The sequence below is a fragment of the Mesorhizobium sp. W067 genome (genome assembly GCF_054719525.1).
Genome location: NZ_JBTTII010000001.1, coordinates 57,672 through 115,342 on the forward strand (window position 1 = coordinate 57,672; position 57,671 = coordinate 115,342).

Genomic DNA, 57,671 nt, shown 5'->3' on the forward strand with positions numbered 1-57,671 from the left:
ACTCAGTTTCAGATACCGCGATGGTACGCCTCGATTTTGACCGTTCAAGGGCCAATGGCGGTATCGCACTGTGCCTGAAATGAAAGTGAATACTCGGCATCGGCCCAGCTGGATTTGCCTGTGGGGTAGTCATGCCTTCACCAGGCTGATCGCACGTTTGGCTGCTCCATGCTCTACTCGCGACTCTCAGGTGGTTGATAGCAGTCCTTCAATTTTCCCCGATCTCTTCGCTATTTCTTCTTCGTATACTTTCCCCGCATGACGATGTGTGTCAGTATTTATTGTCGCTGGGGGGCGATAACGTGTCACGCATTTTCATCAGCCATTCGAGCCGCAACAATGCCGAGGCGCGTGCCATACGCGACTGGCTGATTTCCAATGGCTGGGACGACTATTTCCTCGATCTGGACCCGGAGCGCGGCATTGTCGCCGGCCAGCTCTGGGAGCGCGCACTGCACGAGGCGGCCAATCGCTGCCAGGCGGTGCTGTTCCTGGTCAGCGCGGCATGGTTGGATCTGAATGGTGCGAGAAGGAGTTGATGCTCGCCCACAAGCTCGACAAGCCGATGTTCGGCGTCATTATCGATGACAAGGTGTCGATCGCCTCGCTGCCGCCCAAGCTGAAGGATTTTTGGCAGGCCAATGAGAATTGGTATAAAATTGCCTCCGACCGATCTCGGTCGGTAGTAATCCGGCGTGCCAGCGGAGGTGTTCGGGAGGTTGGAACGGGTTTTATAATGAAAGGCTCCGATGTCATTGAGGGCTATGGTTCGGGGATTGTTATTGTAACGTGCGCTCACGTTGTTAAGGGGGTTGAATTAGTTGATGTATACTTTCCAAGCTTAGATGAAGGTAACGATGTAAAAATCGGAAGTATAGTTTTTCAGTCTCCGGCAAGTGATCTAGATATATCAATTTTACCTATAGAGCATGGCTTGATGTTTGGAGCCGTAGCCATAGATGATGTAACGCCAGACAGAGAAGCTTCAGTTTCATTCGCGTCGGCAATGGACACTGATGGAAATTCGTCAAAAACGTCTCTGGCCATGGTCGGATATTGTGGGTGTTGAGCCTTCCATCGGATTCCAGCTTTCCATTATGCAGCCGCTTAAAAGTACTGCGATAGAAAGAAAATTGGAAGTCGACTTTCATCACTATAGGTAGCCGACTTTGGTACACCTATGCTTCGGGCCCTGGCGCAAGTGGATCTCCCGTATGTAGCGACTACCCACCAGAATGGAGGCAAGGATATGGTCCATGACATACCCCTCACTTAACCCGGGACGATTTCTCCGGAAGCCGTGTTGCCGCGAACCAGCTGCGAGCAAGCGCAGTGCCGGCAGGAGACGTACTGCGCTGCTTCAGATCGAGGGATATCTCGCAGCCCCTATGATTTCATTGCGGCTGACGGGCCGGCGGCGGACCGAATGACACAGGCAAGAGAGCCGTAGGGACGGGGAACAAGACAATGGACGACTACAAGGAACTCATCGAACAGGCAATTTCGGCCAATCGCAGGTATGATCTGAGGGAACTGCGAGAACTCTGCGAGCGGCTGGGGATGGCCCTGCCGGAGCCTTCGGACAGCGCGGGGGCGCTTGGCGCGGCGCTGATGAAAGAACTTCGGCGCAACCGCAGGTACGACCAGATACAGATGCTGGGTGAGACCTTCATCAAGGCCGGTTACTGCACGCCGCGTATCTGGACCATCTATGCGCAAGCCCTGGTCGACCGCGGCAATCAGGTGGCCGCAATCGGCATTCTGGGAAATCTTGCTTTGGAGGCCTCGGCCGAGGAGTTCGCCAAGGAAGCGTCGGAGATTCATGGCATACGCGGGAGGGCATGGAAGGACATTGCCTATGAGGCGATAGGACAAAAGCGCCTCGATGTAGCAAAGAGAGCATTAAAGAGCTCCTACGAGTGCTACTCGAAAGGATTGGAAACCAATCCCGACGATGTCGGAATGCTGGCATGGCACGGGACGCAGATCGTTGCCGTGGCACACCTCGCTGAAAGCCACGAGCTGCGCCATGATTTCGGCTCGAAGACCGAGCTTGCCAAAGATATTCTGAAACGCATGGCAGCTGACTATCGCGGCGACGGCAACGATGACCCGTGGATCCCCACAGCGGCAGGCGAGATGTGCGTAGCGCTTCAGGACTATGCAGGGGCGCGTGATTGGTATCAAAAGGCGATCGGGTCCGAGCGCACCGACAATTTTACCCTTGCCAGCGCGCATCGGCAGCTTTCGCAAATATGGCGCATTGGCGAGATCGAGGAAGGCGCCATAATCGGAGGCCTCGTTCTGGACGCTCTCGTGGAGATGGGGGGAGGCTTCCATTTGACGAAAGGCAATGCCGACCAGCTTCAGGCCCTGATCGGCACAACGCCCCCGGTCTCACTCGTGGCGCTACGATTTGCGATGAAGTCGGCTGAATCGATCGCGATGATTCGTTCCGGCTTTGCCCCCCTTGGCACGGGCTTCCTCGTCTCCGCGGCCGACATTGGGCTCGACCCCGCAATCGGGCAGGTCGTGATAACCAACGCTCACGTGGTCAGCGATCCATCGCAGAGCGGGGCCGCATTGCCGGGAGATGTTCAGGTCACGTTCCAGCTTCAGCCCGGCAACAAGGTTTACACGGTGGCGAAGATTGTGAAGTGTCTTTCCGTAGGAACTCACGATTGCAGCGTGTTGAAGCTCAACAAAGACGTATCCGACATCGATCCTTTGGAAGTGGTGGATTTGCCGTTGGTGATGCCGCCCGATCCAACCGCGGTCGTTATTGGACATCCGATGGGGCAGGAAATTTCTTTTTCGTTCCTCGACGGCCGGCTTGTGGCGTTCGAGCCTCTGGCGGAAGCAAAGCCGCAGCGCATGCACTATCGATCGCCGACCGACAATGGCAGCTCAGGCAGCCCGGTGTTCAATCGCAATTGGAAAGTCGTGGGCATCCATCACAAATATGTCGAGAACGCATCGCCGCTAGACGGCAAGGCGGGGGTTTATTCTGCCAATGAAGGCATCTCCATGGGATCGATCTGCCGGGCTTTCAAAGCTGGCCTGGGATAAGCGATCCGGTTGTCATGCCGTTGCGCGAATCCTGCCTCGGTTTGTGTAGAACAAAGCGGCTCCATTGTGAGGAGACAATCCGGGCTTCACTCGGCACGTTACTTCACGAAATCGGGACGGACGTTGGCTGTCGTGGCGCTCGGTGGCGGTTCGACGCTGTGCTGAGCCTCAGTTGCGGCCAATATTATCGGCTGCGGGACCGAGCGCCGTGAGCAGCGCCTTGCCGCTTTCCAGCGTTGCATTCTGGTGCGGGGCGCGCAGGTTCAGCCAGCGTTTGTCGCCGGAGCGCACCGCCAGCACGGCCTTCATTGCCGGGATCAGGCCTGCATCCTGGATCACCTTGCGGAACGCCCTGATCGCGGCGTCCGCTTCCGTGACGTCTTGGCCAGCGATCGTCGCGTCGTAGAGGTCGCGGATGGCCGCAGCGTTGAGATTGACGGTCGCGGAGATACAGCCCGCACCACCACTGGCGAGCCCCTTGGTCAGTTGCGCCTCCGAGCTGGGGAACACCGCGACGTCGGGTGCGGCGGCAATCACCGCCGCCGTGTTGTTCCAGTCGCCGGCGCTATCCTTGTAGGCGACGACCGTCTCTGGAAACGCCGCGCTCAACCGGGCGGTCAGGGCAGGGCTTACCGGCACGCCGGAGTTCTGCGGGATGTGGTAGAGGATCATCTTCAGCGCCGGGTTGGCCACCCTTTCGATCAGCTCGCTGTAGTAGCGCGCCTGGCCATCGTCCCCGGCGGCCGTGTAGAAGAACGATGGCAGCACCATCACGGCGGCGCAGCCGAGGCCGACCGCGTGCTTCGACAGTTCGACGGTTTCGGGGAGTGCGGTGACGCCGGTGCCGGGCATCATGCGCGCCGGCGAAATGCCGGCCTCGATCAGCCATTCCAGCGCCTGCATGCGCTCATTGAGCGAGAGCGACAGTGCCTCGCCCGTGGTGCCGAACGGCGACAGGAAATGCGCGCCCTGGCCCAGCACCCATTTGGCGTGTGAGATCCACAAGTCACGAGCAATCCGGCCGTCATTTTCGAACGGTGTGAGGATCGGGGCGATGGTTCCTTGCGGGCGGGTCATGTCGGTCCTTCCATCGGTGCTGGAAATCAGCTTGGCATAGAGCATACGTACGATGCGATCTGCCAGAGGCGATCTCTTGGGCCACCGCGCCGGCCGTGGGAAAACTTGCGGGTCATTGCCGCGAAATTCTGGCCCTTCGGTCTGCCGCAACCAGATGACGCCGGCGTCAATGGGTTGCAAATGGACCGGGGTTGCGCATGGACCAGGGTTGCAAGTGGACCAGCCAAGCCCGAAATGTCGAACAGAGACAGATCCGGAAACGGCATGCACCCACGATTGCTCAAGACCTTCCTCGCCGTGGCGCGGCACCGTAATATCACCCGTGCAGCGCGGGAGGTTCATCTGGCGCAGTCGAGCGTCAGCGACCAGATCCAGTCGCTGGAAAGCGAACTTGGCGTCGTCCTCTTCATCCGCTCGCGCCACGGCCTCGACCTGACGACGGCCGGCGACGCGCTGAAACCCTATGCGGAAGAGATTCTGCAACTGGCGGAGGAGGCGCGTATTGCCGTCGAGGCAACGACGGGAATGACCGCCGGAACGGTTACGGTCGGCGCGCTGGAGACGATTGCCACTGTCAAACTTCCGCAATGGCTGGCGGCCTTTCGAGGCGACCACCCGGAGATCGGTCTGCGGCTCAAAATCGCCGGCAGCGATGCCCTGCTGCGGCAGCTCGAAGAAGGCGAGATCGACGTCGCCTTCTGTTTCGACAAAGGCGGTCTGGACGAACGTCTGGCCCGGCGCACGATATCGGCCGAGCCGCTGGTCCTTGTCGCCTCACCCGAACATGCGCCCGCATCGGGGCAGAGCGACCTGGCCGCGCTCGCCGCGACGCGTTTCGTGGTGACGGAAACCGGATGCGTCTACCGGCATCTGTTCGACACTGCCTTTGCCGAGATGGCAGCGCCAGAACTTGCCGCCGAAGTCGGCAGCATCGGCGCCATTGCGGGCCTGGTGGCGACTGGTGTCGGCATGGGCCTGGTGCCGCGGCTGGCCGTTGCCGACGCGCTCGATCGCGGCGAGATCGTCGAATTGCCGTGGCCGGGGTCGGCCCGCACGGCGTCGCTGGTGATGATCTGGCGCCGCCGGCGGGTTAAGCCGCCGGCGCTGAAACTGCTGCTGGCGGCCGCGGCCAGGAATTTCGCTGCGCTCAGATCAGCCGGTGACCGCCCTCGACATGCAGAACCGTCCCTGTCGTAAAACCGTTGCCCATCAGAAAGGCGATGGCATCGGCAATGTCGTCCGGCTGTCCGACGCGGCCGACCGGCAGGCGCCTGGCCATTGCATCGAGCGTCTCGTCCTTCTTGTCGCCGGCCACAAAACTCCAGATCGGCGTGTCGACCCAGCCCGGCGAGACGGCGTTGACGCGGACCGGCGCCAGCTCGACCGCCAGCGCCCGCACCAACCCTTCCAGCGCAGCGTTGACGGCGGCAACGACCGAGCCGCGCGCCGCCGGCCGGTAAGCGGCAATGCCTGAGGTGAAGGTGATGGAGCCGTTGGCCGAAAGCTGCGGCGCGCCATGCTTGGCGAGCAGCAGCGGCCCGTAGAATTTGCTTTCGACGACTCTCTGCGCCGCCTTCAGGTCGATCGCAGGCAATAACTCATAGGCGCCTTCGATATCGGCGGCGGTGCTGACGATATGGTCGAGCCGGCCAATTCGCTTGAACAGGTCAGCGACCTGATCCTCCTTGGCGATATCGGCCGCGACGGCGCTCAAAGCGGAAGGGTTCTGCAGCGCCTCGCCGGCACGCTTGAGCCTGGCTTCACTGCGGCTGACGATGATGACTTCGGCGCCTGAGTCCAGGCACCGCCTTGCCAACGCCAGCCCCATTCCGGAGCTGCCGCCAATGATAGCGATTTTCGATTTTGCGATGTCTGCCATGTTTCCGTTCCTGTCCTGAACCGCTCCGGCGAGCGTCGCAGACCGGCGGCAGGAGTGGAAACGGAAGAAAGCGATAGTGCCATCGGAGGCTCCGATGGCACTATCGTCGATAGGAACCGACGCGGGCCGCTCCGTCGAGTGGCCCGCCTGTCAATGAAGTGCACTCAGTAGCCGACCGTGAAGCGCTGCTTGATATGCGCCGGCTTTTCGATCTCGTCCGCCATGACGATGGCATAGTCCTCGAAGGAAATGCTGCTGCCTTTGTCTGACGTCAGCAGCGTGTCCTTGCCGATGCGGTATTTGCCGGTCCGCTCCCCGGCGACGAACAGCGCCGAGGGCGACAGCAAGGTCCAGTCGAGATCGTCGACCGTCCGCAGCGTGTCGAGGAAGTCGGCGCCCTTCTGCGCCTCGGCCTTGTAGATATCAGGGAAGGTCGGCGTGTCGACCAGGCGCTTGCCGGGCGCAACCTCAAGGCTGCCGGCGCCGCCGACGACGAGGTAGCGTTTGACGCCGGAAGCACGCACGGCTGCGATAAGCGTATCGGGATCGCTGTCGAGGAAATGAACCGAGGAGATCACCGCGTCATGACCCTTGATCAGGGCGGCAAGGCCATCCTTGTCGAAGACGTCGCCCTTCTTGGCAGTCACGCCCGGAAGTGCCGCGATCTTGTCTGGATGCCGGGCAATGGCGGTGATGCTGTGCCCGCGATCGGAGAGTTCCTTAAGCAGGCGGGAGCCGACCTGGCCGGACGCGCCGATAAGTGCGATTTTCATGGGGATTTTCCTTTCGTCTGGGGAGAATTTCATCTGGGGAGAATTTCTGGGACTACGCCGCCTCGATGTGAGCGACGAGATTGTCGTAGCTGCCGAACAGCGCGTTGGCGCCGATCAGGCGCGGCGCCGTTTGGCCGATCACCGCCAGCGCGGGAACGCCATTGGCATGCAGCCGCTGGAACAATGTCCGCCCGCGGCTGACCAGGTCGTCATGCTTCGCCAGAAACACCTGCGTCGGCGCTTTCAAAAGCTTTGCCGCGTCGCTCATGCCGGCGTCGGCCAGTACCGCGGCGACGCCGTCAACCGTCACAATATCGCGGCCGTCGACATAGCGGGCATGCTGGATCGCCTTCAGTGCCGCAAGTCGCTGGCGCCAGTCGTCCAGTCCGGCGGCGCTGATGCCCATGGTGGCAGCGGAAGAATCGAGCAAGGTGCCGCTGACATTGAGCACATTGTCGAGATAGGTCTGGCTGAAGCGCTGTCCGCTCAGCCGCGCGATGCGCTGGTCATTGTCCCAGGCGTGGGCGGCAAAACCTGCATCCAGCGGCCGCGCGCCGGCACCGGAGAAAAGCCCCACCGGCAGCAGTTGGAGTGCGGTCCCGCCGGCGGCCAGTCGATCCAGCATCGGCGTGGCGCCATAGCACCAACCGCAGAGCGGGTCGAAAAGATAGGTTAGGGTTGCATTGGTCATGGCGGCCTCATTCTGTTGCCCGATAGATGACAGCTGGACCGCTTGCGAAAAATAGCGATCAATCATACAAACTGTCTGATAAAATCAGACAATGAGCGGCCTGTGACCGAACTCCTCAATCTCAACCGGCTCGTCTACTTCGCCACCGTGGTGGAGACCGGCTCGTTCACGGCCGCTGCCGACCGTCTCGATGTTGCCAAGGCTGTGGTCAGCCATCAGGTCGGCAAGCTCGAAGAAGAGCTTGGCGCTACGCTGTTGCGGCGCACGACCCGGCGCGTGACGGCGACCGAAGAGGGTCGTCTGTTCTATGACCGGACCGCGATCATCCTGCGCGAGGCGGAGGCAGCCTATGGCGACATTTCGCAGCGAGCGGCGCAGCCGACGGGGACGCTGCGGCTGACGGCGCCGCTCGATTATGGCGAGAAGGTCGTGGCGCCGACCATCGCCGCCTACATCAGAAAATACCCGAAAATGCGGGTCGAGACGATCTTCGACGATGCGGTCAGCAGCCTGGTCGACGAGCAGATCGATCTCGGCATCCGCGTCGGCTGGCTGGCCGATTCCAGCAATCTGGCACGGCGGCTGGGCAGCCTGCAGCAATTCGTTGTCGCCAGCCCGGAACTGGCCGAGATGCTGCCTGGGAATGCCGAGCCCAGGCAGGCGAAGTCGCTGCCCTGGGTCGGCAACGCCCAGTTGCGCGGGGTGGGCCAATGGCTGTTCTCGAGGGGCACGGAAACGGTGCTGGCCGAACTCAACCCTGTCGTCAGTTGCGACAAGACACCGGGCGTTCTGTCCTGCGTGCTGGCCGGCATCGGCCTCGGCATCTTTCCGGATTACAGCGTCGCCGACGACATTGCGCGCGGCCGGCTGGTGCGGGTGTTCGCGGACTGGACCTTGCCGTCCGGTGGCATCCATGCCGTCTTCCCGCCGGCGCGCTTCAGGCCGGCCAAGGTGCGCGCTTTCGTCGACCTCCTGGTTGCAGCCGAACGGCGGCGCGCGCGCAGTGCGGGCTGATTTCGGCACCAGCCGGCAATGGCGGCGAGGGAACCTTTGTTCGGCAGGCGCTTTTGGATATGCTGCGATTCCGAACCGTCAGAAGGGGTACTGCCGATGACCACCAAGATCTTTGCGACCTGCATGCTCGCTCTCGCTGTCGGCTGCAGCCTGTCCACAGCGGGTGTCGCCAAGGACAAGCATCGCCATCGTCAGCCAGAACCCGAACGCTACGTCCCCGCCCATCGCGACCTCATCTACGCCCTGTTCGGCGGCCCGCGCTACTATGACAAAATGCTGATCACCACGGCGGCCGGCCCGTGCTCTTACGACCGGGTCGGGCCGGACGCGAATGCGCTGAACAAGGTCAACGATCACCATTGCGGAAAATAGATTGGTCCCAAAGGCGGGGTCCTGCGTCCCAGGGTTACCGGATGACGGCCGCCGCGAACATGATAGAGACAGTCGATGACCGCTGGTGAGAAATGGTCTCCGTCCGAAAAGAAAGTCGCCCGCACTGCCTATGACGCAGCGCTGAAGGTGGCTCTCGACAAGACGTTGGCTGAACTCAAGAGCAGGGCCCACGTTGCGGCAACGCCTTCCGAAATATGGGATGTCGAAGACTTTCTGCGGCAGCAGCGACGGAAGATCGACCAGATGTTCGACTATCGCTATTCACAGCTAATACAGGTCTTCGCCAATCTCATCCGGCAAGGCTATCTCGAGGAGAATCTCCTTGTTGGCTTGTCGGAAGACAAGCGGCAAACGATCCGAAAATACGCCAGCTGGAATCGCGAAGGGTAGGGGTCCTCTTCGGGGACCTTGGCGCTGCATTCAAACTGGACCATTCACCATCTTCGCGCGCGCCGCGCAGCTCGAGTTCAGCCATGGCGTGCCTCCGTGGCATCGGCGGTCGCGCCTCTGTCCTTGTCGTCCTGCGCCATCGCCAGCGGCGCACCCGGTTCGCCTTCCCACAGGATCAGGCTCGCGGCGCCGATCAGCCCGGCGCGGTCGCCGAGTTCAGCCTGCACGACCGGCACGTCGCGATATGCCGGCATCGCTCGCTGCTGGATGACCGCTCTGATCGACGGTGCCAGAAGGTCGAACCCGTTGGAAAGGCCGCCACCCATGACAATCAGATCGGGCGAATAGAGATGCAAGAGATTGGTGAAGCCGATGCCCAGCCATTTTGCTTCCGCCTCGATCAGGTCGAGAGCGTTGGCGTCGCCGGCCTTGGCAGCCTCTACGACATGCCTGGCCGAGACGTCACCGTCATTTGACAGCCGTCGTAAGAGCGAGCCGTCGCCGGGCGCGGTCAATCGCGTCGCGCGGCGGCCAAGCGCGGTTCCCGATGCGACAGCCTCGAAGCAGCCGATGGCGCCGCAGAAGCAGCGGTCGCCTTCGCCGGTGATGGTCATGTGGCCGATCTCAGCCGCCAGTCCGCGCCTGCCGTGATAGATGTGGCCATCGGCGACGACGCCGCCGCCAATGCCGGTCGATACGGTCACGAACACGAGCGATCCGCTGCCGCGTCCGGCGCCAAAACGCCATTCGCCGAGCGCCGCCGCATTGGCGTCGTTTTCCAGCCGCACCGGCAGGCCGAAATGCTGCCCCAGAATGTCGATCAGCGGCACGTCGTGCCAGCCGGCCAGCGTCGGCGGCGCGATCACGATGCCCGCCTTGGGGTCGAGCGGTCCCGGCGCGCCGACGCCGATGCCGGCGACGTTTGCCTGCGGGTGTTCCCTAAGCAGCGTGCCTGCCAGAGCGACGATCTGGCCGATCACCGCCTCGGATCCCGCACCGGCAAGCGTCGGCGCTGAAGCATGAGCGACGATGCGGCCATCGCTTTCGACCAGCGCACCGCGCAGCGCCGTGCCGCCGAGATCGAAGGCCAGCGCAAGCTTGGTCATCAGGCGGCGACCTCCAGCCCGTGCAGCCAGGCCATGCGCCGGGCAAGGTCGGGATCGCCGAAGGCCAGCGAGCCCAGCACCACGGTTTCCGCACCTGCGGCGCGCAGCAGCGGCACGGTCTCGTGGCGGATGCCGCCATCGGCGGCGAGCACGATGTCGGCCTCGCGGCCGGCTTTGCGCATCAGCGCGCGCGCCTCGATCAGGCGCGGACACGCTTGATCGGACAGGCTCTGGCCCTTGACGCCGATGGAAGTGCCGAGCAGCGTCACGAACGCCACTTCCGGCAGGAACGGCGTGACGGCCGCGACCGGTGTTTCCAGCCGCAGCACCACGCCGGCCTCGGCCCCGAGTTCACGCGCCAGTTTCACGGCACGCAGACCGGTCTCGCCGTTTTCGGCGTGCACACTGATCAGGTCGGCGCCGGCCTCGATGAACTGGCGCGTCTGTTCCTCGACGATCTCGGCTTCGACCATCAAATGGACATGGATAGGCTTTGCGGTGAGCTTGGCGATGTGCGTCACCAGATCCGGGAAGAACAGGAAGCCAGGGGTGAAGCGGGCATCGGCGACGTCGATATGATGGACATCGGCATGGGTCTCGATGCGCTTCAAATCGCGCTCCATATTGGCGAGGTCGGCCGACCACAGCGAAAACTCGCCGATAAGCCGGTTGCGCGGCAGAGCGGCAATTGCGGCGGGGCCGGACAGGGGCTTGTTCGTCGTCATCGTCTCAGGCTCCGTAGCCGCGCATTGTCTGGCGGTTGGTTTTGACGGCGCCGGCAGGGTCGGCGGCAGCCGTTTCGGATTCTTCCTCCAGCACCAGCCAGCCGTTGAAATTGGGTGCAGCACCAGCGATCTCGATCACCTTCGCCGTGTCACAGACGCCCTTGCCGAGCATCGCCCAGGTTCCATTCGCGTCGACATCCTTCAGATGCAAATAGCGGATGCGGTCGCGATAAGTGGTGAGCGTATCCGCCATGTCCTGGCCACCGCGCAAGATGTGGCCGGTGTCGGGCACCCAGCCCACCAGCGAGGCGTCGAGCAGCCCGAAGATGCGGTCGTAGTCGGCGCGGTCGAACAGCAGCGTGTTGTGATGCGAGCTTGGATGCACCGCGACCTGGACGCCAGCCTCGCGCCCGAGCTCGCCGGCTTTGTTGTAGACCTCGGCGGCGATGGCAAACTTGCCGTCGCGCGGCCCGTCGGAAACGATCGTGGCCGAGCCCATCGACACCAGCGCGCCGGGAAAGGCGGCGGCGAAGTCGATCCAGCGTTTGGCGGTCTCGAGGTCGGCGCCGATCTCATCCCTGAGCGTGAAACCGCTCTTCGAGCCGAAGGCGAAGGAGACGAGCGTCAGTCCGGATGATTTCAGCGCGGCCGCGAACTCCGCCGGCTTGCCGGCATAGCGGCCGATCATCGTGTCGGTGATCTCGATGCCGGCATAGCCGCCATCGGCGATCGCCTTGAGCAGATCGTCCGGGCCGCCGGCAAAACGGTCGCCGAGCATTTCCCAGGTAAAGGTCTGGCAGCCGACTTTCAGGTCTTTCACGGTCATCCTTTCATTCCTTGATCCACCTCCGTTGGAGGGACATCCTACTTGACCGACCCTGCGGTCATGCCGGCGAGGAAGAACCTCTGGGCAACCAGGTAGATGACCAGGAGCGGCAGCGAGCCGAGCACGCTCATCGCCATCATCTGGTTCCATTCGAATGCGTGTTGCCCCATCAACAACTGGATGCCGATCGGGACGGTGCGCATGGACGTCGACTTCGTCAGTGTCAGCGCAAAGAGAAATTCGTTCCAGCACAACAGGAAGGTGTAGACCGACGTCGCCACGATACCAGGCAGTGAAATCGGGACGATCACCCTCCACAGTGCGGTCCAACTGGTGCCGCCGTCGACAGCCACCGCTTCATCGAGGTCGCGGGGCAAGGTGTTCAGATATCCCGTCATCAGCAGGATCGCATAGGGCAGCGTAAACACCAGATAGGTCAGGATCAGCGCGACATAGGTGTCGAAGATGCCATACGAGACGACAAGCCCGAAGAAGGGGATCAAAAGCGTGATCGGCGGGATCGTCTGCGTGCTGATGATGAGAGTGTTGAGGCTGCCCTTGCCGCGGAAATTGAAACGGCTGAACCCATAGGCCGCCAGCAAGGCGATCAGCACCGTCAGCACGGTCACCGCTCCGGCCACGAAGTAGCTGTTGAAGAAGAAGCGCAGCTTTACCGGGTCGCCCAGGATGGCCGCATACGCTTCCAGCGTGAAGGCCTTCGGCAGGACGGTTGGTGGCAGGGCAAAGATTTCGGTGTTCGACTTGAACGAGCTGCTCAGCATCCAGTAGATCGGGAAGGCCGCGAAAAAGAGCCCTGCGGCAAGCGCGACATGGAGCGCGGCGGTGATCAGCCTGTCTTTCGGCGTGTGCATTTTCCTCATGTGACTACCGAGCCTTTTGATAGCGGATGTAGAACAGCGTCAGGCCGAGAGAGATCAGCAGGATGACCACGGCGCTCGCCGAGGCCTGCGACAGGTTGTAGCTCGAAAACGCCAGCTTGTACGTGTAGGTGCTGAGGACCTCGGTCGAGTAGATCGGACCGCCACCCGTCGTTATCCAGATCAATGGAAAGACCTGCATGGTCCAGATGAAGTCGAGCAGCGAGATGCTGATGATGATCGGCATCAGCTGCGGAATGGTGATGAAGATCAACTTCTGGTAGGCCTTCGCGCCGTCGATATCGGCGGCCTCGTAGAAATCCTCGGGAATGCCCTGCAAGCCTGCGAGCAGGCTGACCATGAAAAGCGGGTAGCCCGCCCAGATATTGGCGAAGGTGACGGCGTGCAGCGCGGTCGCGGGCGAGGAAAACCACTCGACCTTGGAACCGATGATGCCCATCTGCATGAGAACACTGTTCACGACACCATTCGGCTCAAGCAGAAGGCGCCAGATCACCGCGATAATTACCGCGGTGAACAGCCAGGGCAGTATGTACAGCACGCGCAGAATGTTGCGCAGCGTCGGATTGATGCGGTCGCTGTTCAGCATGAGTGCGAAGAGCATGCCGATGGTCATATGGAAGACGACACTCATGCAGGTGAAGTAGAGCGTGTGCCACAGCGAGGCCCAGAACACCGGATCGGCAAAGATCGCCTGGTAGTGTTTCAGTCCGGCAAAGGACGGGTCGCGACGCAGCACCGCGCTGTTCTGGAACGAATAGCCAATCACCGTCACCATCGGCAGCAGCATCAGAAGGCCGATTATGAGGAGCGATGGTGACAGATAGAGATAGGGTGCGACCGCTCGTTTCAGTCGATGGTGGGAGCGCTTCTGCCCGGTCATGTGCGACCCCTGGGATGTGCCTTCAGGAGGAAGGTGCGCTTCAAAAACAGGTCCATCTCAAATTGCGATCCGTTGTTGACGGGGGGCCTGGCCGAGGCCGGGCCACCCGGTGGAAGATAGCAAACGGGCAATGGGCCGCTCAGAATTTCGCCATCCAGCCCTTTTGAGCGTTGGTTGCGGCTTGTTCCGGAGACTGCTCGCCGGCAAGCATCTTCTGAGCCTCCACGTCGAACTGGGTCATCAGGTCTTCAGCCACCGGCAGGCCCGTGAACTCGTTGGCGAGATAGCCGGTCTTGAAGATTTCGAAAGCCTTGGCGAAAGCCTTGTCCGAGGTCACGAAATCGGGCTTGGCGTTGACGTTCCCCGGGAAGGCGTTTGCAAGCGACACAAGCTTGGCATTCACCTTTTCACTCATCAGATATTGGACGAGCTTCCAGGCTTCATCCTGATGTTTCGAGGCGGCAGAGATGCCGATGCCCCAGGAGGCATAGGGAAGGCCGCGCTTGCCGTTGTAGTCCGCCACGACTGGGACCGGGATGAGGTCGAAGTTCAGCTTGGGATTGCGTTTGCGGATGAGATTCACATGCGCGAGCGAGTCGATCATCATTCCGACCCGATCGTTGACGAATTCCTCGACCTTTTCCTGCTCGGTCTTGGTGGCAATGCCGGGCGAGATGACGCCGGCGTCGTTCAGCGATTTGACGAAGGTGAGCATATCGACGACCGGCTTGCCCTCGAGAGCCGGCTTGCCTTCAACCATCATCGATTGACCCGAGGCCCAGACCCACGACATCAGGTCGTTCTGGACACCGGACGGCGTTTGCAGCGACAGCGGCAGCACCCAGCCATACTGGTTCTTGTCGGCATGGGTCATCTTCTTGGCGGCTTCGAGAAACTCCGCGCGGGTCGACGGCAGCTTGGTCACGCCTGCCTGGGCGGCGAGGTCCAGATTGACGAAGACCGGATAGACGAACGAAGCCACGGGAAACATCACCGCCTTGCCGTCCACCTTGATGATATCCGCGACCTGGGTCTTGTCGAACCCGCTCGCATCCATCATCGGGTTCATGTCGGCCAGCGCACCCTGCGCGTTCAGATTGTTCACCCAGGCGCCGTCGAGACCGACGACGTCGCTGAGCGTTCCGGTTGCGGCGCCGACCGAGATCTGGTCTCGCGTGGTCGCATAGGGACCGCTGACCAGCGTCACCTTGATGCCGGGGTTTGCAGCCTCGAAGTCGTTCATGATTGCCCTGAGCGATCCCGCCGGCAATTCGGGCTCCCACCATTGGGTGAATTCCAGCGTCGTGTCCGCCATGGCGCCGGTTGCACCAAGCAACCATGCGGCCGCGGCTATTTTCAGCATCGCGGGTCGTATCCGAAACATCATTTTCTCCTCCTTCTTCAAGATCGGCCGCACAATGCGGACGGTCGTCTGTTCATTCAGAAGCCTTCTTGTATCTTCCGCAGGCACCTCGCTCCCGCCCGCGGTCTTCCGCAGATCTTCAGATCGCCAGATGCGTTTCGGGATCGAAGAAATGGAACTTGGCATCATCCACGGCCAACCGGATTTCCGAGCCGGAGCGGACGGCGCTGATCGGCTCGAACCTCGCCACCGCGTTCGATGCCAGGCCGAAATCGTCCACCGCATCCGGATCGCCGGAGTCCACCCGGACCGCGTCGATGTTCATGTGGACGATCTGTTCGGAGCCGAGTTCCTCGATCGAGGTCACCCTGGCCGGTATCGTCTGATACTTGCGACCGGATTCAAGGCTGCTGTCATAAAGATCCTCCGGTCTGATCCCGAACACGACCTTGCGCCCCGCATACGACCTCAAGGCCGGCCTGCGCACGAAGGCTGCATCCTGCAGCCGGACGGCGAAGTCGCGAAAAGCGAGCTCGCCGCCCTTCAGGGTCGCCTCGAAAAGGTTCATCGAAGGAGAGCCGATGAAGCCGGCAACGAAGGCGTTAACCGGCGATTCATAGAGCCTCTTGGGTGTGTCGACCTGCTGCAGCACACCGCCTTTCAGCACCGCGACCCTGTCGCCCATCGTCATCGCTTCGATCTGATCGTGGGTCACGTAAATGGTCGTGACGCCGAGCTGCTTTTGCAGGCTGGTGATTTCGGCGCGCATTTGCACACGCAGTTTCGCATCCAGATTGGAAAGCGGCTCGTCCATGAGAAAGGCGGCCGGCTCGCGCACCATGGCGCGGCCCATGGCAACCCGTTGACGCTGCCCGCCTGACAGGTTCGCGGGTTTGCTGTCCAGCAAAGACGTCAGCTGAAGAGTTTTGGCGATCTCGTCCACGCGCTTCTTGCGCTCGGCCTTCGGCTTGCCTGCCAGCCGCATCGAAAAGGCGATGTTTTCGGATACCGTCATATGCGGGTAGAGCGCGTAGCTCTGGAACACCATCGCGATGTCGCGGTCCTTGGGCGGCATGTCGACGACGTCGACCCCGCCGATCCGAAGGCTGCCGCTGGTGATGTCTTCCAACCCCGCGATCATTCGCAACGCCGTGGATTTGCCGCAGCCGGAAGGCCCGACGAGGATCAAGAACTCGCCGTCCTTGACCGACAGGTTCAACTGGTCGATTGCGCGAAAACTGTTCCCGTAGGTTTTGCAGATCTTCTCAAGAATGACTTCTGCCATATTCCTCCCTCCACAAGTATAAGCCCTGATTTTTATGATTCTCCTGGGCTTGTGTTCGCCTGCGAAATGTTTCGTCGGATCGTTTCAGGTCATGCTCCAGCATCCACATGCGCATTTTTCAGGTCGACTGCTGACGGCGCGTTCGCCGATGCCAGGAGTTGCGTGACCTGGTCCTCGGTCGGAAGCGCCTCGCGCCCGCCACGCCCCGTTATCGAAACGGCCGCCGCCGCGGCCGCGAATGCCACCCGGCCCGCGGTGTCGGCTCCGCGCGTCAACGCATGGGCATAGGCGCCATGAAAGCAGTCACCCGCGCCTGTGGAGTCGACGACCGCAACCCGGTGCGGGGGCAGGTGCCAGAGACCTGTCTCTTCACGGCCGCGATAGTACACACCCCTGCCTCCATCGGTCAGAACCACGGCGGATCGCGATGGCAACCACAAGGCATCGAGCATCTCGGCAGGCGATCGGCGCCCCGTGGCAGTCCGTGCAAAGCTAAGTGGAACAATGAGATGGTCGCAGAGCGCGATCAGCCGCTCCGTGGCGGGGCCGCTGCTCCATTCGATATCGCCGAGGATCGCAAGGCCGAGATCGCGAGCCCGAGCCACGACATCCAGCGACCCGGTCGCATAGCTATCTACGATCAGGACGGTTGCGCGGCTGAGGATATCGTCCGGAAAGTCCGGAGCGGTGCCCAGCATCGCGTCGTCGTCATACGCGATGAACCTTTCCCCGTCCGAGCCGACGGTGATCCGCGAGTGCACCGGGCGCGCGTCGGGATGGCGCGGCGCGAATGCGGTTTCAATACCGCTCGCCACGAGATCGAGCTGCACCGCGTTGTCCGAGGCACTGGCCAGCCATCCGACGAACCCGGCGGTTCCGCCGAGCCGCGCGACGGCGGCCAGCGCCGTCGCGACATTTCCCCCGAAGGCGCGGGTACTTTGCAGAACCTTACCCTTGCCCGCCGACAATGGCTGATCGACGTAGACGATGTCGTCGATCGCAATAGCGCCGAAGCCGAGGATCGAGGGGATGGTGGGCATCGTTCAGGCACCCGCCTTCGCCAGGGCGTCTTGCGCCGAAAGGCCGTCATGGATGACGCCGCGAAAGGCAAGCGCTGCCTTCTCCGGATCGCCGTGCCCCCAGAGATTGCGGCCGACCACGGCGCCGCGCGCGCCGGCACGGATGGCGTCCGCCGTCTGCTGAAGCGCGCCGAGCAGCGTATCGGTCTTTGGACCGCCCGCGATGACAACCGGCACCGGGCAGGTCCGGACGGTCTCCCGGAACGACTCGAAATCGCCGGTGTAGCCGATCTTGATCACGTCGACGCCGGACTCGTAACCGATGCGCGCCGCATAGGCGATCTCGTCGGGGGTGAAGACGATCTTTGCTCCGTCGGTGAAATCGCGAGGGTAGATATGCGCCACCACAGGCATGCCGTAGCGGGCCGCCGCATTCACCGAATCGGTCAGCCAGCGTATGTATTTGCCCTCCGTCGCGCCGCGCACCGGAATGGCCACGGCCAACGCATCGGCGCCCGCGCGCACCGCATCCTCGGGCGTTGCGATCAGTTCGCTGATGCGATCGTCCGCGGTGAAACAGCCCGCCTGAATTACCAGGGAAGCTTTGCCCGCATATTGCGGCCACAGATGGCGCGCAGTGCCAGGCTGGATGCTGACATAGTCGGGTTTGCCCGCCATGACGCGTGCGAGCGCACCCGGCAGGTCGGCAAGGCCGCCTTTGCGCACGTCGCCATAGCCGACGAAGTGGTCGACCGCGCCGCCAAAAAGGTTCCCCGATGGATGCGAGAAGAGGCGCGCGAGGCGCACCTTGGTTCCTAGGCTCATGAGTCCAAAATTCCCTGATCGGTTGGTTTAAAAATGCTCGATCCAGTGTTTCCGAAAGAAAAAAGAAAAACAATCTTTCGAAAGCTTTCGAATCTGCATATTTCCGGTAAGGTGAGCCGAGGCCGGCGCGATTGCTCGGCGCAGGCAGGCAAGGGCAGGGCAATGTTGTCGGAGCAGAGACGCCAATCGATCCTGGGCGAGGTGCAACGCAGCGGACAGGTTCGCATCAAGGACCTGTCGGACGGGTTTGGCGTGTCGGAGGTCACGGTGCGCTCCGACCTCGAAATACTGGACCGCAAGGGACTGCTGACCAAGACCCGTGGAGGGGCGGTGACCCGGACCACCGATTCGACGACGGCCGCGTTCGCGCGGCGGATGCAAACGAACCTCGACGCAAAGAAGCGCATCGCCCGGGCGGCGCTGGACCTGTTCGAGGACAACCAGTCGGTCATCTTCGACGGCGGCTCGACATTGATGCAGCTTGCCATGCAGTTACCGCCGCTCAGCAATGTCGTGGTCGCGGCCACGGCCATGAATATCGTGCAGCATCTTATGCATCGTCCCGGGCTCGACGTTCATATGATCGGCGGCCGGGTCTATCCCGACACGGTGAGCACGCTGATCACCGATGCCGATACGGCTCTCGGCGGCCTGGTAGCGCATCAGGTATTTGTTGGAGCGCATGCGATAGACTCGTCACTGGATGTGGTCGACGTGAACGAAGACATGGCGCGAACGAAGCGGAACCTCGTTCGCATGGCCCGGCGCGTTGTCTTGCTCGCCGATTCGAGCAAATGGGGCGTCAGCGGGACGTCCAAGGCATTTTCGCTGTCGGCCGTCGATGTGGTGATCACCGACGATGGCCTGCCCGGTCCAATACGCGGTGAGCTTGATAGGGTCGGGGCCAAGGTGATCTATGCCTGAAGCCGTCCCGGTCTCTGATGCGCGACGGAAGACGCGCATGACCCACGGGCTTCGCAGCGGCCGTCGGCCGTTTTTCATGCCGGTCATGTTCTCCTCCTCGCGCTGGCGGCCTCCCAATGCGCGCCAGAATTCTCATAAGCTCTATAAAAATTTTACGCGCGTCAACATTTAAAATCCTGTATAGCGGATTGCGGGGGGGCGTGGGAACTGCAACGGTTCGTGCAGCATGCCCTTGGCTTCGGAGGAAAGCTGGAAATGCACGGAAAGTCAGAGACAAAGCTCGGCATCGGTGTCATCGGCTGCGGCAACATCTCGATGACCTATCTGCGCAATGCAGCGCTCTTCGGTGGTGTCGAGCTACGCGCCTGCGCCGACATTTCCGCTGACATGGCCGAGCTGCGCGCCAGCGAGTACGGCATCCGAGCGATTGGCGTCGACACGCTGCTCGCCGACCCCGACATCGACCTCGTGCTGAACCTGACCATCCCGGCGGCGCATTTCGACATTTCGTTGTCAGCGCTCTCGGCGGGCAAGCATGTCTTCACCGAAAAGCCGCTGGCAACCTCCGCCGCCGACGGCCGCCGCCTTGTCGCCGAGGCCGCGAAGCGCGGCCTGCTGATCGGCTCGGCGCCGGACACATTCCTGGGTGCAGCCGGCCGCCGCGCGCGCCGGCTGATGGATGACGGCGCGATCGGCAAGCCGGTGACCGGCACCGCCTTCATGATGGGACGGGGCATGGAGCACTGGCATCCCAATCCGCAATTCTATTATCAGCCCGGCGGCGGTCCGGTGTTCGACATGGGTCCCTACTACCTGACCATGCTGGTCAACCTGCTCGGACCGGTCGAGCGCGTCATGGCGATGGCGACGCACGGCCAGGAGGAGAGGCTGATCACGGCCGACGGGCCGTTCAAGAACACGACATTCAAGGTCGGCACGCCGACCAACATAGTGTCGCTGCTCGAATTCCGTTCCGGCGCCACCGTCACCTTCGGCGCCTCCTGGGACGTGTTCAAACACTCCAACCATCCGATCGAACTGCACGGCACCGAAGGCTCGCTCAGGCTGCCCGACCCCGACACGTTCGGCGGCACCGTTTCGCTGTCGGAGCGTGGCGCCGACTGGGCCGATTTCGCCAGCGAGAGCGAACTCTATGGCGACCGCAACTGGCCCTATTCCGCGCCCGACCGCGCCAATTACCGCATGCTCGGCGTCGCCGATCTGGCGCGCGCGCTGGCCGCGGGCAGAAAGCCGCGCGCCTCCGGTGAGCTGGCGCTGCATGTGCTTGAGATCATGGAGGCGATCCTGGCTTCGGGCGAAAGCCGTGGCTCGGTTGCCGTCAACGGCACGGTCGACCAGCCGCCGCTGCTTGGCGAAGACGAAGCCGCAACCCTGCTTGCCTGACGGGAGATTCGTCCGTGACATCGCCACCGTCCCCGTCGACACTCGATCCGGAGGCCCGGCATGTGCTCGAGCTCGGCAGCCAGGCCGGCGCGCCGCCGTTCGAAACGGGAACGCCTGATCAGGCGCGCCGTGCCTACAATGAAGGCTTCCCGACCCTGCAAGGCGAGCGCGAGCTGGTCGCGTCGATCAGCGAGCGCATCATTGCAGGACCCGGCGGTCCGCTGAGGCTCAGGATCTATCGCGGGCAGGGCGCGCCTTCGGCAGGCGCTCCGGCGCTGCTCTATCTCCATGGCGGCGGCTGGGTGATCGGCAATCTCGACTCGCATGACGAGATCTGCCGCTGGTTCGCCAACGAGGCAGTCGCTGTCGTCGTTTCCGTCGACTACCGGCTGGCGCCGGAACACAAGTTCCCGGCGGCAATAGAGGATTGCCGAGCGGCACTTGCTTACATGCAAAGCGCCGCGGACGAGCTCGGCATCGAGGCTGCCCGCATTGCGGTTGCCGGCGACAGCGCCGGCGGCAATCTCGCTACGGTGCTCGGCCTGCTCACGCGGGGGGACAAAAATCCGCCGGCAGCGCAGCTGCTGTTTTATCCCAACACCGATGCCGGGCAGACGACGGACAGCTATCGCCGCTTCGCCATAGGCTTTGGCCTGACCGCCTCGACCATGGCCTGGTTCCGCGACCATTATATCCGCAATGCCGCCGACATCGGCGACTGGCGTACCTCACCGCTGAAGGCGGAAAGCCTCGCCGGTGCGCCGCCCACCTTCATCGCCATCGCCGGTCACGACATCCTCGCCGACGAAGGCGAGGCCTATGCCAGGCGTCTGCAGCAGGCCGGCGTGCCGGTCGTGCTGGAACACTGGCCCGGTCAGATCCACGGCTTCGTCTCGATGGGCCGTCACGGCCCGGCAGCGAGACAGGCGGTTGCCGCCGCCATTGCCGCGTGGCGAAGCTTCGATCCTGCCTTTGGAAAGGCTCAAGCGGACTGACGCATCACCAGGGCGGCGTCGAGGCTGACCTTCGGCGCGACGTTTGCCCTATCCTCGTTGAGCAAAGCGAGCAGTGTCTCGACGCTGCGCCCCGCCATGGCGGCAAAATCCTGCGCGATGGTGGTCAGTGCGGGGCAGGTGTAGCGGCTCAGCGGATGGTCGTCATGGGCGGCGATACGCAGGTCGCAATCGGCCTTGCGGCCGATCTTCAGCCCTTTCGCGAAGGCTGCCGCCATCACGCCGAAGGCCAGGCGGTCATTCGCACACAGTATGGTCTTGCCGGGCAGACCCCCGGTCTTGCCGGGCAGACCTCTGGTCTTGCCCGGCAGGCCGCTGGCCCCGAGCATCTGTTCCATCTGCTCGTAGCCGATGCGCTCGAAATCCCATGTGTAGTCTCGGGTGTCGCCGATAACCACCGGCTCCTGGCCAAGCTGACGCATCGCGGCGACGTAACTGTTCAGGCGCTCCGGCGAATTGTGATTGACATGCGGGATGTCGAAATAGATCGGGGCGTCGCCGGAGCGGCAGAGATAGTCGACGATGGTCGAGACGCTCTGGGCATTGTTGTTGCCGACAAAGGGCGTGCCGCCTTCAAGATAGGTGTCGAAATAGACGACCGGCATTGTCTGGGTCAGCTTCTCCAGCGTGCGCCGGTCCGAACGCAAGCCGAGCGGCGCGATCAGCGCGCCCGAAACTTTCAGCGACAGGATGGTACGTGTCGCCTCCATTTCGAGCTCGGTTGAGCCATGCGAGGAGATGACGATCGGCCAGTAGCCCTCGTCGCGCAGCCTGAGCTCGATGCGGCTGACCATTTCGGAATAGAAGGGATCGGTGACCGTCGGTACGACAATGCCGATGGCGCGGGTGCGCTTGCGGTTGAGGTTGCGGGCAAACAGATTGGGCTGGTAGTCGGACGACCGCAACGCCTCTTCGATGCGCTTGCGCGTTGCCGGCTTGACGCTGGTCGGATCGTCGAAATATTTCGACAGCGTCGGCCTGGAGACGCCGCAGGAGCGGGCGAAATCCTCCATCGTCTTGTGCGTCATTGGCATTCAATCCTCGTCTGGCACGCGCCAGAACCTCGGTCATCCCTTGACGCTGCCCACGGTCCTGCAGCCGGCGCGTCCGCCACGCAACGGCAGACGAAATTTACAGGAAACGTCAGTGGGTTCAACGCGCAATGACAGATTATACCGTGCGTAAATTTGTTCAATTGACGCGAAAATTGTCGCGCATCAAAGTCTCGGTCACAAAGAGCGCTGAAACAGTCCAGGCACCATGACACAACAGATCGATCGGCTTCTTTCCCAGCTTTATCGTCGGCTCGATGCCGCCGCGGTTGTGATCGGCGATGCTATCGATCCGCGCTACAGCGACGACCTCTCCGGCAAGGGCGGCGGCCAGCCCGAACTGGTCTTGCGTCCGCGCAACGCCGCCGACGTCGCCGAAATCCTGCGCCTATGCAGTGGTATCGGCCAGAAGCTGGTCGTCCATGGCGGCCGCACCGGGCTAGCCGGCGGCGCGCGCGTGCAGCCGGGCGAAGCGGTGCTGTCGCTGGAGCGCATGACCGCGGTCGAAGCGCCCGACCGCGCCGCGGCAACCATCATCGCGGAAGCCGGCGCGCCGCTGCAAATGGTGCAGGAAGCGGCCGATGCGTCCGGCCTGATGTTCGGCGTCGATATCGGCGCGCGCGGCACGGCGACGGTCGGCGGCAACATCGCCACCAATGCTGGCGGCATTCGCGTGCTGCGCTACGGCATGTACCGCGCCCAGGTGCTGGGGCTGGAGGCCGTGCTTGCCGACGGCTCGATCCTGACTTCGTTGCGTGGCCTGGCCAAGGACAATTCGGGATACGATCTCAACCAGCTTTTCATTGGCAGCGAAGGCACGCTGGGCGTGGTTACTCGCGCCTGCCTGCGGCTGCATCCCAAGCCCGCCACCGAGGTTGCCGCCTTTTGCGCCCTTGGCTCGCTGGAGGCGGCGATTGCGTTGCTGGGGTTGCTCAAGCAGCGGCTCGGGCCCTTGCTTTCGGCCTATGAGGTAAACTTCTCGCCGCTCTACGGCGCCATGATTGCCGGCATGGCGGCGCCGGCGCCGCTGCCTGCCGGCGCGCCGGTTTATGTTTTGGCCGAGATCCAGGGCAACCAGGCCGAGCTGGACGGCGAGCGTTTCGCTTCGGTGCTGATGCAGGCGGTCGAGGACGGCATCGTCGACGACGTGGTCGTCTCGCAGTCGCCGCGCGAATTCCGTGCGCTATGGGATGTGCGCGAAGAGGCCAACCGCTTCCTGTTTGCGATCGAGGGCATGATCGGCGTCGACATCAGCATCCCGTTGGCGACCATGGCGGGTTTCCTGCGCAACGCCGAAGCCGCGATCCACGCCGTCGACAGCCGCGCCGAGATCTACGTCTTCGGCCATCTCGGCGACGGCAATCTGCACTATCAGGTCGACACCACGGAACCGGCGGCCGCCTATGAGATCATCTATCGCGGCGTGGCGGCATGCGGTGGCGCCGTCTCGGCCGAGCACGGCATCGGCCTCGACAAGAAGAAATGGCTGAACCTCGTGCGCAGCGACGCCGAACTATCAGCCATGCGCCGGCTGAAGGTGGCGTTCGATCCGCACAACATTCTCAACCCAGGGCGGATTTTCGATATCATTTGATCGCCAGGAGGATCTAGCTTGCAACTGGCGAGAGCAGCGCGTGGAAGTCGACCGTTCTGATCTGCTCGACGCCGTTCAGAGTCATATTTCCCGCGACATAGACGATGATTGCCAGACCGAGCCAGCCGATCCAGCGATACCTGGCAAGCAGCGCCGCCACCAGCGTCGAGGCGACCGCCATCAGAACCACCGACAGGATGAGACCGAACACCAGCGCATTCATGTCGTGGGCGGCGGCGCCCGCCACGGCCAGCACATTGTCCAGCGACATCGAGACATCGGCGACGACGATCTGCAGGATCGCGGTGCGCAGCGCCTTGGCCGGCCGCGCCGTCGCAAGTGCTGCGGCTTCAGTGTCGACGTCCTCGCCGTCGCCGGCCGAGCGCAACTCCTGGAACATGTTCCAGCACACCCAGAACAAAAGCATGCCGCCGACCAGCATGATCCCAGGAATTTCCAGCAGCTGCACCGCGATCACCGCAAAGACGATGCGGATCACCGCCGCCGCGGCAATGCCGGCGATGATCGCCTTCTGCCGCAACGCCTTGGCGAGGCCTGCGGCCGCCATGCCGATCACCACGACATTGTCGCCCGACAGCACAAGGTTGATGGTGATGACTTCCAGATAGGCGGCGACAGTCGTCTGGTCGAAACTCATAGAGCGGTCTCCCCGGAAGGCTCCGGCTGGTTGCGGCGGATCGGACCGATGTCTGCGCAAACGCGAAGACAGCTGATTTGAGTGCAGCCCGGCATTGAAACAAGACGCCAGCGCGGCCAATCGGTCCTCATCCACGGAATTCATCGCCGGGTCGTGATTTCCGACCAGAAATGCCCGTCCCAGAATGCCCATCATGGAAGGGAAGACAAAAGCGTTCCGCTTGCCTATCAATATTGCCGACCAAAGGAGAGACGAGCATGAGCAAGACGGCACTGATTTTCTGGGGCGGATGGGAGGGTCACACGCCGGCCCGCAGCGCCGCTGTCGTCAGCGAGATATTGACGGGGCATGGCTTCGAAGTGCGGATAGAAGAGGGCACATCGGCGCTCGCCGATCCGCAGCTCCCGGCCATCGATCTGATCGTGCCGGTGATCACCATGTCGACGATCGATAAACTGGAGCTGCAAAACCTCACCGCCGCCGTCAGCGGCGGGACCGGCCTTGCCGGCTTCCATGGCACCATGGGCGACAGTTTTCGCAACGAACCGGCCTATCAGTTCATGACCGGCGGCCAATGGGTCGCGCACCCCGGCGACATCATCGACTACCGTGTCGACATCATCAGCGACGATCCGATCGTCAGGGGTATCGAGGGTTTCGCCTACCATTCCGAGCAGTATTACATGCATGTCGACCCGAGCAACGAGGTGCTGGCGACGACGACGTTCAGCGGTGAGCATCTCGACTTCATCGACGGCGTCGTCATGCCCGTGGTCTGGAAGCGCCGCTACGGCAAGGGCCGCGTCTTCTTCAGCGCGCTCGGCCACACCGCGGATGAGTTTTCCGTCCCGCAAATGCGCACCATCTTCGAGCGTGGGGTGCTGTGGGCCAGCCGATCGGCCTGATCCCGGGCTTGGCGTCAAGCTGAGCGCAGTGGGACGGATTGCTTATAGCGATCTTCCAGTTCCGCGAAGCGGCGCTCCCGACACTGCTGGGGGCGCGCTGGCGAAGGAATCGCCAATGCCATGACACTCGAGCCGTATCGTTCGACGGGCGGCTTTTCGGAGGATTGGATGGCGTCGGGATACGGGAAAGTAGAAGACTCTAATTCTCTCTGAATCCTCGATTGAGCGAGTCGCGAACCGGCGCCAGCATATAGTCGAGCAGTGTGTGCTCGCCAGTCAGGATCATCACTTCGGCAGGCATGCCGGGCGACAATTTTACGTCATGGAGGTTTGCGAGGTCAGCCATATCGACTTTGATCTTGGCGAGAAAATAGGGTTCTCCGGTCCTCTCGTCCGTCAGCCGGTCGGCCGATACCGAGGTGAGCAACCCGTGGATTTGGGGAAGATGCCGTGTTGGATAGGCTGACAGCACAACGCGTGCCGGCATGTCCGGATGCACCATGTCGATGTCCCGCGGCTTGATCCGTGAATCGATGACCAGGTTGGACTCATTCGGAACGATATCGAGGAGGGGCTGGCCGCTGGAAATCACGCCAGATTCAGTTGTGACACGCACGTTCATCACTGTTCCCGCGATCGGCGCGACAATGTCAGTCCTGGCCAGCACATCCTGACGCGAGGGTAACAGGCTCCGCAATTCGGCCAGATCGCCGCGCACCTTGCCAAGATCCTCGTTCGCTTTCTCACCATCCTGTTGCCGCAAATTGAGAAGCTGCAGCTCGGTCTCGCCGATCTGCTGTTCGTTGCGCGCGACCTGCGACCGGTTCGACGCCTGGCTCGCTCGGATGTCGGCCTGGGCACGCTGCAGCGCAAGGATCCGCGGCAGGCGCTCCAATCCCTTTTTGTACATTTCCTGTGCCGAAGCGATCTCGCGGTCGATCAGCCCCAGTTGCTCCTCCTCGGCTGCGATCACTTCCCTGGACCCGGTGATTTGCTCCTCTATCTGCCGTATCCGCTTGTTGAGGATCTGCTCGCGCCCCTCGCGAGTGGCAAGGCGGCTGCGAAGCAGTTCCTGCTCTTCAGCGGCCACTTTCTGCCCGGCCTGGTTGTCAGCCGATGTCAGTTCCTTGGGAAAAATGATCTGATCTTCTCCGGCAAGCTCCGCACCCAAGCGCGCTTCGACCGCCAGCAAGCGAATGTAGCGCTCATGCAGCTCGTCGTAGCGGCCCTGTGCATCGGTCGTCTTCATGCTTATCAGAACCTGGCCCGCTGTGACCTTGTCGCCATCCCGCACGTGGATCATCCCGATGATGCCGCCCTCCAGATGCTGAACGGTCTTCCGGTAGCCGTCCGGGCTGACGATGCCGGGGGCCACGATGGCGCTGGCCAGGAGGGCCACGTCTGACCAGAGGGCGATGCCGCCGACAAAGAACAGCGCGGAGAAATAGCCGAGTATACGCGCTGGACGCGTCCGGCGATTCAGGTCGCGCTTGCTATCGCGATATGCAGACGAACGCCGCCGGACAAGCCCGACAAGCACGAGCACGAACAGCGCGGTGGCAGTTGCAGCCAGCGCGGCGCGCGCCGGCACGTCCAGGCTGTCGAAACGGTTCGAAGCCGCCGCAGCTAGATCTCCAGCAGCGACAACTAACCTGTCCAGCACGTCACGCAGGCTGGCCATCAGCATGTCCATCATCTTCGACAGGTCGCTAAATCGGTCGCTCATGGCTCACTCCGCCGCCTTCAATTTTGCCGGAACGACGACGCTGGTCTTGTCTTGCCCGGACGACGGCACGGCAGTCGGTTTGCGGTGACCGCCCAGCGCGCCCAGCACCTCGTCGCGCGTGCCGAACATCTTAACGGTGCCGTCGTGCATGAAAACGACATGATCCGCCGTACGCAGCAGGTTCGTCTGGTGGCTGACGAGAATGACGGTGCAGCCCCGTTCCTTCAAATGGTGAAGAACATTGAACAGAGCCATTTCACCATCGCCGTCGAGGCCAGTGTTCGGTTCGTCGAGCACGACGAGCGCGGGATTGCCGAATAGCGCCCGGGCGAGAGCGATGCGCTGACGTTGGCCACGCGAGATTCGCGCCCCATGCGGCCCCACCTCCGTTTGATAGCCATTTGGCATCCGCAATATCGTCTCGTGGATACCTGCGGCCTGCGCCGCGGCGATCACTGCGGCACTATCGACATCGCGCAAGCGCGCAATGTTGTCGGCGATCGTTCCCGGAAACAGCTCGACCTGCTGCGGCAGGTAGCCGATGTGCATTCCAAGCTGGTCCGAAGGCCAACTCGCGAGCTCTGCGCCGTCCAGCCTTACATGACCGAGCGAAGGCCGCAACGTTCCCACCATTAGGCGGCAAAGTGTGGTCTTGCCGGAACCCGACGGACCAATCACGCCGCAGGTCTCGCCGGCCTCGACGTTGAAGGATACTTTGTTCATCAGGGCCTGCTGTGTACCCGGCGCATGGTAGTGTGCGTTCTCGAGCCTTAGCCGGCCTTGCGGGCGGGGTAAGGTCACTTCACCGCCCTGCCTAGAATTGGTGTCCGCGAACAGGCGCATGAGGTTGCGACGCGCGGTGCGAGCGGTAACCAGGCTGCGCCAGGCTCCGATCGAGCGTTCTATCGGCGCAAGCGCGCGGCTCAGCAGTACCGATGCCGCGATCATCGATCCGGCCGTCAGTTCGCCGCGCAAGACAAAGTAGGCGCCAAGTCCCAGCACGGCCACTTGCAGGGCCATGCGCAGCGAGCGCGACAGGCTCCCGATGCTGGTCGTGCGACCGAGAAGTTGCGCCTGGATGGTCATCAACGACTGCTGCTTTTCTTCCCAGCGCTGCAGCGCCGAGCCCGACATGCCGAGCGAGCGCAACGTCTCAGCGCCATCGATGTATTGGCCGGCCGCGACCTGGTTGCGACGCAGCTCTGCCGACGTTTCCTGGCTCCTGCGGCGGGTAAAGAAATCATTGGCGAGCGCGCCGCAGAACAAAAGGATCGCCCCGATGAGTCCGAGCACGCCCAGTGCTGGGTGCAGAAGCCACATGAACGCCAGGAAGACGGGCGTCCACGGCGCGTCGAGAAAGGTCAGCATGCTGTCGCCACCGACGAAACCGCGCAGGTCCGCTACGTCCTTCAGGCCGGCCTCGACGTTGCTACCCGCGAGGCGAGCCTCCATGGCTCGTTCGATCACCGGGACGTTCAACTGGTCGTCGAGCCATTGGCTGATATGGCCGAGGATCATGCGGCGGGCTTGTTCCAAAAGGCCATAGACGGCGATCGCGCCGATCACCGCCAGGGTGAGCCACACCAGCGTGTCGATCGACCCGCTCGACAGCACCCTGTCGTAGATCTGCAGCATGTAGACGGTGCTGGCGAGCATCAGGACGTTTGCAAGCAGGCTGAAGATGAGCAGGGCGGGCGCCTGGCGCCGGGCCAGATGCATTACCTCTTCGAACTGCGGTCTTGGCTGCGGCACGGCTCGCCCCCCATTGTGATGCTTTGGATTGTGCCGGCCGGGCGCCAGGAAAGGCGCCCGCCCGGTGTCGGGTCAGATGATGCCGTCCGGGGCGTCGACATGGACCGAGAACGTGTCGGTAAAGCTGTCATTGTCGCCGTCGACGAGATTGGCCGTGAAATCCAGGTCGAGCGGCGCCGGGTTGGACTCCTGCTCGAGCGAGAACTGAATCACGGGGATCTTGACGGTGCCCACGCCCATGATGAGCTGGACCGCCTCGATCTGCTTCGCGCCGCCGTCGATCTCGAAGTACTTCCCGCCCTCCGCGACGTCAGGAATGAGCGGGTCGTGGCGCGGGGCATTGCTGAGCATGCCCGCCGTCACGTCGGTAGGACCGCTGACGGTACCGTCCGTATAGTAGACGATGTAATAGAGGTCTTCCGTAGCCGGGTTGTAGCCGCCGACGGAGTTGTCGATATAGACCGTGACCTTATCCACGTCTTGCTGGGGATTGACCACGAAGCTCTCGTCGCCCGAGGTGATTGAGGTGCCGGCGAACAGCGGGGTACCCCCGCTCTTGCCGTCGAGGTTGTTGTTGTTGACGCCGATGCCCGAAGTCGACACGTTCATCTTCGATGAGCTGTTGATCAGGCTGGTGGCACCATACCCCTCCAGCGTTGCCTCGGTAGGGTCATTGTTGACCAGGTCTTCGATGTCGTTCGGGAAACTGCCCGCCCCATTCTCCAGGGGAGCGGTCACCAGATTGCTGAAGAAAATGACGTCACCGTCGTGACCGGTCGGCGGGAATTGCAGCGTCTGCACCGCGTCCGGACCGCCCGCCTTCAGCGAACCCTGTGTGGTGTCGAAGGTCGTGATCGTTCCGGGAGGGGTGTCGACGTCAAGGTCGTAAGTGCCGTTGACCGGATCGAAGGTCAGTGTGAAGTCCACGTCTTCAGCCGTGCCGTCGCCGTTGAAGTCATCGTGGATCGAGCCTGTGAAGGTGTAAGGGTCTGCCGCGTCCGGTGTCAGGGATAGGCCCGACGTTACCGTCGGGTTGGAGTCGATTGTATAATCGTCCAGCGTTACGCCCAGCAGGTTGAACCCGTCGGCGCCTGGGTCGTGCGTCCAGGTGCCATGGGCGCCACTGTCGTAGTCACCGGTTGCGTTCTCCACAGCAATTGCCGGCCCGGTGTCTTCGAAGGTGAAGGCACCGCCTATGTCGACCGAGGTGTGCGCGCTGTCGCCGTCGCCGTCGGTTGCGGTTGCGGTCAGGCTCACCAGGTTGGCGGCAAGGATGACCGGAGTGTCCGCCTCTACGGGATCGGTTGGATCGCCATGGACAACCGCACGCGACTGGTCGAGGGTCACGTTGCCGTCGGCATCGACCGAGATGCGGAACACCTCATCCGTGCCGGCAGTGCCGACGATGTCGCCGCCGACAACATTGAGAAGCACCTCAAGGCCGCTGAGCGTATCGAACACGCCGCTGGCGACGTTACTGCCGCCGCCGAGTACATCCAGCGTGTAGGTCACATCGTCGGTGGCCGCTGGTCCATCGACGCCAAAGTTCGGCGTGAACAGCGCCGCGAAGCTGGTCGAGTCGTCGGTAACGAAGTCCGAATCGCCGACCACCAGGGTCGGTACGTCATTGCCGGACGGCACGATCGATGGGCCGTCATCGTCGAAGTTGATCAAGGAGCCGACCTCTGCGCTGGCGACGTTGGTCTGATCTGTGCCGAAATGCACTTCCTTGACATCGAAATAGTCTTTTTGCTCGTCAATGTTCTTGATAGTGAAGCGGTCAAAGGTTGCGTCTGCGGTGAAATCGACCGTCACACCCTCGCCGACATTGTGAAGGATCACTCCCAGGTTGGTGTAATCAACCGTGATGCCCAGGGTGGCGGCATCCGTTACCACGCCGTTCAGCTTGAAAGTCACTGAGGCGATGTTGACTTCCGCATCGTTGTCATCACCCGGTAACGTGGCGCCTTTCGCGTTGTCATCATTGTTGTAGGCGTGGACCTCTATGTCAGCCACGGTATGGGTCGGAGTAGACTGCGAAATCGAGAAACCCGCGGTGGAGACGGTCTCGATGTGATCTGTGTAGTTCGGCGCGGTCGGCGTATTGGTAAAGTTCTTGCCGGCGCTCTGGGTGCCGCCGTTGATCAGGTCGATCTGAAGCTCACGGCCAAAGCGCACGTCTTGTGATGAGACGCCCAGGCCTTGCGTGCTGACATTGACTTCAGCCTGTACGCCATTGTCATGAGCCGTGACCAGGATCTTCTGCGTGCTCGCCGTGTCAGCGTCGAGGATATACCACTTGTTGTGTCCGGGAGGGGCGTCACCAAGCGAGCTAAAATTCAGGACGCTGGTCCCGGTGACCGAGGCGTAGACTAGCTGATCCAGATCGATTAGATCGACGTCCGCGTTGTCAGGGTCCGGATTCATCAACGCCACGTACTGGACCAGGTACAGGTCCGCGTCGCCGTCCAGCGCAAACGAGAAGGCGAGGGGATCGAGTAATGGATCGGGCTCGCCAACTGAGGTCGGGTCAGAGGTCCCAATGACGCCGATCACGACGTCTGCATTGTTCGGGTCCTGGAACAGCCAGACATAATTGCCATCGACCGTCCGGATGCCGGTGACCGCGCCGTCGGTGGGTGAAAACGCAGTTCCCGAAGAGTCCTGGGCGAGAACGACCGAGGTGATGGTCTCCCCTGGGTCCGCAGAGGCCACCACGAAGTCCTCCTTGAAGGCGACCTCCAGCGCGGTGCCAAGATTCAGCAGATATTGCAGCGTGGTGTTGGTGCTGTACAGCGGATCGGATGGGTCAATATCATTGTCCGTGAGGCCAGCGCTCTCATCGATGATGATGTCATGAGCTGTGATGTCGATTGCCATGGAGATTCTCCCCTTTTTCAATACATCGAGAAAAGGGTATTCACCCCCCACCCGATGCCGGATGCACCTACCCCAGGGCATCCGCTGACGCGCAGAATTGCGGTCTTTTATCCTCCATTGTGCCGCTGACGCCGAGCACGCGTCCATTCGCGGTTCGATAGTGTTATGGTGAATGCCCCTACCTGATCGAACGATATACATCCTTCGATAGACCGGGCCGCGACAGGCGCTTGCGGGCAACCGTGTTGGTTTGGTGGATGGATCGATATGCCGTGGGTTTCCGGCCTGTTGCCGGTATCCTGTCGAACAGTGCCAGCTGACCGAAGGGAGGAATCAAAGCCCGCTTTTGTGGCCTGGTCCCAGATGGTCGGCGCCGTCGCCAAAAGTCGCCCAGGCGAGTTCGGCCCTGCTGCCGAGGCGCAGCTTCTCGTAGACGTGATGCAGGTGCATCTTCACCGTGCCTTCGGATACATGCAGCCGCTGCGCGATGATCTTGTTGCGCAGGCCGCGTGAAACAAGGCCGGCGACTTCCGTCTCGCGTCCAGTAAGCTTTGGCGCGCGCTGAGGCAGCGATCTCGGCGTCAGCAGATGCTGGAGGATATGGTCGTCGACCCACTTTCGGCCGCCTGCCACTGCATTGGCGCATTCGACAAGGTAGCTGTGGCTGATGCCGTCCATCAGCAGGCCGTCGGCATCGAGCTTGGGGATTTCGTTGAAGTCGAATCCGCCGTTTGGCTGCAGGATGTAGATGATGCCCAAAGGGCTGCTGGTGGCTCTCAGCCTTGCGGAAAGGCCGGCCGTCTGCCGGTCCACACCATCCAACCCTATGATGACAAGATCGGGCCGGTGGCGCTCCACCAAGGGGAGAACCTCAATCGTGTGGTGGCATTCTGCGACAACGCTGTGTCCCGCCTTCCGCAAAACCCACTCCAGACCGGCGAGATACACCCCCCGCGGGTCCGCGACTACCAAGCTCGACATGGGAACACGTCCGTAAAAAACGCAACGAACTTTGTTTAATATGTCAAGAAACCAGAGCTTCGGTCGATTGTCAAGGAGTTGCTAATATTGTAGTATATTCAAGGCTATGAATGCATTTTTTCTGCGTTCGACAGGCCCGCCGAAGCGCTCGTGATCGCGCAAGGCGCCTCTGGATTTGACGCCTGTTAAGCTGCCAGTGATGACGGATTTTTGAGCTGTCTTCTCCCCTTGGGCAGACAGGCGGAGCTACTCGCAAAGTCAAATCATATGTTCTATGCTCGCTGGCATCACTGCGTTCGACAGCCGTGATCGGAACTGAGGTCTGTTGTCCTGAGGCGGGGCATCAATGTTCGAGGTCGGCGGATTTTTTCGGCAACGAATGCCGTTCTCAAAGGGCCGGCGCATCGTCGGCGCCCTTGCTCTCGTCGCCGCTGTATTCGGGCTGTTGCTGCTCGCACCGGAAGTGGCGAATGCGAAGCCGAACTGGACGCTCGATCCGGCGAATTCGACGCTCACCTATCAATCGGTGAAGAAGAACACCATTGTCGAAACCAACAAGATCAGGAACCTCTCGGGCACGCTGACATCGGATGGCGCCGCCAAGGTCACGTTCGACCTCAACTCGGTCGACACCGGTATCGACCTTCGCAATGTCCGCATGCGCTTCCTGTTCTTCGAAACCTTCAAATTCCCGACGGCGGAAGTGACGGCGAAAGTCGATCCCGCCGCTTTTGCCGATCTCGCCACCAAACGGCGCATGAGCGCGCATATCCCGTTTCGCCTGAGCCTGCACGGCGTCGACAAGGACCTTGAGGCCAATGTCGTGGTCACCATGATCACCGACAGCATGGTGTCGATCGCCTCGGAGGCGCCGGTCGCCGTGCATGTCGAGGATTTCGGCCTGTTGCCCAACATCGAAAAACTCCAGCAGGCGGCCAATGTCAGCAGCATCGTCCCGACGGCTTCGGTGTCGTTCGACTTCGTCTTCGCCGCTGATGGCGCCAAGCCTGCGGCCACGCCTGCCGTCGCGGCCGCAGCCCCAGCCGATGCCGGGCCGGTCGCCACAGATGCAGGCAAGACGTCCTTCAGCGACGATGAATGCCTGAACAGGTTCGAGGTGCTGTCGCGCACCGGCGCCGTCTATTTTCGCCCAGCCAGCGCTCGGCTCGATGAAAAGAGCCGCCCGCTGCTGGCCGAGGTGGTCGGCGTCGTCGGCAAATGTCCGAAACTGAAGGTCGAGGTTTCGGGCCATACCGATTCCGACGGCTCGCCGACGGCCAACAAGAACCTGTCGGAACGGCGCGCCAAGGCGGTCGCCGACGCGATCATCGCTGCGGGCATTCCATCGGCGCAGATCACGGCTTCCGGCTATGGCGAGGAAAAGCCGGTGGCGCCGAACGATACGCCGAAGAACAAGGCGCTGAACCGGCGGATCGAGTTCTCCGCCACGCCGCTCTCCAACTGAGCCGGTCCTTAACTGAGAAGGCCCGTCAACCGAAAAGGAATCCGGTGCGTTTGGACATGATTGCAAGTTGCGGCAACTTCATGCGCGGCATCGGCCTCGCCGTGCTGGCGCTTGCGTTGACCATGACCATTACCATGACCGCGGCCAGTGCCGAACGCCGCATCGCCCTGGTGCTCGGCAATTCCCATTACCGGAACGCGCCGGTGCTGCCCAATCCGGTGAACGATGCGCAGGCAATGTCCGATCGCCTGAAGGGGCTGGGCTTCGAAATCGTCTCCGGCCTCGATCTCACCAAGGCGCAGACGCAGGAAAAGATCGCGCAATTCGCGCGGCAGGTGCGTGGCGCCGATATCGCGCTGTTCTTCTATGCCGGTCATGGCCTGCAGGTCTCGGGCAGGAATTACCTGCTGCCTGTCGATGCGGCGCTGGAGGACGAGACCTCGCTCGACTTCGAAGCCGTGCAGGTGGACTTCATCCTGCGGCAGATGTCGCGCGAGACCAGCATCAGGCTGGTGTTCCTCGACGCCTGCCGCGACAACCCGCTCGCCGATGTGCTTGCCAAGGAGACTGGCGGCGACAGCACGGCAAGCAGCGGCCTTGCCGAAATACCGATCGAGAATGGCGGCGCCGGCACGCTGGTCGCCTTCGCTGCCAGTCCCAACCAGCTCGCCTATGACGGACCGGGCGAGCACTCGCCATTTTCGGCGGCGCTGCTTGCCCATATCGGCGAGGTCAACGTCTCGATCACCGAAGCGATGAACCGGGTTACGTCGGATGTGTTCAAGGCCACAGCCGGACGCCAGCAGCCCTGGGTCAACGTTTCGCTGACCACCGATGTCGTGCTTCACAAGGTCGATCTCAAGGCGCCGCTGATCGTCGGCGATTCCGGCGCGGCTGCGCCCGAAGGCGATACGCAGGCGCGCACCGGCGCGGCCGCCAATCCGCCGGGTACGGACGCCGGCGAGCAGGCGCTGGAACAGCTGCGTGAGGAAATTCCGAAGCTGGGCTCGGACGCGCCAGTCCTTTTCGACGTTCCGGTCAATTTCGGCGACCCGGCGATCGACGGCAAGAGCATCGCCCAACTCATCCAGGGCAAGCCGCACTTCAGTCCGGTCGAGGGCCTGGAAAAGTCCGTCTGGGAGAACCAGTGCAGCAACTGTCATCAATGGACCGAGGAGCGGCTGTGCGACCAGGCCAAGACCTACGTCACCAATGATGTCTCGGTGTTGCGCCTGCAACACCCGCTGGGCACGCGCTTCAAGGTGGCACTCGGCAAATGGGCGCAAAACGGCTGCAAATGAGACCGCCAACAATGGGTTGGATCAGATTTCAATGAAATCTCATCACGATCCAGAGCAATCAGGCTCGGCGCAGCGCCTCGGTTTCGGCCAGATGGATGCCCATCTCGACAAAGGCGGTGAGCACGGAGAAACGGTCCGCCACCGCAACCCGCGCCAGTCCGGCCAGTATGCCGGCATTGACGGCATGCGCAGCCGGCAGCGGCCGCAGCCTCGACCCGTTGGCCTGCGCCGCCAGGCCATTGATATGCCGTTGCGCCGCGAGCGCGATCCAGCCGGCAGGCGTGTGCTGCTGCGTCATCGCCGCCCCGGCGACAGCCTCCCGGCGGCTTGCATTGTTGGGGTCGCCGACCCACTCCTGGATCAGTGCCAGCGTTGCGAGGTCCTGCTCTTCGAGCAGCTCGGTCAGATGCCCCAGGCACTCATGGCCCCACCAGATTGCGGCCCGGTCAGGCAGGAGATAGGCGCAAAAGGTAATCGCTTCCTCGGGGATGCGCCCGGCCATCAGCCGGCGGCAGAACTCGAGCGAGGGTTGGTCGGTCGGAACGGCCGTCATGTCCCGGGCGACAGCCGTGGTCGCGGCGAAGAGATCGCGTGCGGTCTGGAATCGAAGCCCGTTGACCATCGCTGCTGTTGTCCTCCCCAAGCCCTCACTCAACCCGTCTGCGAGGCGCGGGTCAAGTCTGTCGACCACCACATGTCCATGACGTTGTTCACAGACAAACGCCTCACGGTTTGGTATATTCCACAGCCGACCGTGATCTCGACAGATCATTGTCGAACAGGAAGAGTTGGCCCGGATCCATGGATCGGGCCTGAGTGAAAATCGGATGCTCGAAACGGGAGTAACCGTTATGCAGCGGCACATTTCAGTCTTGGCATTGGCGACCGTGCTTTTCTCGACCCACGTCTATGCCGACCCACTTCAGAAATCGGAAGACATTGTGAAGTTCTTTGCCGGCACGATCGATCACGGCGCGGCACGCGGGATTTGTGTCGGCACCGAGGACGAGTGCAAGAGCAAGACCGGCCAGAAAGAAAAGCCTCCGGAGAAGACCGGCCTCGATATGCTGATCAATTTCAGCCTGGATTCGTCCGAGCTCGACGCCAAGGCGCGCAGCGAACTCGACGAATTCGCCAAGGCGCTGAAGGACGATCGGCTGAGCAAGCTGTCCTTCGTCGTCGAAGGCTATACCGACGCATCCGGCTCGGCGACCTACAATGAGGGGCTGTCGCAGCGCAGGGCGCAATCGGTCACCGCCTTCCTCGAATCCAACGGCATCGAATCCACCCGCATCAAGGCGGTCGGTCTCGGCGAGGCCAATCCACGCAATCCCGATCCCTACGATCCCGTCAACCGGCGGGTCGAGATGCGGATCAAGGCGCAGTAGCTTCGCCGGCTGCGTCTTCCGGCCGTCGTCAAACACAACGCCGCGCGTCCAACGGACACGCGGCGTTTTTATTGTTTGACATGATCGATCAGTTCTTGAGCACGCCGCCGACCGCTACGCCGGTGCCGAAGATCAGCGCCTTGGTCAGGAAATCATTGTTGTCCCGCGGCGGCGGCTCATCCTCGCGCACGACCTCCCGGTTGCGCCTTTTCTGCACGAACTGCTGTTGTCGGCGCGGCTTCTGGGCGTACTGCTTCTTGCGTGGCTTTTCCGCCACCGGCTTCAGCGTGCGGGCCTTCTGCACCACCTGTTTTTTCGGCTTGTCCACGCCGGCCTGGTCGGCCTCATGCTTGGCACGCACGGCCTCCATCATCGGATCCGTCTGGATAACCAGGAACGCCAGTTGCTCGCGCGTCAGGAAAGTGGTCGGAGGCAGCCCGTTCCCCTCTTGCCAGTCGCCGATCGCTTGCCGGGTCTTGGCGCCGATATTTCCGTCGACGCGGCCAAGCTCGTTGCCCAGCGCCTCGACGCGCAATTGCAGGTCGATGCGGCCCTGGCGATCGAGACCGATCGCGTTCTCCGTCGCCTCGGTGCCCAGCACCTTCTTCATGTCGTCCGAAATGCCTACCGAGGTGCGCACGGCAGAACCCGAGTTCGCTTCTTCGGCAGCAAGCGCGGCGACTTCCCGTTCCTGGGCTTTCGGATCGTTCAGCGCATCGATGTTGAGCCGCGCCACCGTGGCGAAGCGGCCATTCGGGAACTGTTCGAGATAGGCTTCGTAGAATGGCGCGGTGTTGCGCTTCGAGGCCTCGTCCCAAAGCCGCTGCTCGACTTCCCACGAAGGCGGTTCGCTGGTGACGGGGGCAGGGACGGGCGCTGTCGCGGCGTTCGCGTCATCGGCGGCCGGTTTTACCATCGGCGCGGCTTGGGCGGCCGGTTTGCCAAGGAAGACCTCGCGGCCCAGCGATGCGTTGTGCCATGGCCGCTGGCGGCCTTGCGTGGTCTCGGCCACTTCGCCGCGCACCCGCGTCAGCGCACTCTGGATCTCGACGCCGGGTTCGGTCAGGTGCCTGGCGAGCGCGGTCGAGTAGGGGCTGTCGACGCCGTTGCCGTCAAAGGCGATGGCGCCCGGGTCGGTGGCATAGGCAATCAGGATGCCGCCGGTGCCGACGCCCTCTGATTTAGGGTCGATCGGCGCCAGGCCGGTGCCCAGCGCGGTGGAGCGGGTCTTCGGCATCGCGGCCGCCAGTGTGCGTGCCAGCGGATTGTCGCGGCAGGCATCGAGGATGATGACGCCGACCGCCGGGTCGGGTGGCAATGCGGCCATGAAGTCGTCGATCTGGACGGTGCGGGTCTTGAGATAGGCAGGTGACGTCAGTTCGGCGTCGACCGGGATCAAAAAGTTCTTGCCGTCGACCTGCATGCCGTGGCCGGCATAGAAAATGACGGCGAGGTCGGCATCGTAGGACTGCTCGGTGAATTTGCTGATCAGGCTGTGCATGCCGGCATTGTCCTGGTCGACGCCCTCGATCACCTCGAAGCCGGCATTGCGCAGCGTCGATGCGATGAGATGCGCGTCATTGGCCGGATTGGGCAATTCGACGGCATGGACGTATTTGCTGTTGCCGATGACCAGCGCGACGCGTTTGACGCCACCGGCATCCGGCGCCGCCGCCTGGCCGGTGCCAAGCGCGGTCGGCATTAACAGAAAAAATCCGCTCAAAAGGACGGCAAACGCTTTCATGGGATCGGCCCTCCGCCCCAATGGGGCGCGTTATTGATGGCTGCGCATGCTAAATTTCACCAGCGACTGTATCGCTTCTGCCAAAATGGCTGTTGGGCGTATGTGATCCCAGCCACAGTTTTGGTTCACAAGGACCCAAAAACCTTCCCAAATATCCGCAAACATACCATTCGCCGGCCTCAGAACCAATCGGCTTGGCGAAAGCCGGGGCGAACTGCCAGCTCTAGCCCGGCTCAAGAGTATTTTGGATCGAGCCGACCAGTGCCGTTATCGCCTGCTTGTATTTTTCGAACTCCGGCGATGTCTGGCGGACTTCCGTCGTCGTCTGCTGGCCCGCATCGGTGGTGGCGGGCGTCGGCAATTTGCGGCCCATCTTCCGTTCCGCCCAGTCGACGACGTAGCTGGCGGTCTTGCCGGCAAGAAACGGGTTGGCCTGGATAACGGACGAGCCGAGCACGGCGCTCAACTGCGCCGATCCCGGCGACGCCAGCACCTGATGTGCGCCTTCCATGCCGAGGAAATGGCAGAGATAGAGCCGGCCGGCGGTAATCTGATGGCCGCGCGCCTTGAGATAGGCTTCGCCCTCGCGCGCCAGATTGCGCACCATCTCACGCGAGATGGTGGCGTCGTAGCGCAAAGCGAGCAGGTCTGCGGTCGACAGCGAGCGCGCCAGTTCGGGACGATAGGTGTTCATCATCCGGATCCAGGTCTTGGATATGAACTGGCCGGCGCCTGTTGCCGAAGACAGCGGGTTCTTGGCCCGCGCGCTACCGCCCGATTCGACGTGGACGATACGGTCGGTCAGCGTTTCGACGGCGGGATCGCTGGAAGTGACGGCGATTGCAGCGGTCACTGTTCCGAGCGGATCGATCGCCTGACCGCTCTGATAGAGTTCGAAATGCAAATGTGGCCCGGTCGACAGGCCGGTGGTGCCGATATAGCCGATGATGTCGCCGGCCTTCACCTTGGTGCCGACACCGCTGGCAATGGCGAATTTCGACATATGCGCGTAGCGCGTCTCGCGGCCGCCGCCATGGGCGATTTTGACCACATTGCCGTAGCCGCCGCCGTCGCCCTGGAAGATGATCTCGCCGTCGAAGGCTGCGGCGATCGGCGTCCCCACGGGTGCTGCCCAGTCGACGCCCTTATGGATGCGAACAACGCCCAGGATCGGATGCTTGCGCGGCCCGAAGGTCGACGTCATGACACCGTTGACCGGCGTCACCATGCCGTTGGCCACCGTCAGCGAGCGCACCTGGTCATCGCCCGAGACGCAGGAAAACTGGCCGTCGCTCTGCTGGAAAACGAAACAATCCAAGCTCTTTTGCGTGCCTTGGATACCGACATAGAGCACCCGTCCGTCGGTCTCGTTCTTGCCGCGCGGCGTCTGCGAATAGATCAGCACAAGACGCTGGTCCTCGCTGGCGAAAGCATCCAGATCCTGTCCCCGCGACAGATACATGATGGCTTCGCCAATGATGCCGCTCGGCACATTGTTGCGGGCCGCCGTCGAATAGATCGCGTCGAGCAGGCGGTATTGCCGTTTCTGCGTGCCTTCGGTCTCGGCGCCCGAATAATTGAACAGGTCCTCGCGCACCCACGGGTCGACGCCCGACACGAAGGCACCGGCCGCGTTGCGTGTCAGCGTGCCGACAAAGACGTTCCTGGCGTAGATCGAGACCTGCATCAGCGACATCGTCGTGGTCTCGCGCGTCGGCCTAAAGCCGCGCATCGCCACGACATAACCAGGCTGCAGGCCGTCCTTGTCGAACAGCGCCTTCAGCGCCTCGCCGGCAAGCTTTGCGTCGTCGGCGGAAAAATGCGCATCGAGCGCCACGCTGTCCAGGCTGCGGTCGTTGAGGATTTTCACGAAAATGTCCTCGGTCGCCTCGAAGCGCTGATATTCCGAGCTGACGTTGGCAACGCTGGTGTTGTTTTCGACCGCTGTCTTCTGAAAGGCGGGGAGTGCTGCTTCGCCCTCATCGATGGTCTCGCCCCAGCCGGCCTCGGGGTCATCGGCCGCCGCCGATGCACCCGGAGCAGCCTGCGGGTCAGGAGCTGGGCCGGAGGCCGCCGGAGCCCCGTCCGCGCCGGGCGATGGTTGAAGATCGTTCTGCAGGTCATTCTGCGGATCGTTGGGTTCGGCGGGTGGCGCGACCGCGGTCTTCCGCTGCGCCTGGAAGAAGGCGAAATCCTCCTGCGTCGAGGGGATCGTCGTCATGAATTTTTCGCTGGCGCTCAGCATCACGTCGGAGAGAACCATGATCTGAGGGGAGATGCCGGCCTGGTCGAGCTCCGTCGGGCGCGCCATCCCGCGGCTCTTGGCGGCGCCCGCCTCCGGCGCCAGTGTGATCCACATCGGGTCGCCGGCAAGGTCGATGATGGCCGGCACGTAGACCGATGCGTCGGCCGGCACGTCGTCCGAGTCTTCGACGGCATGCAGTTCCTCGTCCTCGTCGCGGAACGACCAGTAGTCGGCGGTAAGATAGAAGCCGGTGGCAATCGCGGCGAGGACGATTGTCGCCAGGCCAGCCGCCAGCCCGAGCCAGATCCTGCGCCTGCGTAGCGCGGCGCGCGCCTGCTTCTTTGCCTTGAAGCTGGTGTCGATGCTGTGCGTCACGGTGCGCTTCCGGTCAGGAAGAAGGTCCAGCGCACCTGTTCCTGCGTGTCGACTTCGAGAAACTTCGCCGCGATATGGCCGCGCTGCCAGCATTCATCGATGCCGCGGATCGAGAACCGCCGCCGCTCGATGCACATGTCGGTGGAGCCTGCCAGAATGGCGTGGCCGAAGACATCCGTCGCGTAGATGTAGATGTAGCGGTTGGTCAGCTCCTCGCGAATGACGTTGACGCATTGATTGGCGCCGATGGTCCACCAGCCATCGGTCTGGTCGGCATCGTCGACCTTCTGACCGACGGCAAGATTGACGACGTCGAGCGTCTGGTTGCAGACGGTGAATTCGGCGCGCGCATGCCCGGTGGAAAGAAGCGCCAGCAACAGCGTCGCGACCGCGCTCGCGGCGAGCTTCACGCGCACGTTCCGGGCAAGCAGGACGGGATCTCGGCGACGGCGTTGCATCGGCGTCGGTGCTAGCCGCCGAGGCGGAAGTATTTGGCGGTCGCCGAAAATGCCGAACTCCTGGCGCCGATCTCGTCGAGGATCCTGGGCAACAGCACCGAGGCCGGCGTCGGCGTTGTGAAGTCCGCCGCCTTTATGTCCTGCGGCCCGGTGATCACCATGATGATCTGCGGCAACGCCTTGCCTGCCGCCTTGTCGGCGGCGCCGAGCCCGATCGGGATCGAGAAGGTCGCCTTGTCGGCTTGTACGACAACATGATCGTCGAGGTTGAACGCGATGCCCCTGTGGTCGATCAGGAACACGCTCGACACCAGCCCGCCATGCGTCATCAGCGTGCCGTCGATCGGCGAGCCGTCCGGCACCGATGTCTGGTCGAGGACAAGCTGCGGCCTGTCGGCCGTGCTCGCGCCCATGAAACGCAGGAAGCCGGTGATCCCGCATTGCGGGGGCTGGATAAGGCGGACGCTGATATCCGGCTCGACATGGAACTTCGCCTGGAATTCCCCAAGCAACTGTTCGAAGGGTGGCACCGACGTGCCGAAGCCCTCGATCGCGACACCCTTGTCGGCGGCCGACGTCACCGTCGCAAAAAAACAATCACCACCATTGAAGGCGCGTACCCAGGTGACCCGCTCCGCGGCCGCATCGGCCGGTGGCGGCACCTCCGGCTTGGGCACGTTCATGGCAATGTCGGGCTCTGCCGGCTTGTCGGCCTGCTCACCGCTGGCGATATCGGGCTGGCTCGGCTTAGGCTCCGCGGTCGGTTCAGGCGCCTGCGTGTCCGGCTTGGGCGCCTGCGCGGTCGGTTCAGGCGCCTGCGCCTTGGGCTCGGGCGCTTGAGCGGTGGGTTCCGGCGTCGGTGCTGTGGGTTTGGGGGCCTCGGCCGTCGGTTCAGGTGTTTGCGTGGCTGGCGCTGTCGCCTTGGGCTCTACCGGCGGACTGACAGGCTCGGGGTTCTTCGCGGCATCGGACTGTGACGGGCCGGATGGCGGTTGCAGCGCGACGGTCTTGTCGGTTGGTGCGGCCGGCAGCGGGGCCGTGGCGCTCGACGCGACTGGCGGCGTCGGCTGCGGCTCGACCGGCGCTTTGGCCTGATCTTCAGCCGGAGTCTCCGCTGGTTGCGGCTTTGGCACCGTCTTCTCGACCGGCGCAGTGTCCGAAACGGGCTTGTCAGCGACGATCGGCTTTGTCAGTTCGGGTTGGAGCGGCTTGCCGGTGTCGGTGACGCGAGGCCGGTCTCCGAATCCCACGATACCCGATGCATAGAGCCATCCAAGCGATACCACGGCCACCGCCGACAGCACCGCGATCGTCAGATTTCTGCCTGGAGTAGCACGCTTCGGTGGTGTGCTTGCTCGCTTGGGAGTTTCAGCAGCCGGTTTCGGGTGCGACAGGTGCGCCGGGCGCACGTGCGGCACGAAAGACGGCTCCGCCGTGCCGCTTGGCGGGGCCGAACCGAAGCCTTGGGCCGGCGAGTCCCCGACCTTCGAGACAGGCCCTGCGGTCTGCCCGGTTCGCGGCAGACCGGGCCGGGGCGCGAGCGATGCCGGCGGCAAGGTCGCGTCGCTGTCGTCGCGCGTCAACCGGGCGATTTCGGCCATGCTGGCCGGTCGATCATCCGGGTCAGGCTGCAGCATCGCTTCGACAATGTCCCTGAAATCGGCATCGATGCCGGAGAGATCAGGGACGGTCCGCCGTTTTTCGACGATCTCGTATTGCGAGCCGCCCATATCGATCGGCTTGCCGCGCAGCGCCGCCGCCAGCACCAGCCCCAGGCTGTAGATGTCGGACTGTTCGCTGACCTCGCCGCCATAGAGCCCGAGTTGCTCGGGGGAGACGTAATTGTATTTTCCGGCAAACTTGCCGCCGATCAGCGTCTCGCCACCGACCGCGGCCGATCGCGCAATGCCGAAATCGATGATCTTTGCCCGCTCGACCCGGCCGCCCGGCAGGATGATGTTGTCGGGCGACAGATCGCGGTGGATGGCGCCGGCCTGGTGCACGGCGCTCAGGCCCGAGGCTAGCCGGTGGCACAGTTTGCGCACATCCGGAGTCGCCATCGCCCCGCCGCGCATGACGTCGTACAGCGACTGGCCGTCGACGAATTCCATCGCCAGATAGGGCCGCCCGATGCCGGGATCTATGGTGAAGACGTGGTAGCGCACGACCGCGTCATGCGACAGATGGTTGAGGATCGAGGCTTCCTTGCGAAACAGCGACAGGATCGTCTGATCGCGGGCGAATTCCGGCAGCACGATCTTGATCGCGACATGATCGCCGGTCTGGATGTTGTGGCCGCGATAGACTTCGCCCATGCCGCCCGACGCGATGCGTTCGTCGAGCTCGTAGATGCCGCTGAGCTGCGTGCCGACGCTGGTATCCGCCATGTTGGGCAATAGCCGGGTCTTGTCGTCGGAGCTCATCGGTCGCGGCCTTCTGCTCGGGACAGGCCATTGCCTTTGTCTCTGATCTTGACCAGAACGATGGTGACGTTGTCCGTGCCGCCGCGCTCAAGCACCATGGAAAGCAGCTTTTCGCAGGCAGCCTGCGGCGCTGCCGAGAGCACTGCAGCCGCAATCTCCGCGTCACTGACATGCGCCGTCAGGCCGTCCGTGCTGAGGATGAAAATGTCGCCGGCAAGGGTCTCTCCCTGCTGGAAGTCGATGGCGATTTCGTCGTTGACGCCGATGGCGCGGGTGATGACGTTGCGGCGCGGCCAGTTCTCCGCTTCGGCCGCGCTGATCGCGCCGCTGTCGAGCAGTTCCTGGACCTCGGTGTGGTCGCGCGAAATCTGCGAGATCGCGGCGTTGCGCACGAGATAGACGCGGCTGTCGCCCGACCACAGGCAGGCGAACCTGCCGTCCATGGCCAGCAGTGCGGCAACGGTGGAGCCGATGGTCACGCCGCGTGAACGCGAAATCCGGCGGATCTCGGCATGCGCCCGGTTCAACCGGTCCTCGAAGCGCGCGCGCAGATCCGGCGCCGAACTGGCGATGCCGATCGTCGCCAGATGCTCGACAATGCTTGCCGAAGCGACTTCTCCGGCCTCGTGCCCGCCCATGCCGTCGGCCACCACCCAGAGGCCGATCCGCGGCTCGACCAGAAAGCTGTCCTCATTGTGGTCGCGCACGCAGCCCTTGTGGCTCACGCCGTAGCTCTCAAAGGCGGCATCGTTCACTTGCCTACGCTCCGCAACGCCTTGACTGACGTGCCTGGCCAGTCTGCCACAGCCCCATTCATTAGAGTATCGAAATCTAAGCCGCTGATGACGGACCGTGTGGTGCCGCCGCTGTCTCTGCGTCCTGCAATCGCTGGTCCTGCCATGCAATTCCCCATCAGAAAGCCTTCGGACAGCTGAACGCGGAAAGCGCCGGCAGCGTGAATGGGTTGCCGTTCTCCCCGGTCTTGATCGTGTAGGCGACATCCCGTCCGCCGATGACGAAATGCGCTTCGAGACTATCGCCATTGGCGGTGACCTGCCCCTTGTCCAGCAATCGTTTCAACGCCCAGGGACCGTCGAACTTGATTGCGGACTCGCGGCCGGGCAGCTCCGGCGTCAGGCTGAGACTGGCCGAACCGGTCTTGCCCGGCCACGGAATCAGGCCCGGCGTGTTGCCGGCCTGGGTGGCCTGCAGCACCTGGCCGTCGATATTGAGCAGCGCCATGTCGGCATCGCCATGCAGCGACAGCGGCGTGAAGGTGATGTTGATCGACGGCACCGGCCCGCCGAGCGGAAAGAAAGCCGCGCGGATTTGTGCCGCGAGCTGAAAGTTCTTCAGCGTCGATTTCGCCAGATTGCGGCCGAACCTGGTGTCCTGTTTCCAGTCCCAGTCCTGGCCGCTCATGTCGACCAGCGACGCCAGGTTCTGCGCGAAGAACCGGTCAAGAACCCCGCCCGGAGAAAACAATCTCGCAAAATCCGCCATGGCGACATCGTCGGTGCCGGCGGGGGCAAATGGAAAGCGCCCGGCAATCACCTCTTCGCACGGACGGCCGACGGTCTCCTCCAGCATTTCGTTGAGATGCGTGGTCGATGTTTCGGCGACGGTGCCCTCGAAACCGTCCGCCGCCGCGCTCACCATCCTGGCCAGCGCCTTCGGCAGCCGCGAAGCATTGGCGCGCAACGTCGAGATCTGCAGCTGCAGATTGGCGTTGGCCTGGTCCGTCTGGGCGGGGACATCGGCGGCCAGCCGCATGCTCTGATAGATTTCGCGGAAATTCTGGGTGAGGGCGTCGAGCGGCCGCTGCCCCGGCGCCCCGGCCACCAAAGCCTGGAAAGACCGGAACTGGGCTTCGATGTTGGCGCCGGGATCCTGGTTCTGGGTGCTGACAAAGGCGGTCCCGGCCCGGCTCTGCGATTTGCGCGCCGCAAGCTCGATGCCGATGCGGGCGAGGCCCTTGGCGCGCGCGGCGATTTCCTGGTCGCTGACTTGAGACGGCGCAGCCGGATTGCGCTCTTGCGTCAAAGCTGTTTCGCGCGCGATCGCCTCGAACAGCTGCATCAGCGGCGAACTCGGTGATCCCGCTGCGGACAGCGCCAGATATTGCGGTTTGTCGGCGGCCATTGCCTTGAACTTCAACCTGTCGAGCACCTCGTTCCACGCCGCCGCAAAGCCCTTGCCATAGCGATCGAGCAGCTCCGGGCCGAGCTTGAGCAATTCCTGGTCGAAACCGCCTTGCTCGCCGCTCGAGCCGATCACCCATTGATCGTCGACCAGCGCCTGCGCGCTCCTGGCAAGTTGCGCCAGATAGAAGTCGAAGCCGGCATGGGTGTAGAGACCGGGGACGCGAAGGCCGGCGAGATCGTTTCCGTCATTGCGCTCGAACAGCATCGGCGCCTCCGCGCCGGCTTGCGATGACACCGAAAAATCGTCCAGCGCCGCCGCATAGGTGGCCGACTGGATGAGCGCGGTGGCGCGATCGGCAAGGCTCATGCGGCCGAGCGAGCGCTGGGCGGATTCGACCAGCCCGCGGTTGAGTTCGAACGAGGGATCCTGGTCATCGTCGAGCGCCAGCATGGCGCGCAAATGCTTCTCCAGTTGCGCCCGGCCGTCGCGATTGTGGGCGCCGGGATAGCGGTTCTGTTCCCAGTCCCGCTTCAGCCAGGTGACGACCAGCTCGTCATCCACTTTCGGCGCCTTGCCGCCCAGCATCAGGTAAATCTTCAACGGCTCGTACAGCGCCATCGGATCGGCCATCCTGGCCTCGATCGTGCGTTCGAGCTGGAACAGCAGGCGCGAGCGGAACATCCGCTCCAGCCCCTGCCGGTAGGCGGTCTCGGAGGCCGAAAGGATACGTTCACGCTGGCTGAGGCCGAACGTCGCCGTGGCCGGGGTGGGCTGGTCTCTCGTATCGTAGCCGTCCGGCAGGCCGCGCAGCGCATCGAGCGCGCCGATGACGGTTTCGAGGTCGGCATCCAACACCGTCGTGCTGGCCAGCAGCGGCGCGGCTGTCGCGCGGTATTGGCCTGCCGCCTGGCCGGTCGCGGCGACCAGCGATTTGTTGGTCGTAAAGCTCAGGCCGAGAACGCCAAGCGCGGCGATCGCTATGGCCGCGATCGCTGTCAGGCCGGCGTAGCGGGCGATCGCAACGCGCCTGTCGGCCGCCCTGTCATAGGACACCCAGCCGGACTCGGCGAAAATGACGCGGCTCAACAGATCGTGCAGGAAGAAGCTTTTGCCGGTGCCGGAAAGATGCGCCTGGGCATTCCTGCCGAAACTGCGGCCTATGCTGCCCAGCAACTGGTCGATCGGCGTGCCTTCCTGCGTGCCGGAAGAAAAATACAGGCCGCGCAGGGGGGCGTTCAGCTGCTTGCGCGTCGGCTCGAAAACGCCCTCGAGGAAATTCACGATCCGGCCTTTCAGCGCACCGAGCTGCGCGGCGAAGCCGAAAATGGCGATGCGCGCGACCGGATCGGTCTCCGCCTGCAGCCGCTCGCTCATCTCTTCGGTCAGGCGCTTCACCAGCGCGTCGAATTCGGCTGGCGCTTCTGCGACCATGTTCAGGCCGCGCTCGGCGGTCTGGAAGGTCGCGCCCCACACCTTGCGCCGGCGTGCTTCGTCGAAACCGCCGAAATATTCCATGAATCCGGAGACCAGGTCGGCCTTGGTGAACAGCACGTAGACGGGAAAGCGGACCTTCAGGACCTCGTGGATTTCCTGCAGGCGGCTGCGGATCTCGGCGACACGGGCCGCCTGCTCTCCGTCCGCCATCAGATCGGCAAGGCTGATCGCCAGGATGACGCCATTGATCGGCTGACGCGTCCGGTGCCGCTTGAGCAGCGACAGGAACGCCAGCCAGCTTTTGCTGTCGGTCCGTGCATGGGAATCCTGCGTCGTGTAGCGCCCGGCCGTGTCGATCAGCACCGCCTCGTCGGTGAACCACCAGTCGCAATTGCGCGTACCGCCGACACCCGCCACCGGCTGCGCCTGGCCCGACCCGGCAAGCGGAAAGTTCAGGCCGGAATTGACCAGCGCGGTGGTCTTGCCGGCGCCCGGCGGGCCGATGACGATGTACCAGGGGACGTCGTAGAGGAAGTTGCGCTTGCCGCTCGACTGCCTGAGCGTCGCGACTGCTTCGTTCATGCGAGCTTCCAGCACCTTTGCATCGCTGCCGTCATCCTCGGCGCTGGCCATGGCGGCCTCCAGCGCCTTCTGCGCCTTGCGCCTGCGCCAGAACCGGATTGCATAGATGATCGCCACCGTTCCGACGACGATGCCGATGATCGCTGCCCGCAGCCAGATGGGATCCAACGGCCGGGCGCCGGCAAAGCGGATTAACGGGCCGGCGTACCAGACCGCGGCGGCAAAGCCGGCGAGCGCGAGCGCGCTGAAGATGCGCAGCAGCCAGCCGGTCACAGCATCTCCTCCCGCGGGATCATTACATCGACACGGCGGTTTTTGGCGCGGCCCTCCGGCGTTGCATTGTCGGCGATGGGCTCGTCCTCGCCCTTGCCCTCGACCTTTGTCCGCGACGGATCGCTGAAATGCGCTGCGATCATCTTTTCCACCGACTGGGCACGTGCGACGGAGAGGTCGAAATTCGATTTGAAGGCGCTGGTCTTCTTCGGTTTGACGTTGTCGGTGTGGCCGACGATCCGGATCGGCCCGCGCTCCGCGTCGAGAGCCGCCGCGATGCTGGCGGCCACCGGCTCGAACTCCGGCTTGACCTCGGCTCGTCCCGACTGGAACAGCAGGGCGTTGCTGATTTCCACGATGATGAAATCACCCTTAGTGCCGACGCTGACGCCGCGGCCTTCGATCTCCTTGGCCAAGGCAGTGCGGATGCGATCGACCTGCGCAATCGTCGTTGGCGCTGCGACGACCTTCACCTCCTCGGTCAGCGGCACGAAACCGGTGCGCTCGATGGTGACCGGCGTCGCCGGATTGAGCGCCAGCAACTCGCCGGCAATAGCCTCGCCATCATTGGTGATGAGGACCCGCAGCGTGAAAAAGGCTGCGGTCAAGCCCGCTGCGGTTGCAGCGGCTATGGCCCAGAGCGGAACCCGCCTGGAGCCTTGCGCCGATGTGACCGACAAGCCTTGCCAGCGCGGCGAGATGTCGTCGTCACCGAGGATGCGGAAATAGGCTGATGTCTCGTAGACGTCGCGGCGGACCCGTTCGAGGCTCTCGCGCGGCTGGCCGCGATACTGGCCTTCGAAGCCAAGCGACAGGCAGACATGCATCAGCTCGATGAGATTGCGATGAGGTTCCGGCGTCGCCAGCACCGTGTTCAGCGCCTGGAAAAAACCGGCGCCGGTGGGTTTGACCTGGAAGAAGCGCTGCAGCATGGCCTGCTGCGCCCAAGCATCCCGGCTGGAACCGGGCAGATTGGCGACGATATCGTCGGCGGTTTCGCAAAGCACATAGCTGGCGATTCGCGCATCCTCTTCCGAGGTATCGGTCCTGGCGATCTTGCGGTCGAAATCCTCGATCAGGCCGGCGACATGCTGCGCCAGCTTCTCGGCCGGTCTTTCGACAGCCATCAGCCGCAGATGCCCAAGCAGCATCAGCAAGGGCGCCGCGGCAGCGACGATCGGGTTGGCCGCGCCATAATCGACGGCATCGCTGGCGCCGAGCAGCGCATCCCATGGCGTTTTCCCCGCCGTCCCGGCTGAGCCGTGAACGGGCGGATCGGCCGGCGCGTTGGCGAAGGGCGTTCCCTGATAGATCACCGTCCCCGTGACGTCGGACGGCGGCTGGCGGCCGGCGTTGGGATCGAAAACCGTGGGTTCCGGGACGCTGGCAGGGGCGATCACCGTACTGCCGGGGGCCGGCGCATCGCGGGCGAGAACCGTCTTTTGCTTGCGGCCGGGATTGGGGCGGCTGGGGCGGATGACGGTTTTGCCGGTCGGATCGAAAGGATCATCCTTCGAGCTCATCGCCGATCCCTGCCTCTACGCCCGCGCGCCGCGACGCACAGCGCCATGTCCGCGCGAACGCGGACCGCAGGACGCTATCTCGCCGTGACATGACATGTGCCGCAGAACCCCGAGGTCGACCAACCGTACCCGCGTGCTCAATCGTCGTATGTGATCGTAGTCTCAGAAGGTTGCGATGGAAACCCGGCGCAATTTTGGTCGCGGCGGGCGCCTGGGTCGGCCTTCACGGTGTCTTCAGAAGTGCGCGGAGCTCAGCCCTTGCCGGTCTTCTGTTTGGCGGCCTTGGCATAGGCTTCGCTGAAATAGCTGAGGAATATGTCCAGCATGCCGTTCTCGTGCGCTTCCTCCTTGGCCCGCCAGGTCGCGACCAGTGCGTCCCAGGCGCGCGTCTTCTTCGAGGCAAAGGAGGATGGCGGCAGTTTTTTCGCAATCGCCTCGGGCGACAGATCGTCAAGCAACCGCGACAGCGCTGCCTGCATGGCGGCGAAGGTGGCGAATTCATGCGTTTTGAGGTCGTGGAAAGCGTCTTCGATGCTGTGCCGGGCATCGAGATAGCCGGCCCTGCGCCGCGCGAACATGATGTCGAGGATTTCGTCTGTCCCGGGCACGAACTTTAGCGGATTGTTGTCGGCGGAATTGATCATGGTGCGGTCGCTGGTCTTGGCCAGGACTTTTGCAGCGGCGCGCGCCTTCAACAGCAGCACCAGTTCGTCGACGACGATGCGCAGCACCGCGCCGATCTCGCCGGCCACCTCCTGCGGCTGGCGCAGCAAAAGCACCTCTGGCGGAATGCCGGCGCCGGCGGCAATCGCGCGCAGGATCTCGTCGGCTTGCTGCGGCCGGCTGGAGAGCGAAGCGGGCGGCGCGGTCGGTGACCGTGGCGATGCGGCATGGTCTGGAAAGGATCCAACGGGCATCTGCCGTTGCGTCGAACCATGGCCACCGAAGGCTGGGTTCCCGTCATCGATCGATACCGAGACGATATAGCGGCCGATCCGGAGCCGGTCACCTTGCGCCAACCGGTGCGGGTCGGTCAGGCGCTGGCTCGACCCGTTGACGAATGTGCCGTTGCGCGAGACGTCGTGGAGAAAAAAAGCGCCGCTTTCGTAGCGGATTTCGCAATGCCGGCCGGAGATGAACTTGTCCGGATCGGGCAAGGTCCAGGCACAGTTCTCCCGCCCTATCTCGAAGCCGCGGTCGCGCGATGCGTAGCCGGGCGGCAGCCCGGCAGGCAGGACATCGACATTGCTGATCTGCAGACTGATGAACATGCGCTATGGACCGTCGACCGCTGCCGTTTCCATTGATCCGATGTGCCACAGTCTAGCAGCTTGCGGGCACAGCGGGAGAGCGGCGTTTCACACTGGCGAAAGCGGCGCAAACAGCAACGGCCTGCCGCCTGTCCTCTTTGGTCTGCCATAGAACATGTGGTAGGCTCAACATGGCTTGGGTGGCAAGTTGCGAAATATCCCTGAACGTGAGGTCGTTAACACAAGAAGGGCTTCGAACCTGCCACACTAGCGCTCAGGAGGGGCACGACCCATGCCGAGTGAACAACGCGCCGCGCTTGTGCAGACGCCGGTCGGCGCCGAACTGTTGACTTTCACGCATCTCGTCGGCCGCGACGAGATCAGCCGCTGCCTTGCATACACCGTTGGATTTGTTTCGACCAATGCCGATATCGACCCGCTGAAGATGCTGGGCGGCGCCGTTTCGATCGAAGGCGAGGCCGACCCCAAGCGCTGGTTCAGCGGCCTCATCGCCGAGTTTCGCCTTACCCGCATCGAAGATCGGCTGGCTCACTATGAGGCGGTCGTCAGGCCGTGGCTGTGGTTCCTCGGCAATACCACCGACTGCCGCATTTTCCAGGACAAGACCGCCGTCGAGATCGTGGAGGAGATTTTCTCTAAATATGGCGGCATCGCCAAGTTCGAAAAGCGCTTGCAAGGCTCCTATCCGCCGCGCGAATATTGCGTGCAATATGACGAGAGCGACCTCGATTTCGTGCAGCGGCTGCTCGAGCACGAAGGCATAATGTACTTCTTCGAGCATGCCGAGGGCGAGCACACACTGATCCTGGCCGACGCCATGAGCAAGCTGAAGCCAGCGCCGGGCTATGAGACGGTGCTCTATCAGTTCGAAGGGCAGGGCTCGCGCCGCGACGTCGAGTACATCACCGACTGGATTCCAGGCAGCGCGGTGCGCCCCGGCGCCTATGCCCACACCGATTATGACTTCGAAAAACCCGCCGCCGATTTGATGGCGAAGTCGGCGCAGCCCTTCGGCCACAAGCAGGCCGCGGGCGAGAACTATCGCCATCCCGGCGCGCATCTGGAAGTCGGGCGCGGCGACAGCCTGGCGGCAATCAGGCGCGAAGAAATCCAGGCGCCGCATATGCGCATTGCCGCTGTCGGCACCGTGCGCGGCCTGTTCTCCGGCTGCACCTTCAAGCTCGACGGCTTTCCGCGCGACGACCAGAACAAGGAGTATCTGGTGATCAGCGCCGAGTACCGGCTGTTCGATCCGGGCTATCGCGCCGGCGTCGACACCGATGGCGAGAATTTCAAGGTGGTGCTCGGTGTGGCGCCGACCTCAGTTGCTTATCGGCCGCCGCGCATCACGCCAAGGCCGATCATGCGCGGGCCGCAGACGGCGACCGTGGTCGGTCCGTCCGGCGAGGAGATCTTCACCGACAAATATGCCAGGGTGAAGGTGCAGTTCCACTGGGATCGTCTGGGCAAGAAGGACCAGAAGAGCTCCTGCTTCGTACGCGTGTCGCAGACCTGGGCCGGCAGCGGCTGGGGCTTCATCCAGATCCCGCGCATCGGCCAGGAAGTGATCGTCGATTTCATCGAAGGCAATCCGGACCTGCCGATCATAACCGGCAGGGTCTACAACGCCTCGCAGATGCCGCCTTACGGGCTGCCTGGCAACGCCACGCAGTCGGGCTGGAAGTCCAACTCGTCGAAGGGCGGTGGCGGCTACAACGAACTGATGTTCGAAGACAAGGCCGGCTCGGAGCTGGTCAATTTCCAGGCGCAGAAGGACCACCACCTTCTGATCAAGCACGACCGCAACAAGACGGTGCAGCACGACCAGTCCGACCGCATCGACCACGACGCCAAGCACTCCGTCGGCCACAACCTCGACGAGGACGTCGGCAACAACAAGACGGTCAAGGTCGGCGTCGACCAGACGACGAATATCGGGTCGAACGACACCGAGACGGTCGGCAAGAACCGCTCGCTGACGGTGGGCATCGACGAGACGATCGGCATCGGTTCGAACTCCACCGAGACGATCGGCGCCAATCACACGCAGACCGTGGCGATCGTTCAGACGGTGACCGTTGGCGCAGCACGCGTCGATAGCGTTGGTGCATCCGAGACCCGGACCGTGGGCGGTCCGCAGGCGAACACGATCGGTGCGACGCGGTCGGTCACCGTAGGTGCTGCGCAGAGCCACGATATCGGCGCGGCTGATAGCTGGAACATCGCGGCGGCGCAAAGCGTCAATGTTGGCGCCGATCAGAGTTTCACCATCGGCGGGGCACAGTCGTCGCAGATCGGCAAGGGCAGGTCGGCAAAAATCGCTGCGGACGACGCAACCGATGTCGGCGGCGGGCACGCGCTCAAGGTCGGCAAAGGCAGCGGAATCCAGATAGCCGAAGACAGTGTGATCAAGGTCGGCAAGAATCTGATGATCGAGGCGGCCGACTCGATCACGCTCAAATGCGGTTCGGCCTCGATCACGATGAAAAAGGATGGCACCATTGTCGCTGATGGGAAGGATATTACCCTCAAGGGCAGCGGCAAGATCACCGTCAAGGCCGACGGCGAGGTGATCGTCAAGGGCAGCACGATCAACAACAATTGAGGGCATCATCATGGAAGTGCTGGAGCGTATCGACGGCGTCGTGATCGGCCTGCTGATCGGCTTCCAAGGCGGGGCGCCGCTGGTTGTCTTCGTCGGCAATCCGCGCGAGACCGCGATAGCGGCGCGCAGCCTGACGGAGCTGGACGTTTCGGCCGTCGGATCCGAACTGGCTTTGCTCTTCGAGGGCGGCGACCCGGCGCGGCCGCTGGTGGTCGGGCGCATCGTCGATCCTGCGCCCCGCGGCAGGAGCCTCGAAGTCGTCCGCGACGGCGAACGTGTCGTCATCAACGGCGATGAGCGCATTGAACTGCGCTGCGGCCTGGCATCGATCATTCTGGAGAAGAATGGACGCGTGACCATTCGTGGCACCCAGTTGACCAGCCAGGCCAGTGGCACCAACCGCATCCGCGGCGGGGCCGTGCATCTTAACTGAGGCATTGCCGATGCACAGCATCGCGACCATTGCGGCGATCGTGGACCAACACGCCGAGGACGCGGCGTTCCTGTGGCTTCGACGTCGTCTGGAGATCGACGGTCCAATCCTCGACGAGACCGATATCGGCCGCATCGACCAGCGTCTCGAAGCCAATCTCGAAGGGCTCATGGCAGCTGGCAAGGCCGGCTGGGAGGCAGCCCAGGCGCGCTTCGCCGACTACGCCGAACCGGGCGAGATTTTCGTGCTTGGCACTCTGGCAATGCGTTGGAGCGATGCCAAATTGGTGACCTCTGCAATCGACGCGGGCGCAAGCCTGGGTGAAGCCGGCATATCGAGCCTGTCTGCCGCGATCGCGCGCACGCCGGGCGAAAACCTGCGCCCGTTCGTGGCGCAGTGGCTGGACACGCGCGACGCGCGGCTGCGCTGTCTTGGGCTATCTGCGCTCTGGCATCATCGCGTCGATCCGGGACAGCGCCTGCATGATCTGGCCAGCCATTCCAATGCGAACGTGCGTTGGCGCGCCGTCCGGCTCGCCGGCGTGCTCAGGCGGCGCGACCTGCTTCCGGAAGTCCTGGCTGGGCTTGACGGCGAGACAACGAAAGAACGTCTTGCGGCCGCCTTCGCTGCTTGCCTGCTTGGCGAGGCTCGGTCCGCGCACTCGGTGATCGACAAGATCGTGCTGACGGAGACGGACCATGCGCAGGCGGCGATCGAGTTGCGCCTGCTGACGACGCCGCCGAAGGCCGGCAAGGCCTGGCTGCAATCACGTCTCGGACAGCCTGTCTTGCGCATCGCGGCCACGGCATCGATCGGGCTGCTCGGCGACCAAGCGGTGGTGCCGTGGCTGATCGAGAAGATGCGCGAGCCGGAACTGGCATCCGCAGCGGGTGCAGCACTTCGCGATCTGTTCGAGGTGGACTTCGGCGACACCGACCTTTTCGTTGCCGATCCAGCTGTTCTTGGCGAGGGCTTTGCCCAACTCGACGACAGCTCGCTGCCGGCCGCCGATCGCGTCGAAGCATGGTGGGACGAAGGGCGCGGCGGGCGCAACCATCGTCTGTTCCGTTCGATGCGCAGGCTCAGGGTGGATGCGTTGCGCGCGGCGATCGCCACGCCCGAGGCGCCGCTGGCAGACTGGCGCAGGACACGCAAGTTCCCGGCGTGGATGTGATCGCTTTCGCCGAGGGAAGGCTTGTCCCTCCGTTCAGCGTTGGCGGAGGTCGGTAAGCGCGATCGCCGACCGGTTGCCACCCTCGGATGCAAGCTCGCAGGCTGCGACGCGGCCCGGCGCGTAACCGCTTATAAAACTGTCGGCCGCCAGCATCAGAACAAGTGCCGCACTAGCGGCTCCAATGTCGCCGACCGTCATCGCAGGGTAGGCTGTCGGGAATATCTCGCGGTGCGTGCGGTAGAAGCGCGAGCGACCGACCAGTTGTTCGAGCCCGCTGTACCGTTCCCCGTTTCCATTGCTGACAAGGAACTCGATATCGGGTTCCTTGGGTCCGGACCCGTTGAAGGCAGCAAGCAGCGAAGCCACCATCGCACGGCCTTGACTCTGGCGTTCGGAAAGAACGCTGTCGATCTCTTGAGCCAGGCCCGCCCCGCAAATCATTGCAGCCGGCCCGCTCCCCGGCGCTCGCGTCAGGCGCACGAAGACAGCGCCCTCGCCAGGGACTGCCCCTTGAGCATTGTTTTCGGATTTCAGACGATTGGCTCGCATCAAGCGCGCAATGTCGGTCCCGTTGACGAGGCTGTCCACACCACCCAGCAGCACCTGCGCGACGGTCCCGGATTCTAGCATGTCGCCGGCATAGTCGAGCAGTCCGGCGCTGGCTGCGGCACCGCCGTCAAATACGCGCGAGCCGGCATTGAAGCGCAGGCCGCATCGCTCGAAAATGGCATTCAAAAGGCGCCCCCGCTCGACCTCTTCATACGCCGGATGGTCGCGGAAACTCTCCGGCAGCGCGAGCAGAACAGCGGTCTGGTCCGGCGTTGCCTTGTTGTCGAGCATCGCCTCCTTGAGAGCGCGGGCGCCCATGCTGGCGAGCCATACCCCGTCATTGCGTCGCAGGCCCGCCTTGGCTGGAATGCGTGCCACGATCTGTGTGGTGGGAAACGGCTCTGAAAGAGGCACCTCCTGAAATGCTGACAGGTTGGCGCGAATGGCTGAGATGGTCTGGCGCGCGTTCAATCCAGCAGGCGTGACGGCGCCACCAACCGAGATGTAGAGCGGCCGCTTCACGGCTGCCACGCCGAGCGATCGCGCAGGGCCCCGTCGCCGCCGAGAAGATTGAGATAGAGTTTTCGCTTGCGGCGCGCATTGATCCAAACAGGAGAAATGTGGCCGAAGGCGATTTCCCGCAGCGCCGGCACGTTGCGCCGGATTACCACTGCCAAACGAGCCTTAAGGGTCACGCGCTTCAAGTCAGGCTCGATGAGCACGGTGTCAGGCTTGAACGCGTTTTCTTCTACACGATCGTCATAAATGAGCCGAAGCGGGGCCGTGATGCGCGGCAGGCGGAAATCCCATCTGCCCGAAGCCGTCATGCCGATCACCGTGATATCCTCGCCGTTGCCGATGCCGGCCATCTGCTGATCGGCTGGGGCGCACATATAATGCCGCGTGTCGAAGTCTTTGGGAGCGAGCGGCCATTGGGATTCGAGCCAAGCCTTGTCGTAGGTTCCGGCGAAAGCCAGGCGCGGTTGCCAGCCCCGGCCAATCGTCCCGAATCCCGCCGGCCTCAGGGATTCCCCAGGTCGGGCTTGCGCTTCGCCCGGATACATGACGTTGGGCGCCTCGGTTCTGACCGCAGGATCTGCAGACCGGGCGTTATGGTACCCCACGCCGACTGGGTTGCGCTGGTCCGTGCGCAAGTCTTCCAAAGTGCCGCCATAGG

Annotated in this window: 48 protein-coding genes (1 of these 48 only partly in view); 18 read left to right on the forward strand and 30 right to left on the reverse strand. The window is 63.0% G+C overall.

The genetic code is table 11. From position 1 onward, the window contains the following. Positions 1-302 precede the first annotated feature (302 nt). The 3 genes from ACYG97_RS00270 (at position 303) to ACYG97_RS00280 (ending at position 3,069) form a co-directional block, all read left to right on the forward strand. A complete protein-coding gene (locus ACYG97_RS00270) occupies positions 303-539 on the forward strand; it encodes a toll/interleukin-1 receptor domain-containing protein (protein ID WP_023709998.1) in 237 nt (78 codons plus the stop codon). After that, positions 539-1,069, forward strand: coding sequence for a serine protease family protein (locus ACYG97_RS00275; protein WP_156937150.1), 531 nt, complete (start codon positions 539-541; stop codon positions 1,067-1,069). The genes ACYG97_RS00270 and ACYG97_RS00275 overlap by 1 nt, the downstream gene beginning before the upstream one ends. A gap of 398 nt (positions 1,070-1,467) precedes the next feature. Further along, positions 1,468-3,069, forward strand: a complete 1,602-nt coding sequence (locus ACYG97_RS00280; protein WP_023709996.1) for a S1 family peptidase — start codon at positions 1,468-1,470, stop codon at positions 3,067-3,069. 168 nt (positions 3,070-3,237) lie between these two features. Here the strand turns inward: ACYG97_RS00280 and ACYG97_RS00285 are convergent, their stop codons facing one another. Then, complete coding sequence (locus ACYG97_RS00285; RefSeq protein WP_023732224.1) at positions 3,238-4,146, reverse strand: dihydrodipicolinate synthase family protein; 909 nt, start codon at positions 4,144-4,146, stop codon at positions 3,238-3,240. 264 nt (positions 4,147-4,410) lie between these two features. On the opposite strand from ACYG97_RS00285, the gene ACYG97_RS00290 reads away from it, so the two are divergent. Continuing rightward, entirely contained in the window at positions 4,411-5,343 is a 933-nt protein-coding gene (locus tag ACYG97_RS00290) for a LysR family transcriptional regulator (protein WP_023732223.1), read from the forward strand. On the opposite strand, the gene ACYG97_RS00295 is transcribed toward ACYG97_RS00290, so the two are convergent. From ACYG97_RS00295 to ACYG97_RS00305, 3 genes are all read right to left on the reverse strand, one after another. Next, positions 5,294-6,025 (reverse strand): SDR family oxidoreductase, encoded by a 732-nt coding sequence (locus tag ACYG97_RS00295; protein ID WP_023732222.1) that lies wholly within the window; start codon positions 6,023-6,025, stop codon positions 5,294-5,296. The genes ACYG97_RS00290 and ACYG97_RS00295 overlap by 50 nt on opposite strands. A gap of 164 nt (positions 6,026-6,189) precedes the next feature. Next, positions 6,190-6,798 (reverse strand): NAD(P)-dependent oxidoreductase, encoded by a 609-nt coding sequence (locus ACYG97_RS00300; RefSeq protein WP_023667893.1) that lies wholly within the window; start codon positions 6,796-6,798, stop codon positions 6,190-6,192. 52 nt (positions 6,799-6,850) lie between these two features. Continuing rightward, positions 6,851-7,489, reverse strand: a complete 639-nt coding sequence (locus tag ACYG97_RS00305; RefSeq protein ID WP_023732221.1) for a DsbA family protein — start codon at positions 7,487-7,489, stop codon at positions 6,851-6,853. A gap of 102 nt (positions 7,490-7,591) precedes the next feature. Between ACYG97_RS00305 and ACYG97_RS00310 the strand changes: the two genes are divergently transcribed. From ACYG97_RS00310 to ACYG97_RS00320, 3 genes are all read left to right on the forward strand, one after another. After that, complete coding sequence (locus tag ACYG97_RS00310) at positions 7,592-8,503, forward strand: LysR family transcriptional regulator (RefSeq protein ID WP_023732220.1); 912 nt, start codon at positions 7,592-7,594, stop codon at positions 8,501-8,503. A 96-nt stretch (positions 8,504-8,599) separates the two neighbouring features. Next, a complete protein-coding gene (locus ACYG97_RS00315; RefSeq protein ID WP_023732219.1) occupies positions 8,600-8,875 on the forward strand; it encodes a hypothetical protein in 276 nt (91 codons plus the stop codon). 75 nt (positions 8,876-8,950) lie between these two features. Continuing rightward, on the forward strand, positions 8,951-9,286 hold the full coding sequence (locus tag ACYG97_RS00320; RefSeq protein WP_023704781.1) for a hypothetical protein: 336 nt from the start codon (positions 8,951-8,953) through the stop codon (positions 9,284-9,286). Between the two features lie 77 nt (positions 9,287-9,363). On the opposite strand, the gene ACYG97_RS00325 is transcribed toward ACYG97_RS00320, so the two are convergent. From ACYG97_RS00325 to ACYG97_RS00365, 9 genes are all read right to left on the reverse strand, one after another. Next, on the reverse strand, positions 9,364-10,392 hold the full coding sequence (locus tag ACYG97_RS00325) for an ROK family protein (RefSeq protein WP_023732218.1): 1,029 nt from the start codon (positions 10,390-10,392) through the stop codon (positions 9,364-9,366). After that, positions 10,392-11,117, reverse strand: coding sequence for a ribulose-phosphate 3-epimerase (locus ACYG97_RS00330; protein ID WP_031261857.1), 726 nt, complete (start codon positions 11,115-11,117; stop codon positions 10,392-10,394). The genes ACYG97_RS00325 and ACYG97_RS00330 overlap by 1 nt, the downstream gene beginning before the upstream one ends. 4 nt (positions 11,118-11,121) lie before the next feature. After that, positions 11,122-11,943, reverse strand: coding sequence for a sugar phosphate isomerase/epimerase family protein (locus tag ACYG97_RS00335; protein WP_023732216.1), 822 nt, complete (start codon positions 11,941-11,943; stop codon positions 11,122-11,124). Positions 11,944-11,981: 38 nt separating this feature from the next. After that, positions 11,982-12,824, reverse strand: a complete 843-nt coding sequence (locus ACYG97_RS00340) for a carbohydrate ABC transporter permease (RefSeq protein ID WP_023686993.1) — start codon at positions 12,822-12,824, stop codon at positions 11,982-11,984. 4 nt (positions 12,825-12,828) lie between these two features. Next, positions 12,829-13,725 carry a carbohydrate ABC transporter permease gene (locus ACYG97_RS00345; protein WP_023726309.1) on the reverse strand — a complete coding sequence of 299 codons (897 nt, stop codon included), beginning with the start codon at positions 13,723-13,725 and terminating at the stop codon, positions 12,829-12,831. 139 nt (positions 13,726-13,864) lie between these two features. Further along, a complete protein-coding gene (locus ACYG97_RS00350) occupies positions 13,865-15,112 on the reverse strand; it encodes an ABC transporter substrate-binding protein (RefSeq protein ID WP_023729221.1) in 1,248 nt (415 codons plus the stop codon). 115 nt (positions 15,113-15,227) lie between these two features. Next, the gene (locus tag ACYG97_RS00355) at positions 15,228-16,373 is read right to left on the reverse strand and encodes an ABC transporter ATP-binding protein (protein ID WP_023686996.1); all 1,146 of its coding nucleotides are present in this window, start codon (positions 16,371-16,373) and stop codon (positions 15,228-15,230) included. A gap of 89 nt (positions 16,374-16,462) precedes the next feature. After that, the gene (locus ACYG97_RS00360) at positions 16,463-17,413 is read right to left on the reverse strand and encodes a PfkB family carbohydrate kinase (RefSeq protein WP_023732215.1); all 951 of its coding nucleotides are present in this window, start codon (positions 17,411-17,413) and stop codon (positions 16,463-16,465) included. A 3-nt stretch (positions 17,414-17,416) separates the two neighbouring features. Continuing rightward, positions 17,417-18,217, reverse strand: coding sequence for a beta/alpha barrel domain-containing protein (locus ACYG97_RS00365; protein ID WP_023692211.1), 801 nt, complete (start codon positions 18,215-18,217; stop codon positions 17,417-17,419). A 162-nt stretch (positions 18,218-18,379) separates the two neighbouring features. Between ACYG97_RS00365 and ACYG97_RS00370 the strand changes: the two genes are divergently transcribed. The 3 genes from ACYG97_RS00370 (at position 18,380) to ACYG97_RS00380 (ending at position 21,540) form a co-directional block, all read left to right on the forward strand. Beyond that, the gene (locus ACYG97_RS00370) at positions 18,380-19,141 is read left to right on the forward strand and encodes a DeoR/GlpR family DNA-binding transcription regulator (protein WP_023682641.1); all 762 of its coding nucleotides are present in this window, start codon (positions 18,380-18,382) and stop codon (positions 19,139-19,141) included. 255 nt (positions 19,142-19,396) lie between these two features. Continuing rightward, positions 19,397-20,545, forward strand: a complete 1,149-nt coding sequence (locus tag ACYG97_RS00375; RefSeq protein WP_023732214.1) for a Gfo/Idh/MocA family protein — start codon at positions 19,397-19,399, stop codon at positions 20,543-20,545. A 14-nt stretch (positions 20,546-20,559) separates the two neighbouring features. Then, a complete protein-coding gene (locus ACYG97_RS00380) occupies positions 20,560-21,540 on the forward strand; it encodes an alpha/beta hydrolase (protein ID WP_023732213.1) in 981 nt (326 codons plus the stop codon). Here the strand turns inward: ACYG97_RS00380 and ACYG97_RS00385 are convergent. Then, complete coding sequence (locus ACYG97_RS00385; protein WP_031200553.1) at positions 21,528-22,592, reverse strand: LacI family DNA-binding transcriptional regulator; 1,065 nt, start codon at positions 22,590-22,592, stop codon at positions 21,528-21,530. The two genes, ACYG97_RS00380 and ACYG97_RS00385, sit on opposite strands and share 13 nt — an antisense overlap. 226 nt (positions 22,593-22,818) lie before the next feature. On the opposite strand from ACYG97_RS00385, the gene ACYG97_RS00390 reads away from it, so the two are divergent. Then, on the forward strand, positions 22,819-24,204 hold the full coding sequence (locus ACYG97_RS00390) for an FAD-binding oxidoreductase (RefSeq protein WP_023724280.1): 1,386 nt from the start codon (positions 22,819-22,821) through the stop codon (positions 24,202-24,204). A gap of 13 nt (positions 24,205-24,217) precedes the next feature. Here ACYG97_RS00390 and ACYG97_RS00395 read toward each other — a convergent pair whose 3' ends face one another. Then, entirely contained in the window at positions 24,218-24,862 is a 645-nt protein-coding gene (locus ACYG97_RS00395; RefSeq protein WP_023732212.1) for a YjbE family putative metal transport protein, read from the reverse strand. A 257-nt stretch (positions 24,863-25,119) separates the two neighbouring features. On the opposite strand from ACYG97_RS00395, the gene ACYG97_RS00400 reads away from it, so the two are divergent. After that, a complete protein-coding gene (locus ACYG97_RS00400) occupies positions 25,120-25,767 on the forward strand; it encodes a ThuA domain-containing protein (protein ID WP_023732211.1) in 648 nt (215 codons plus the stop codon). A 199-nt stretch (positions 25,768-25,966) separates the two neighbouring features. Here ACYG97_RS00400 and ACYG97_RS00405 read toward each other — a convergent pair whose 3' ends face one another. The 4 genes from ACYG97_RS00405 to ACYG97_RS00420 all read right to left on the reverse strand — a co-directional run bounded on the left by ACYG97_RS00405 (position 25,967) and on the right by ACYG97_RS00420 (position 32,938). Then, positions 25,967-27,493 (reverse strand): HlyD family type I secretion periplasmic adaptor subunit, encoded by a 1,527-nt coding sequence (locus tag ACYG97_RS00405; protein WP_023732210.1) that lies wholly within the window; start codon positions 27,491-27,493, stop codon positions 25,967-25,969. Between the two features lie 3 nt (positions 27,494-27,496). After that, positions 27,497-29,212 carry a type I secretion system permease/ATPase gene (locus ACYG97_RS00410; protein ID WP_023726319.1) on the reverse strand — a complete coding sequence of 572 codons (1,716 nt, stop codon included), beginning with the start codon at positions 29,210-29,212 and terminating at the stop codon, positions 27,497-27,499. Between the two features lie 105 nt (positions 29,213-29,317). Continuing rightward, positions 29,318-32,125, reverse strand: coding sequence for a DUF5801 repeats-in-toxin domain-containing protein (locus tag ACYG97_RS00415; RefSeq protein ID WP_023726320.1), 2,808 nt, complete (start codon positions 32,123-32,125; stop codon positions 29,318-29,320). Positions 32,126-32,458: 333 nt separating this feature from the next. After that, positions 32,459-32,938, reverse strand: coding sequence for a response regulator transcription factor (locus tag ACYG97_RS00420; RefSeq protein ID WP_245260719.1), 480 nt, complete (start codon positions 32,936-32,938; stop codon positions 32,459-32,461). A gap of 547 nt (positions 32,939-33,485) precedes the next feature. Here ACYG97_RS00420 and ACYG97_RS00425 point away from each other — a divergent pair. After that, positions 33,486-34,571: an OmpA family protein gene (locus tag ACYG97_RS00425; protein WP_245260718.1), complete on the forward strand. Its 1,086-nt coding sequence runs from the start codon at positions 33,486-33,488 to the stop codon at positions 34,569-34,571. Between the two features lie 56 nt (positions 34,572-34,627). Beyond that, the gene (locus ACYG97_RS00430) at positions 34,628-35,872 is read left to right on the forward strand and encodes a caspase family protein (RefSeq protein WP_031261854.1); all 1,245 of its coding nucleotides are present in this window, start codon (positions 34,628-34,630) and stop codon (positions 35,870-35,872) included. A gap of 58 nt (positions 35,873-35,930) precedes the next feature. Here ACYG97_RS00430 and ACYG97_RS00435 read toward each other — a convergent pair whose 3' ends face one another. Further along, positions 35,931-36,494 carry a DUF6931 family protein gene (locus ACYG97_RS00435; protein WP_023732206.1) on the reverse strand — a complete coding sequence of 188 codons (564 nt, stop codon included), beginning with the start codon at positions 36,492-36,494 and terminating at the stop codon, positions 35,931-35,933. Positions 36,495-36,723: 229 nt separating this feature from the next. Between ACYG97_RS00435 and ACYG97_RS00440 the strand changes: the two genes are divergently transcribed. Beyond that, positions 36,724-37,260 (forward strand): OmpA family protein, encoded by a 537-nt coding sequence (locus ACYG97_RS00440; protein ID WP_023732205.1) that lies wholly within the window; start codon positions 36,724-36,726, stop codon positions 37,258-37,260. 88 nt (positions 37,261-37,348) lie between these two features. Here the strand turns inward: ACYG97_RS00440 and ACYG97_RS00445 are convergent, their stop codons facing one another. The 8 genes from ACYG97_RS00445 to tagH form a co-directional block, all read right to left on the reverse strand. Continuing rightward, positions 37,349-38,962 (reverse strand): caspase family protein, encoded by a 1,614-nt coding sequence (locus tag ACYG97_RS00445; RefSeq protein WP_245260717.1) that lies wholly within the window; start codon positions 38,960-38,962, stop codon positions 37,349-37,351. Positions 38,963-39,227: 265 nt separating this feature from the next. Then, on the reverse strand, positions 39,228-41,624 hold the full coding sequence (locus ACYG97_RS00450) for a M23 family metallopeptidase (RefSeq protein ID WP_023732203.1): 2,397 nt from the start codon (positions 41,622-41,624) through the stop codon (positions 39,228-39,230). Next, a complete protein-coding gene (locus ACYG97_RS00455; protein ID WP_050485828.1) occupies positions 41,621-42,082 on the reverse strand; it encodes a DUF1036 domain-containing protein in 462 nt (153 codons plus the stop codon). Before ACYG97_RS00455 ends, ACYG97_RS00450 begins: the two co-directional genes overlap by 4 nt. Before the next feature lie 11 nt (positions 42,083-42,093). After that, complete coding sequence (locus ACYG97_RS00460) at positions 42,094-44,505, reverse strand: serine/threonine-protein kinase (protein WP_023732202.1); 2,412 nt, start codon at positions 44,503-44,505, stop codon at positions 42,094-42,096. Further along, positions 44,502-45,260 (reverse strand): PP2C family protein-serine/threonine phosphatase, encoded by a 759-nt coding sequence (locus ACYG97_RS00465; RefSeq protein WP_023692196.1) that lies wholly within the window; start codon positions 45,258-45,260, stop codon positions 44,502-44,504. The genes ACYG97_RS00460 and ACYG97_RS00465 overlap by 4 nt, the downstream gene beginning before the upstream one ends. Before the next feature lie 157 nt (positions 45,261-45,417). Next, entirely contained in the window at positions 45,418-48,939 is a 3,522-nt protein-coding gene (tssM, locus tag ACYG97_RS00470; RefSeq protein WP_023732201.1) for a type VI secretion system membrane subunit TssM, read from the reverse strand. Then, positions 48,936-50,462: a type VI secretion system protein TssL, long form gene (gene tssL, locus ACYG97_RS00475; protein WP_023732200.1), complete on the reverse strand. Its 1,527-nt coding sequence runs from the start codon at positions 50,460-50,462 to the stop codon at positions 48,936-48,938. The genes tssM and tssL overlap by 4 nt, the downstream gene beginning before the upstream one ends. Before the next feature lie 251 nt (positions 50,463-50,713). Continuing rightward, on the reverse strand, positions 50,714-51,733 hold the full coding sequence (gene tagH, locus ACYG97_RS00480; protein ID WP_023732199.1) for a type VI secretion system-associated FHA domain protein TagH: 1,020 nt from the start codon (positions 51,731-51,733) through the stop codon (positions 50,714-50,716). A gap of 271 nt (positions 51,734-52,004) precedes the next feature. On the opposite strand from tagH, the gene ACYG97_RS00485 reads away from it, so the two are divergent. From ACYG97_RS00485 to ACYG97_RS00495, 3 genes are read left to right on the forward strand one after another with little or no spacing between them, the layout of a single operon-like run. After that, complete coding sequence (locus ACYG97_RS00485) at positions 52,005-54,338, forward strand: type VI secretion system Vgr family protein (protein ID WP_023732198.1); 2,334 nt, start codon at positions 52,005-52,007, stop codon at positions 54,336-54,338. A 7-nt stretch (positions 54,339-54,345) separates the two neighbouring features. After that, the gene (locus tag ACYG97_RS00490; RefSeq protein ID WP_023682625.1) at positions 54,346-54,771 is read left to right on the forward strand and encodes a DUF6484 domain-containing protein; all 426 of its coding nucleotides are present in this window, start codon (positions 54,346-54,348) and stop codon (positions 54,769-54,771) included. 10 nt (positions 54,772-54,781) lie between these two features. Beyond that, positions 54,782-55,945 (forward strand): hypothetical protein, encoded by a 1,164-nt coding sequence (locus ACYG97_RS00495; RefSeq protein WP_023732197.1) that lies wholly within the window; start codon positions 54,782-54,784, stop codon positions 55,943-55,945. A 33-nt stretch (positions 55,946-55,978) separates the two neighbouring features. Here ACYG97_RS00495 and ACYG97_RS00500 read toward each other — a convergent pair whose 3' ends face one another. Next, a complete protein-coding gene (locus ACYG97_RS00500; RefSeq protein ID WP_023732196.1) occupies positions 55,979-57,025 on the reverse strand; it encodes a hypothetical protein in 1,047 nt (348 codons plus the stop codon). After that, positions 57,013-57,671: the 3' portion of a DUF2169 family type VI secretion system accessory protein gene (locus ACYG97_RS00505; protein ID WP_023682622.1), read on the reverse strand. The gene runs 433 nt beyond the window's last position; the window shows 659 of its 1,092 coding nt (coding positions 434-1,092); the start codon falls outside the window, past its right edge; it ends in the stop codon at positions 57,013-57,015. The genes ACYG97_RS00500 and ACYG97_RS00505 overlap by 13 nt, the downstream gene beginning before the upstream one ends.

Excerpts from the sequence above, each read along its gene's own strand:
- ACYG97_RS00275 (WP_156937150.1), top strand. The coding sequence starts at position 539 with ATGCTCGCCCACAAGCTCGACAAGCCGATGTTCGGCGTCATTATCGAT.
- ACYG97_RS00280 (WP_023709996.1), top strand. The coding sequence starts at position 1,468 with ATGGACGACTACAAGGAACTCATCGAACAGGCAATTTCGGCCAATCGC.
- ACYG97_RS00285 (WP_023732224.1), bottom strand. The coding sequence starts at position 4,146 with ATGACCCGCCCGCAAGGAACCATCGCCCCGATCCTCACACCGTTCGAA.
- ACYG97_RS00290 (WP_023732223.1), top strand. The coding sequence starts at position 4,411 with ATGCACCCACGATTGCTCAAGACCTTCCTCGCCGTGGCGCGGCACCGT.
- ACYG97_RS00295 (WP_023732222.1), bottom strand. The coding sequence starts at position 6,025 with ATGGCAGACATCGCAAAATCGAAAATCGCTATCATTGGCGGCAGCTCC.
- ACYG97_RS00300 (WP_023667893.1), bottom strand. The coding sequence starts at position 6,798 with ATGAAAATCGCACTTATCGGCGCGTCCGGCCAGGTCGGCTCCCGCCTG.
- ACYG97_RS00305 (WP_023732221.1), bottom strand. The coding sequence starts at position 7,489 with ATGACCAATGCAACCCTAACCTATCTTTTCGACCCGCTCTGCGGTTGG.
- ACYG97_RS00315 (WP_023732219.1), top strand. The coding sequence starts at position 8,600 with ATGACCACCAAGATCTTTGCGACCTGCATGCTCGCTCTCGCTGTCGGC.
- ACYG97_RS00320 (WP_023704781.1), top strand. The coding sequence starts at position 8,951 with ATGACCGCTGGTGAGAAATGGTCTCCGTCCGAAAAGAAAGTCGCCCGC.
- ACYG97_RS00325 (WP_023732218.1), bottom strand. The coding sequence starts at position 10,392 with ATGACCAAGCTTGCGCTGGCCTTCGATCTCGGCGGCACGGCGCTGCGC.
- ACYG97_RS00330 (WP_031261857.1), bottom strand. The coding sequence starts at position 11,117 with ATGACGACGAACAAGCCCCTGTCCGGCCCCGCCGCAATTGCCGCTCTG.
- ACYG97_RS00335 (WP_023732216.1), bottom strand. The coding sequence starts at position 11,943 with ATGACCGTGAAAGACCTGAAAGTCGGCTGCCAGACCTTTACCTGGGAA.
- ACYG97_RS00340 (WP_023686993.1), bottom strand. The coding sequence starts at position 12,824 with ATGAGGAAAATGCACACGCCGAAAGACAGGCTGATCACCGCCGCGCTC.
- ACYG97_RS00345 (WP_023726309.1), bottom strand. The coding sequence starts at position 13,725 with ATGACCGGGCAGAAGCGCTCCCACCATCGACTGAAACGAGCGGTCGCA.
- ACYG97_RS00350 (WP_023729221.1), bottom strand. The coding sequence starts at position 15,112 with ATGATGTTTCGGATACGACCCGCGATGCTGAAAATAGCCGCGGCCGCA.
- ACYG97_RS00355 (WP_023686996.1), bottom strand. The coding sequence starts at position 16,373 with ATGGCAGAAGTCATTCTTGAGAAGATCTGCAAAACCTACGGGAACAGT.
- ACYG97_RS00360 (WP_023732215.1), bottom strand. The coding sequence starts at position 17,413 with ATGCCCACCATCCCCTCGATCCTCGGCTTCGGCGCTATTGCGATCGAC.
- ACYG97_RS00365 (WP_023692211.1), bottom strand. The coding sequence starts at position 18,217 with ATGAGCCTAGGAACCAAGGTGCGCCTCGCGCGCCTCTTCTCGCATCCA.
- ACYG97_RS00370 (WP_023682641.1), top strand. The coding sequence starts at position 18,380 with ATGTTGTCGGAGCAGAGACGCCAATCGATCCTGGGCGAGGTGCAACGC.
- ACYG97_RS00375 (WP_023732214.1), top strand. The coding sequence starts at position 19,397 with ATGCACGGAAAGTCAGAGACAAAGCTCGGCATCGGTGTCATCGGCTGC.
- ACYG97_RS00385 (WP_031200553.1), bottom strand. The coding sequence starts at position 22,592 with ATGCCAATGACGCACAAGACGATGGAGGATTTCGCCCGCTCCTGCGGC.
- ACYG97_RS00390 (WP_023724280.1), top strand. The coding sequence starts at position 22,819 with ATGACACAACAGATCGATCGGCTTCTTTCCCAGCTTTATCGTCGGCTC.
- ACYG97_RS00395 (WP_023732212.1), bottom strand. The coding sequence starts at position 24,862 with ATGAGTTTCGACCAGACGACTGTCGCCGCCTATCTGGAAGTCATCACC.
- ACYG97_RS00400 (WP_023732211.1), top strand. The coding sequence starts at position 25,120 with ATGAGCAAGACGGCACTGATTTTCTGGGGCGGATGGGAGGGTCACACG.
- ACYG97_RS00405 (WP_023732210.1), bottom strand. The coding sequence starts at position 27,493 with ATGAGCGACCGATTTAGCGACCTGTCGAAGATGATGGACATGCTGATG.
- ACYG97_RS00410 (WP_023726319.1), bottom strand. The coding sequence starts at position 29,212 with ATGCATCTGGCCCGGCGCCAGGCGCCCGCCCTGCTCATCTTCAGCCTG.
- ACYG97_RS00415 (WP_023726320.1), bottom strand. The coding sequence starts at position 32,125 with ATGGCAATCGACATCACAGCTCATGACATCATCATCGATGAGAGCGCT.
- ACYG97_RS00425 (WP_245260718.1), top strand. The coding sequence starts at position 33,486 with ATGCCGTTCTCAAAGGGCCGGCGCATCGTCGGCGCCCTTGCTCTCGTC.
- ACYG97_RS00430 (WP_031261854.1), top strand. The coding sequence starts at position 34,628 with ATGATTGCAAGTTGCGGCAACTTCATGCGCGGCATCGGCCTCGCCGTG.
- ACYG97_RS00435 (WP_023732206.1), bottom strand. The coding sequence starts at position 36,494 with ATGGTCAACGGGCTTCGATTCCAGACCGCACGCGATCTCTTCGCCGCG.
- ACYG97_RS00440 (WP_023732205.1), top strand. The coding sequence starts at position 36,724 with ATGCAGCGGCACATTTCAGTCTTGGCATTGGCGACCGTGCTTTTCTCG.
- ACYG97_RS00445 (WP_245260717.1), bottom strand. The coding sequence starts at position 38,962 with ATGCCGACCGCGCTTGGCACCGGCCAGGCGGCGGCGCCGGATGCCGGT.
- ACYG97_RS00455 (WP_050485828.1), bottom strand. The coding sequence starts at position 42,082 with ATGCAACGCCGTCGCCGAGATCCCGTCCTGCTTGCCCGGAACGTGCGC.
- ACYG97_RS00460 (WP_023732202.1), bottom strand. The coding sequence starts at position 44,505 with ATGAGCTCCGACGACAAGACCCGGCTATTGCCCAACATGGCGGATACC.
- tssL (WP_023732200.1), bottom strand. The coding sequence starts at position 50,462 with ATGAGCTCGAAGGATGATCCTTTCGATCCGACCGGCAAAACCGTCATC.
- tagH (WP_023732199.1), bottom strand. The coding sequence starts at position 51,733 with ATGTTCATCAGTCTGCAGATCAGCAATGTCGATGTCCTGCCTGCCGGG.
- ACYG97_RS00485 (WP_023732198.1), top strand. The coding sequence starts at position 52,005 with ATGCCGAGTGAACAACGCGCCGCGCTTGTGCAGACGCCGGTCGGCGCC.
- ACYG97_RS00495 (WP_023732197.1), top strand. The coding sequence starts at position 54,782 with ATGCACAGCATCGCGACCATTGCGGCGATCGTGGACCAACACGCCGAG.